This is a genomic window from Arthrobacter sp. efr-133-TYG-118 (assembly GCF_030209755.1).
Classification (GTDB): Bacteria; Actinomycetota; Actinomycetes; order Actinomycetales; family Micrococcaceae; genus Arthrobacter.
On record NZ_JARVRH010000008.1, the window covers coordinates 1 to 56,982 of the forward strand.

The window sequence follows — 56,982 nt, forward strand, 5'->3', positions numbered from 1 at the left end:
AGTTCGACTTCCCGCCGTCGCAAACCAGCTTCGACGCCGCCTTCAGCCAGGACTAACCACCCCTCCAGTTAGCGCGAACTGGCAGCAGATGACCCCAAAATCCGATGTTGCGGGCATCTGCTGCCAACTCGCGCCAAAGACGAAAGGACATCCGCATGTCTGGGAGCACAGCACCCGACGACGAAGCATTCGTCCCCCTGTTCGACGGCGTGAGCCTGGCCGGGTGGCACACCGCGCCCCGCATTTACGGTTCGGTGTACCCCGGCGGACCGAGCGTCCTTGAGCACTTCGACAGCCTGGGACTGCAGCACCCCGTGGAACCGGAGAAGCACCCTGCCCGCTGGAAGGTCGAGGATGGCGTCCTGATCGGCGAGCAGGACGCCCCAGGAAGCGGCTATGGAGGCTACCTTGTCAGCGACCAGGCCTTCGGCGACTTCGAACTGGTCCTCGAGATGCGACCCGATTGGCCTGCGGACACCGGCGTCATGCTCCGGCGCCAACGGGACAGTTGGGAAGGATTCCAGGTCCTCGTGGACCACCGACCCTCCGGCGGCATCGGCGGATTCTTCGGCAACGGGCTCGCGAGCTTCTCGGCTGTCCCGTTCGCGATCGACGTCGCCCGCGATGACGCCGGCCAAGCAATAGGCCTCAAGGCCGATGACCCGGCCACGTCTGTGGAACCAGTCACCGAAGAGAAGCGCGCCCGGCTCAGCTACGCCGCCGACGTCGACGATTTCCTCAACGTATGGCGCTGGGACGGGTGGAACGAACTCCGCGTCCGCTGTGTGGGCGCCATGCCGGTCATCACCACGTGGATCAATGGGCTCAAGATCGCCGAGCTGGACACCGCTACCTTGGAATCCCCGAACTACGACGCCGACGCCGTGTTTGAAGTGCTCGGCGACAGCGGACACATTGCGCTCGAGGTCCACGACAACGACGCCATGTTCGGCGAAGCCCGCTGGGGCGTCGGAGCACAGTGCCGGTGGCGGAACATCTGGATCAAGGAGCTTTCGGCGGACTCCGGGGAGGCGTCGCTGTGATACGCGCGCTTCAACCCGGTCAACGGTGCGAGGTCTGGATTGCTTCTGCGAGCACCGGAGCGCTCGAGCTTGTCTTCACCTCTGACGAGGTGCTCTTCGAGGCGCCGAACTGGAGCCTCGACGGCGCCCACCTCATCCTCAATGGGGCGGGCAAACTGTGGACACTGGCTGTCCAGGACCGGACTATCGCCGAAGTACTCCTCACCGGGATCCCGGACCTCAACAATGACCACGTCCTCGACCCCGATGGCGCGCGCATCTTCCTCTCGGCGAATGACGGGCACATCTACAGCGCAGCCCTCGACGGCGGAGAAGCCACCAAGCTCACGGACGACGACAGCTCCTTCCATTTCCTGCACGGCGTCAGTCCGGACGGCCTCGAACTCGCTTACGTGGGCATCGATGGCGGCGATTTCAGCAAGCCGGGCCAACTCATGACGATGCCCGCGGCCGGGGGCCCATCGGCGCTCGTGGACACCGGTCCTGGCCACTGCGACGGGCCCGAATACTCTCCGGACGGAAAATGGCTCTACTTCAATACCGAGTCATTCACCACGCAGGCCGGGCATGCCCAGATTGCCCGCGCACGGGTTGACGGTACGGGCTTTGAACGCTTGCTCGGCAGCGACACGGTCGACTGGTTCCCGCACCTCTCGCCCGACGGGCGCCTGGCCAGCTACATCCGCTTCCCCGGCGGCACCATAGGCCACCCTGCGGACTTGCCGGTCGACGTCGTCGTTGTTTCCACCAGCGACTGGGCGACGCCGCTCCACACCTGGCCCCTCTTCGGCGGCCAGGGAACCCTCAACGTCAACAGTTGGTCACCCGACTCCGCCCGCATCGCTTTTGTCGCCTATCCAAGCAACTGACACGAACCCGCACATCTCCCGAAAGAGGCTTCATGACTGACATCGCCGCACTTGAACGCCAGGAAGCGGAACTGATTTTCACCTCCTTCGATCACGCAGACGCCTGGAGGCTCGGCTCCCGCCTCACCGAGATGGCTCAGGCGGCCGGTCATGCGGTCGGCATCGACATCCGGCGCCCCGGACTCATCCTTTTCCGGGCTGCGCTGCCCGGCATCACACCGGATCAGGAATCGTGGATCGCACGGAAATCCGCACTCGTCTTGCGGATGGAAGCAAGCAGCGCACTTGTCGAAGCCCGGTTGTCGTACGCCGGCATCGATCCGGTGGCCACCGGGTGGCTCGGCGCCGACTATGCCGTGACAGGGGGATCCTTTCCCGTGCGGGTCCGTGGCGTGGGCGTGGTCGCGGCCGTCACCGCGTCAGGCCTTTCATCGCAGGAAGATCATGACCTCATCGTCGAAGGGATCCGGCAACATCTCACCGCCTAAGAACCTCAGCAGGAACTCTCACCAAAAAATTGTTGAACAATTCCCCCGTGTGATGCATCATTGGGTGTAGGCCCCGATTGAGATCGGGATCACAAAGCCCGCCCAACGTTCCATGGAGGAACCATGTCCGCGACCACTTCGCCAAGTTCAACACGGCGCAGCAAACCCTCGGCAGGCGCCATCAAAGCCTTCATTGCCAGCGTTACAGGAACCTCCCTGGAGTACTACGACTTCGCCATCTACTCGGTCGCCTCCGCGCTGGTCTTCCCCAAGATCTTCTTCCCCACCAACGACGAAACCACCGGTCTTCTATTGTCCTTCTCGGCCTTCGCGGTGGGCTATCTCGCCCGGCCTATCGGCGGCGTTGTCTTTGGCCGGCTCGGGGACAAGATCGGACGCAAGAACGTCCTGGTCATCACCCTCATCCTCATTGGCGCGGCCACGGTCCTCATCGGCGCCTTGCCGGACTACCACACCATCGGCATCGGGGCCACGATCATCCTGGTCCTCCTTCGCCTGGCCCAAGGCATCGGCGTCGGCGGCGAATGGGGCGGCGCCGTCTTGCTGTCCAGCGAGTACGCCAATCCCAGCAAGCGCGGATTCTGGTCGTCCGCAGCCCAGATCGGGCCGCCCGCCGGCAACCTGCTGGCCAACGGCGCACTGGCCGTCCTCGCCGCCGTCATGAGCAACGAAGCCTTCATCGCTTGGGGTTGGCGCGTGGCCTTCCTCAGCTCGGCCATCCTGGTTGCCTTTGGCCTCGTCATCAGGCTCAAGCTTGAGGAAACCCCGGTGTTCAAGGCCATCGAAGCCACCGGCGAACGGCCCAAGGCTCCCATCAAGGAAGTCCTCACCACCCAGTTCCGCCCACTCCTTGCCGCCGCGTTATGCCGGATCTGCCCCGACGTCTTGTACGCCTTGTTCACCGTCTTTGTCGCGGTCTACGCCACCAAGGAACTGGGCATGACCACCGGCAACGTCCTGGGCGCAGTCCTGGTGGGCTCGGCATTCCAGTTGTTCCTGATCCCGGCTGCGGGGGCTGTTACGGACCGGTTCAACCGCCGGCTGGTCTATGGCATCACCGCCGCTGCGACAGCCGTGTACATCCCGCTGTTCTTCCTCATGATCCAGTCCCGCTCCGTCCTGGTGCTGACCGTCGGCGTCGTGATCGGCCTCGGGCTGCACGCCTTCATGTACGGCCCGCAAGCAGCCTTCATCACCGAGCAATTCCCGGCCAGGCTCCGTTATGCCGGCAGTTCCCTTGCCTACACGGTGGCGGGCGTCGTGGGCGGAGCAGTGGCACCATTGATCTTCACGGCCCTCTACGCCACCACCGGGAACTGGCTCCTGATCGCCGCATACTTGCTCGCCACGGCGGTGGTCACCATCATCGGTCTCGCCTTGGGCAAGGATCCACAGCCGGAGGAGGATCTTCGCCTGCTTGCGGAAGCCCGCGCCTAAGCAGCCCGGCGGCCCCGCGAGCAGAACGCTCCGGCGGGCCACCGCCGTCGTAGTCCTTCCTGGAATGCCCCTTAAGATCAGTCTTGAGGGGCATTTCTGCGCCCGATCGCCAGAAAGGACCCCATGAGCCAGACAATCCGTGAGGCAACAGCGGACGACGCCGGACGGCTGGCGGAGCTTGCAGCCGTCACCTTTCCGCTCGCCTGCCCGCCGGACTCCTCGCCCGAAGACATCGCGGCGCACCTGCGCATGACACTCAGCGCGGAGAAATTCAGGGAATACCTTGCCGATCCGGACGTCACCATCCTGGCCATCGACGCCGCCGGGGAACTCCGCGGCTACAGCATGCTCGTGGCCCGACCCACGACCGATACCGGCGTCGCTTCGGCCCTGACGCTCAACCCTTCCACGGAACTGAGCAAGTGTTATGTGCATCCCGAACACCACGGCCTGGGCGCTGCCGCGGAGCTCATGAAAGCCACCTTGGACCGAGCTGCCGGCTTGGGTGCCGCCGGGGTATGGCTAGGTGTCAACAGCCAGAACGCCAAGGCCATCCGCTTCTATGAGAAGAGTGGATTCAGGAAGGTCGGGACCAAGTCGTTCCGCCTGGGCGATGCCGTCGAGCACGATTTCGTGATGGAGCGGGCGGTCTAGGACGCTGGAACGGACCAGCGACGCGGAAATGGACCCGCTGTGACCAGCCCAACAGGCCATTCCGGGAATGACGCACCTGAATTTCCGGTTGTCGCGGTCATGAGGATTGAGATCTGGTCAGACGTTGCTTGCCCGTGGTGCTACATCGGAAAGCGCCGGTTCGAAACGGCGCTTGCAGAATTCCCGCACCGCGATTCGGTCGAGATCCAGTGGCGCAGCTACCAGTTGGACCCGAGCGTCCCCGAACACTACGACGGTACCGAGCTCGACTACCTGAGCAAGCGCAAGGGCATGAACCCCGCGCAGGTGAGCCAGATGTTCGAGCATGTGGCGTTGCAGGCAAAGGGAGAGGGCCTGAACTACCGCTTCGACGACGTCGTAGTGGCCAACAGCTTCACGGCACACCGCCTCATCCACCTCGCGGCAGCCCACGGCAAGCAGGACGAAGCCAAGGAGCTGCTCCTGAGCGGCCATTTTGAGCATGGCAAGGACATTGGAAGCCAGGAGTACCTGACCGGGCTTGGAAGCGACTTGGGCCTGCCGGAAGCCGAAATCGCTGAGTTGTTCAGCACCGACAAGTACGCAGAGGACGTCCGCGGCGACATCGCCGAAGCCCGGACGCTCGGCGTCACCGGTGTGCCGTTCTTTGTCATCGACCGCAAGTACGGACTCTCCGGCGCGCAGCCCGCCGAGGTCTTCACCCAGGCCCTCACACAGGCATGGCAGGAAGCGAATCCGCTGGTCGCCGTGGGCAGCCCCGACGCCGAAGCCTGCGGCCCCGACGGCTGCGCGATCTAGAACCTTTGCGCGAACTGGCAGCAGATGCCCCCAACAAAGCGTTGAGAGGTCATCTGCTGCCAGCTCGCGCCGCACACACGCAACTTTGCTGACAGATCACTGTAAAGTGTCTGTATGCCTAGGATTACGGCCGCCACCAATGCGGCGCAACGCGCTGAAACCCGACGCCGGGTCCTGACAGCTTTCGGCGAACTGCTCTTCACCCACGGCCTGCCCGGCTTGACCATGACCGACGTCGCGCGGCACGCTGGCGTCGGTCGGACGGCGGTATACAACTACTACGCCGACATGGAACAGCTCCTCATCGCGTACGCCCTGAACGAGACCGAAAGATTCCTGGGCGATCTACGCGAATCCCTTGCAGCCCTGCAGAACCCGGTGGACCGCCTGGCCCTTTACGTGCGCGCCCAGGTGGAGGACCTGAGCCGCCGGCACCTCCCACCGGGTCCTGCGATGGCGGCTGTCCTCTCCCCTGCTTCCTTTGCGAAATTGGCAGATCACGTCGGCGAACTCAACCTGCTGCTCCAGGACATCCTGCGCGACGGAATCGCGGCCGGCTACCTCCCGCCCACCGACGTCGGCCAGCTCGCCAGACTCATCCACGGAACTCTTTCCTCCAGCGCGGCACGCGGCAATGCCGCGAACGGGGCGGAGCTGGACGAGCTTGAGGAGCGGCTGGTCCAGACCGTGCGGTTCATCCAGTTGGGCGCGGGAGCAAGGTTCGACGACGACGGCCGGCCCGCGCGCTTGGCGTGACCCGGCCGCGGGGACTAACGCCGTCCACGGAAGCCTACGCTAAGGCGTCGGCATCACGGGCAGTTTCGCATTATCCGCAATCCTCTGGTCCAGTCGGGGACAACTGAGCTTGCCCGGGGTGTTATCCACGAGTTCCGGTGGCACCAATGCCGAGAAACCGGGCGCGAGGATGAGGTCCACGGAAGTATCCGTGCGTTGGTCCTGGAAGTAGTCGGTGCCCGCGATGTTCCTTTGGATGTTGAACGCTGCCGCTTGGCCGCCGGATCCGGAAACAACCACGGCCGGGCCGGTGTAGCTGGTGGTGGAGTTGTCGACGGTGCCAACGTTGTATCCCCGGGCCTTCAACTGATCTGCCACGTTCTTGGCCAGGCCGGCCCTGCCCGCGGCGTTGTAGACATTAACCTTGATTTTGTTGTTGGGCGCGTAGTCGAAAACAGTGGCAGGACACACGGCCGCCGGCGCCTGGCTTGCAACGGCCGAGGGGAAGCGGATCACACCGTTGATTACCGCCCATGCGCCCACGAGTCCGGCAACCACCACTCCGACGAGCAGCGCGAGAACGATCCCATGCAAGAGGCGGCGGCTGAACCACCCTGGATGGCTCTCCGGTCCAGGAGTATCGGCAAAAGTCGCCCGAAGTTCCGGCCCTGTGACAACGCGATGACCGTGCAGACTCGTCGGGTCTTTCTGACGACCGGGACGTTTCCGGCGCTTCCTCGGATCCGCATTTTCGGGCACTGCCACCTGCTCCTCCGGGATTGTTTCGTTAACCATCTATCACCAGGACCCGGGCGTGGATAGCCGTGCGCTGGTGGAGCGCAGTACGGACTGCCCGGTGGAGCCCGTCTTCGAGATACAGCAGGCCTTGGTACTGCACCACATGCGGGAAAAGGTCGCCGAAGAACGTCGAATCCTCGGCTAGCAGTGCTTCCAGGTCAAGGGTGCGCTTAGTGGTGACAAGTTCGTCGAGCCGGACCGGACGCGGAGGCAGCGAGGCCCAGTCCTTGGGCGTGGAAAAACCATGGTCAGGGTACGGGCGTCCCTCGCCCACAGCTTTGAATATCACTTTGCAAGCCTAAAGAAGTAAGGCGTCCAAGGGAACTTGTGAGAAGTCGGTCACCAAGGTTGTGGCCAAAAGGTAACCGTTGACGGACGGTGCGCGCTGAAACGGTGCCGCCTGCCGCCGTCGCCGTCACACCGCTGCCGCCATCACGCCGGACTGACAGAATGGGTTCATGACTGCTTCAATGCCAGGCACGCACCCGGCTGCTCCCGCCCTCGCACTCCTCCTCGACGTCGACGGCCCTGTCGCGAGTCCCGTGACGCGCGACGTGAAGCCGGAAATCATCGCCGACCTCGTGGGCTTGGCATCCGCAGGCATCCCCGTCATTTTCAACACCGGCCGCTCAGACGCTTTCATCCGCGAGCAGGTCATGGCGCCCATGATCGCCGCCGGAATGCCTGCGGGAACGGTGGTCCACGCGATCTGCGAGAAGGGCGCTGTGTGGTTCAGCTACACCTCGGGCGGCCCGGGACCCATCCATGTGGACCATGAGCTTGCTGTTCCGAAGGCCTACGGCGACGACGTCCGCCGCATGGTGGCAGAGGACTATGCGACGCACATGTTCTTCGACGAGACAAAGCGCGCCATGGTGTCGGTGGAGCAGCATCTGGACGTCTCAAGTGACGATTACCTGGCCGAGCAGAAGCTCTTCGACGCCGATGCCTTGGAGCTCATGGGCAGGCACGGGCTCTCCGCTGCTCTCCTCGATCACCACGCACCAGAGTCCGACGACGCCGCAGACTACCGCCTGGATCCCACCATCATCTCCACGGACATCGAGTCCATCCGGCTCGGCAAAGATCTCGGCGCCAGCCGCGCAGTGGAACTCCTCGCCGCCCAAGGCATTACCCCGCAGGCCTGGCGTACAGTGGGCGATTCGCGCACGGACTACGCCATGGCGGATTGGCTCCACCACAACGACCACAGCGTCAAGCACGTCGACGTCCGGCCCGCGGACGGCGTGCCCAACAAGCCCTACGATGTTCTTACAGCCACAGACCTCGGCTTGGGCGACGACGTCATTCACGACGACGCCGGAGGCGCATTCCTGCGCAGTTGGCGTGAAGCCTTGGTGGGCTAAGGCCACCAAGCCCGCGCGAACCACAACCTTTCGGAGAAAAGCCATCACAGACATGGACCAGCAAGCAATCTACTTCGGTAGCCCCGCCTCCGACGACGATGCCGTCGTTCCCGAACCGACATCGCCCGCAGTCGAAGCGCGCCTCAAGCACCGCGCCGACGTCGTCCGCCATCGCGGCCGTTACAGCTTGCTGAACCAGAACCGCACCCCGCAGCAGGTAATGGTCGAAGACCTTCTCGTTATCCGCGCCGCACTGGACGCGGCCGGGCTGGACTTCATCCTGGTCCGCGGCAATGATCACCGGCCCGTGATCGCCGTCGATTGGAAGCTCCGGAAGAAACTGCGCCAGGCTTTGGTCTCCGCTTTCCGGAACGAGCCGTTCTACTCCATGACCGTTGATGCGCGGAAGAAATCCACGTTGCTGGTGGCCGACGGCGAGCTCTCGAGCAACCGGAAGGCCCGGATCTTCCGGCTCTTCCGTCCACGCGTGGAACCCGGGGGCGGGCTGACTTACGGCCCCTCGCTGGGCGTGCAACTGGAATTATGGGAGTTCGACGGCGAACAACTCGTGTTGCCGGTGGAAAACTCCCTGACCCGGCGAACCATGTTGCGCCAGGATGCTGTCCGGGGCACGGTGGAACGCCACGGGCTGAGCTGGCCGACCATCGAGAACATGTTCGCGGACCACGCGAGCGACATCGACTTCGACGTCGACATTGTCTTTTCATGGGTGGACGGCAACGATCCCGCGTATATCGCGGCCCGCCGCGAACAAATGAAAGACGCAGTCGTGGGCGAAGGCGACGCCCACGAGGCCCGTTTCCGGCAGATCAACGAGCTCAAATATGCCCTGCGCTCCGTGTACATGTACGCGCCCTGGATTCGCCGCATCTACATCGCCACTGATTCCCCCGCGCCGGAGTGGCTGGCCGAGCACCCGAGTGTCAGGATCATGCGCAGCGAGGAGTTCTTCAAGGACCCCACGGTGCTGCCTACCCACAATTCCCAGGCCGTGGAATCCCAGTTGCACCACATTGAGGGACTCTCCGAGCACTTCCTGTATTCCAACGACGACATGTTCTTCGGCCGGCCCGTGGCACCGGACATGTTCTTCACTCCCGGCGGAATCACCAAGTTCATCGAAGCCTCCACCCGGATCGGGCTGGGAGAGAACGACACCGAACGCAGCGGCTTCGAGAACGCTGCCCGCGTCAACAGGAAGCTCCTCTGGGAGCGGTTCGGGCGGATCACCACTCGCCATCTGGAACACACGGCCGCGCCCCTTCGCCGAAGCGTGATCGCGGAGATGGAACGCGAGTTTCCGGCCGAATTCGCCAAGACGGCGGGCAGCAGGTTCCGCGCGGCGGACAACATCTCGGTGACCAACTCGTTCTACCACTACTACTCGTTGCTCACGGGCCGGGCAGTGACGCAGACGGCAGCCAAGGTCAGGTATGTGGACACCACCCTGTGGTCCGGGCTGCACTACCTGCCCACCTTGCTCGCCAAGCGCAACGTGGACTTCTTCTGCCTCAACGATGGCAGCTTCCCCGAGGTGGCTGCCGACGAAAGGGCCGGGCTCGTGACGGACTTCATGGAGAAGTACTTCCCGGTCAAGGCGCCGTGGGAGAAGTAGTCCGCTAGCGGCGGGTCATCTCCGGGTGCTTCGCATCGGCCCTGGAACCACGTTCATGCGTAGCTCGCTGGGGAATCCGGATACCGGCTTCGGCGAGCCGGCGCCTGGTGGCTTCCGGGCTGACGTACTCACCGACAGTCGGCGATTTTCCCAGCGGCACCACTGAATGCACGATCGTCTGCTCGTAAACGTGCACCAGGTTGAATGCCTGGGCGCCATCCCGGCCGCGGGTGCCGCCCTGCGGAACGTTGAGGTCCTGCGTGTAGCAACTCGCCGAAGCCACCGATACCGGGACGCCAGCGAAAGTGGCCGTGGTGGAGTAGTGGAGGTGACCGCCCAGGATGGAGCGGACATCCGAATTGCGTACGACGTCGGCCAGCGCGGCTTGGCCGCGCAGCTCCACGAGGATGGAGAGGTCAAGGACGCTCGGGACCGGAGGGTGGTGGAGGGCAAGGATCGTGCCGTCGGGAGCCGGCGTCGCGAGCTCCGACCCCAACCAGTCGAGCTGGCTCTGGCTTAGCTCACCGTGATGGTAGCCGGGCACGGAGGTATCGAGCGTGATGATCCGCAGGCCGTTGACGAAGTAGCTGTGATCCACCGGGGCGTCATTGTCGCTCTGGTCGAAGAGGCCCGCGCGGAAATTCGCCCGATCGTCGTGGTTTCCCATCGCCCAGATCACCCGCGCTCCCATCTCTCGACAGGCAGGCTCGACGATCGACCGGAGTTTGGCGTAGGCGCCCGGCTCACCTTGATCGGCGAGGTCCCCGGTGAAGATCACGGCGTCGGGACGGACCTTTGACGCGTGCACTTCCGAAAATAGTTGCCTGAGATGGGCTTCGCTATCGACCGCGCCGTAAAGGGGCTCCGACCCTCCCAACAAATGGGAGTCGCTAAGGTGCAGAAGTACGTGTCCTGGCCGCGGGTGCTCGGCCTCGATGAGCTCCATTACTACCTTCGGGTCGGTAGGAGGCGGCGCCTCCGGTGTCAGTCCCCAATAGACCCAATCCAACCAGACAAAAGGCTAACGCAGGGTAACTTACGGCCGGAATGTTGGAAAATTACTCACGTTCCCCCGCGATCCCCGCTCACCTTTAGGGCAACTTTCGACGACGCCCGCTCACCAATGACCCCACTTCACCTAACGCCCTCTCACCAAAAGTGAGCGAGCCGTTAGACCAAAAGGCGACATAGGTGAGCGAGCGTCGGTGTTTGCGTGGGTCAGGGAACAAGCCCCGAAACAGACCCTCTTGACTCAAACATGTGTCGCCCCTCACAATAAGTGAATGGCTTTCACTAAAGAGACAGCGGCAATGGCTCCGCCCGCAACTTCCAACCCTGAGGTTGGATTGAAGAAGAACGCAATCGGCACTCGCGACATTGTGTTCATGTTGGTGTCAGCGGCCGCTCCGCTGACCATCGTCGTCGGCATCGCCCCGCTCGCCCTCGCTGTGGGCGGCGTCGGCGCTCCCTCCATCTACATCGCCGCGGCTATCGGCCTGGGCCTGTTCGCGATAGGTTTCATGGCGCTCACCCGCCACGTCCGGTCCTACAGCGGCTTCTACGGCTATATCTCGAAGACCCTCGGCCGCGTGGTCGGCCTCGGTTCCGGCCTCACTGCCTGGATGAGCTACAACGGCCTGCAGATCGGCCTTTACGGACTGCTGGGTATCCAGGCCAACCTCGCCGTGAAGTCCTTCACCGGCGTGGAACTTCCCTGGTGGCTCTACGCGATCGTGTCGATCGGGGCCGTCTGGTACCTGGGCTGGCGCGGGATCGACGTCGGCGCCAGGGTCCTCGCGGTCCTGCTCACCCTCGAAACCCTGATCGTCGCCATCGTCGCCGCGTTCGTCCTGGCCCAAGGCGGCGCACACGGCATCAGCTTCGAATCATTCAGCCCGCAGGCCATCTTCTCCCCGCAGTTCGCTGCAGTCCTTGGCCTTGGTTTCTCCGCCTTCATGGGATTTGAATCCGGAGCCCTGTACCGGGAAGAGGCCCGGGACCCGGACCGCAGCGTCCCGCGTGCCACCTACATCTCCATCGCCTTCATCGGCGCGTTTTACGCCTTCGCCGTCTGGATCATCGTCCAGGCCTTCGGAGCGGACGCCGTCCAAGCGTTCGCCGCGGGCCACCTCGACGCCGGGGACACCGCCTACATCGCAGCGGGCAACTTCGCGGGCGGCTGGTGCGTGAACCTCATGAGCGTGCTGATCGTCACCAGCATCTTCGCCGCCCAGCTCTCCTTCCACAACACCATCAATCGCTACACCCTGTCCCTGAGCCGCGAGGGCATCTTCCCGAAACGCTCCGGCCGCATCAGCCCGCGATACCGCACCCCCTCCGTGGCCGGCTTCGACCAGACCCTCCTCGCGCTCGCCCTCGTGATCGGCGCGGCCCTATTCCATCTGGACCCCTTCACCCAGTTCCTGATCTGGACGAACACCCCGGGCGTGATCGGCATCCTCCTACTGCAAGCCCTCACCGGTGTCGGCGTCGTAGTCTTCTTCACCCGGCTCAGGGACCACGGCCTTCGCTGGTACGTCGTCCCTTCCGCCGTGGTCGCCACCATCATCATGTGCGTAGTGACCTACCTGATGGCCAACAATGCCCAACTGCTCACAGGCCTCCCGGCCGGGGACCCCGTCAACACCACGCTCCTCGTGTTCGCACCGATCCTGTTTGCCGCCGGAACCGTACTGGCCCTCGTGCTGCGCAAGGTCAACCCGGCCGCCTACCAGCGGATCGGCCACGCGGAGTGATCCCGGAGCCTAGTCTTGAGGGATGCAGACTCCCAGCAAAACCAGCCAGCTAGGACGGCCCCGGACACCGAGGCTCTCGCGGAAGGCGATCGGCCGCGCGGCGCTCGAGATGTTCCAAGAGGAAGAGAGCCTCTCCATCCCGCGGCTCGCGGAACGTCTGGGCGTCAGGCAGTCATCTTTCTACAAGCACGTTACTGGTCGCCAGGAGATCATCGAACTGGCCCGTGGCGCGCTCGTAGAAAAAGCTCCGATGCCCGAGTTGCCGGCCGGCAGCCTTGACGACGTCATCCGCGAGATCTTCGACTCCCTCCGCAAGGCGTACAGCATGGTGCCGGCGCTCCTTCCCCTCCTGCTCACGCAGCCGGTGTCACACCCGGCAGCCCTGGAGCGTTACGACCAGTTTGTCGAAGCGTTTGAGATCGCGGGGGCGCCACGGCACCTCATCATTCCCGCGCTGGAAGCCCTCGACAGCGCAGCGATCGGCGCGAGCCTCGACGCAATGACGATGGAATCAGCATGGAGCATCAACGAAGAGGAGGAAGGCACTTATCCCCATCTGTTCGCGGCAAAGAAAGCCGTGGCAGAGCACCCTGTAGACCGCTTCGCCTTCCTGGCCGATGTCCTCTCGGCAGGATTGAAGGCCGCTATCGACGACGACTGATCCTCACCGGGCCGGCGTCGGAAACCCGAACACAACAAGGAGTTACATCTTGACCACGCCCGAGCCCATCGACCTCGTCATCTTCTCGTCCAGCATCCTCCACGGTGAGGCGCTCACAGAGACCGCCGGTTTCGTCGCCATCTCAAATGGCCGCATTGCGCACGTCGGCCGCGCCGACGGCGAGCAGGCAGCCAACCCCACCGCCGAATGGACCGCACGGGCCAAACACGTGATCGACGTCGGCGACGCAACAATCTGCCCCGGCCTGATCGACGCCCACATCCACCCCATCCACGGGGCGGAAATCGCCCGTGGACTTGACCTGGGCGGGGTCACCGAGCTCGACGCCGTCCGCACCGCCCTTGCGCGGCACGCCGTGTCCAGGCCGCACGCCGTCGGCTCCGATTGGTTGTTCGCCTGGGGCCTCGACCCTGTCATCTTCGGGGACGCGGTCTTCGACAACTCCCTCTTCGACGGCATCCTCGACGACGAGCTCGTATTCATCACCCTGTTCGACGGCCACGCCTCACTCGTCTCCGACGCCGCCCTCAAGCTCGCCGGGGTCACCGGAACGGAAGAGCTTCCCAGCACCGGCTATGTCGGCGTCGACCAGCACGGCAAGCCCAACGGCATGCTCTACGAAATGGCCGCCCAGGACCTCGTCCGCGGCATCCTCCCCCAGCCCTCCTTCGATCAGCGGGTCGACGAACTCGGGGAACTCCTGCGCTCCATGGCCGAAGCCGGGCTGGTGGCCGGCCAGATGCTGGACTTCGGGGCCCCGGACACCCTGGAAGTGCTGGAGGCCCTCGAACGCAGAGGCGAGCTCGCCATCCGGCTGCGCATCTCCCCGTGGGTCATGCCCGGTGCCACCGAGGAGGACCTGAAGGCCATGCTGGCGATGCAGGGCCGGCACGGCAGGCGCTGGCACGTTCACGGCATCAAGCTCATGATGGATGGAACCATCGACAATGGCACGGCATGGCTCTTTGAACCCGACACCCACGGAGAATCACTCCACCCGCTCTGGCACGATCCTGAGGCCCTCGCCGCAGCCATGAAGTTCTTCCACGAACACCGGGTCCCCACCACCACGCACGCCATCGGCGACAAAGCGGTGTCCTTCGTCGCGCGGACCATCGGGACCCTTCCCAAGAACGGCACGGTACACCGGATCGAGCACATCGAGTCCATCCCGGATTCGGTCTTGGCGGAAATCATCAGCGCGGGGGCTGCAACGAGCCTGCAGCCGACGCATTGCGCCCTCTACAGCCGCGCCGACCACAGCGACAACTGGTCCCGCAGGCTTGGCAGCAAACGGGCCAACCACGCGTGGCGGACCCGCGATCTCCGCGACGCCGGAGCCATCGTCGCCCTCGGATCGGACTGGCCCATCGCTCCTTTCGACCCGCGGGCGATTATCGCCTCAGCCCAGACGCGCCGCCCGGCCGGCCGGCCCGACGTCGAGCCCGTCCAGCCCCGGCAGTCGCTGTCCGCGCGTGCCGCGCTCGAAGGCTACACGAGCCAATACTGGCGGTCGGTTGGCGAAGCAGGCGGAATCGTGGAGAGCGGAGCCCGCGCCGATCTGACGATTGTTGGACACAATCCTCTGACCACCGCGCCGGACGAATTCGCGCAGACCCCGGTGATCCTGACGGTTGTCGACGGAGAAATCGTTGTTGACAACTTTCAGGCCCTCGCGAAGGGCATCGCCGACCTCGGTGAGGAATCGTTCCAGCCTGCTTAGGCGAGGGCGCCTTCGAGTGCCTCGATGAGTTTTTCGGAATCGGGCTCGACGGCGGACGGGAAGCGGGCGAGCACCTCGCCTTCGCGGCTCACGAGGAACTTTTCGAAGTTCCACTTCACCTTCTGCGGTTTGGAGCCGTCGGCCGTCCGGGTCAGCTCGGCATACAGGGGGTGCTGCTGCTTGCCCCGGACCTTGGATTTGCTCGCGAGCGGGAACGAGACTCCGAAATTGCGCTGGCAGAAGTCCGCGATCTCGGCGTCGGACCCCTGTTCCTGGCCGGCGAACTGGTTGCACGGCACACCCAGAACCTCGAATCCACGGTCACGGTATTTGCCGTAGAGCTCCTCAAGTCCCGAGTACTGGCGCGTGAAACCACACTTCGAAGCCACATTGACGACCAGGACGGCTTTGCCCTCGAAACGCCCAAAGTCGGCCTGGGAGCCGTCGTTGAACGTCAGGGGGATGCTATAGAGCGGGGACATTGAATCGTTTCCTTACGACGGGGAACCTTGGCAAACTGCCGCATTCGAGTCTACGCGCGGCAGTGCCGTTGGGCGGGCGCCTGGAAAGCGATGACTTCTACGGCTGAGGGGCCGTAGGGGTGGTTTTGGTGGTCGCGGTAGCCGACGGCGTGGGGCTCGTGGGCGCCGACGGCGCGGGCTCGGTGGGTGCCGGCGTCGCCGGCGGGGGCGGGGCTGACTGGGTGTGCGTCACGGTCGGTACCGGAGCGGGGAGGCCCGACGTCGGCGCCACCGTGGGCGCTACGGTCACCACAGGCGGAGCTGTCGCTGTGGGCGTCGGTGTCACCACAGGCGCCTGCGTCCCGGTAGGAGCCTGCGTCGCGGTAGGGCTCGGGGTGCCGCTCGGTGTCTTGCTTGGTGTGGGGGTGGCACCCGGCGTCGCGGTCGGGGTGCCAGTCGGCGTCGCGCTCGGACTAGGCGTCGCGCTCGGACTAGGCGTCCCGGTCGGCGTGCCAGTCGGCGTCGCGGTCGGACTAGGCGTCCCGGTGGGTGACGCCGTCGGACTAGCGGTGGGTGACGCCGTCGGCGTTTGCGTGCCCGTAGCAGACGGGCTTGGAGGCACAACCTTCGCTTCCTGCACCCCGCCGGTCACGGCCTCTCCATTGGGCACGGCTCCCGGGTCGGTCGGCACGGCCCCGGGGATGGACCAGACAGACCCCGCCGAGGTCGCGGTGGCGGAACCTGGCTGGTAGCTGACCATCGGGATATCGCCGAGGGGATCCACCTGCTTGGTTGGCAGGAACGTCCAGTTCATCGGGTTGGTGTAGACGCCGTTGAGAATGGTCTCGAAGTGCAGGTGGCAACCAGTCGAGGAACCCGTGGTTCCCACTCTGGCAATGACCTCGCCCACCCGGACCGATTGCCCCTTGACGACGGCGATTCCCTGCAGGTGGTTGTACGTGGTGACGAGACCGTTGCCATGATCAATTTCCACGCGATTGCCGCCACCCCATGGATGCCAGCCCACGGCCCGGACAACCCCGGAGTCGGCTGCGTAGACGAGCGTGCCGCAAGCCGCGGCGAAATCCTGGCCCCAGTGGAACTCCCCCGGCAATCCCGTGAAAGGATCGATCCTCAGCCCGAAGGGAGAGCTCGGAAGCAGCATTTCGAGCGGCGCGTAGAGTTTCCCGGCGGGGGGCCGGTCGAGGGAACTCGAGGAGACGTTGAGAGTGCCGACGCCGTTCTTGTCGAGGGTTTGGACCGGGGAACGTTCAAAAGACACCGTGGCTTTGTCACCTGCCTGGACCGGGGCCGATGACGGGCTTTGAGGCACGGTCTCCTGCGCGCTGGACGTGGCACCATCCGTGGGCAGCATGCCGGGTTCAACCTGGCCCGTGGCCAAGGATCCGTCGCTTGCCGGACCGACGAGGCGCGGGCCCTGGAAACCAAAAGCGAGGATCACCACGACAGCCAGGAAGCAAGCCGAAAGGACCCGGCCAATTTTCCTTGTGAGCACCAGATCGACAATCCGGCCAGACTCATGATGCTTTCCCACAGCGGCTCCTGAGACAGGCGCTCATCCCCAGTACGGGCGCGCTTGTCCCATTGTGGCCGCTATGAAATCGAATGGGAACACTCGACTTCATACTTGGCCGGTCCGTGAAATACTCGCCGGACCGTGCCGGGCTACTCGCCGAGGTTCTCTTTCAGCAGCGCGCGGTGCTCGACGGCGGCATCCGAATGGAGCGCGCGGCCGGCGTCGGTCAGCTCGAGGTACAGCGAGCGGCGGTCATCCGTGCAGGTTACGCGGGAGACGAGTCCGGCTTTCTCCAAGCGGTCAACAACCTTGGAAACGGCGCTCTGGGTCATGGGAGTCCGCTCCCCGAGTGCCTTCATTCGGCAGGCGGAGTCAACGCTTTCAGCAACGAGATCGAGGATTTCGAATTCGTTCAGGCCGATGTCGAACTTCGCTTCGAGGGCGCGGTCGATGGCCGCCGCGGTGCGGAAGTACGAGTTCTGGATGCTGCGCCATTGCTCAACCAGCTGGCGATCCTGCGTTGTTGCCATGGCCCGATTCTAGTCGAAACCCCAAATAAAGTCCACGTCATAAGATTCCGAGTCATATTCCTTGTCATTGAATGACGTGTCATATAGATTGATGCCATGACTTCACCAAGCACCCTCACTAGATCTGCCGAGCAGCTCCATACAGCCGTCCGCTGGACCCGGGCCCAGTGGCTGCTGCTAATGGTGGTGTGCACCGTCCTGGCCCTCGACGGCCTGGACGTTTCCATGGTGGGCGTAGCCCTTCCCTCCATCGGCCACGAACTCCACCTCGGAACCGATTCCCTGCAGTGGATCGTTTCCGCCTACGTCCTGGGCTACGGGAGCCTGTTGCTCCTGGGCGGACGGCTCGCTGACCTGCTGGGCCGGCGTCGGATCTTCCTGATCGCCTTGACCGTGTTCGCCGCGGCATCCCTCCTCGGCGGGCTCGTGAACGATCCCACCCTCTTGATCGCCACCCGCTTCGTCAAAGGCCTGGCTGCGGCGTTCACTGCCCCTACCGGGTTCTCCATCATCACCACCAACTTCGCCGAAGGCCGCGAGCGCAACAAGGCCCTGTCCATCTTCACCACTTTCGGCGCGAGCGGCTTTTCGCTCGGGCTGGTGGTTGGCGGGCTCATGACCAGCTTGAGCTGGCGCTGGACCTTCCTGGTGTCGGTACCGATCGCAGTCGCCGTCGTGCTTCTTGGCATGCTGTTCATTCCCCGGGACAAGCCGTCCACGGAAGAGAGCGGCCATGATGTCTGGGGCGCAGTCACCCTCGCGCTCGGCATGCTTGGCCTCGTGTACACCTTGGTGTCAGCTCCGGAGAAGGGCTGGGGGTCTGTGGCAACAATCGCCGGATTCGCTATCTCTGCCGCCGTGCTGGCAACCTTCGCCGTCATCGAAAACCGCGTAAAGCACCCGCTCATCCGCTTCGGCATCCTTCGTGAAGGCTGGGTGGCCCGTGCCAACCTGAGTGCGGTAGGACTATTCGGTTCCTATCTGAGCTTCCAGTTCATCCTCACGATGTACTTGCAGTCGGTGCTCGGCTGGTCCCCCTTGGGCATGGCTCTTGCCTTGCTTCCCACGGGGCTCCTGGTGGCAACTAGCGCCCCCTTCGCGGACAGGTTCATTGAGAAATTCGGGGCCCCGAAGCTCATCCTCACTGGCCTGACCGCCATGGGACTTGGCTACGTCTTGTTCCTCCGCGTTGGAACCTCACCCAACTATGTCCTGGACATCCTGCCCTCGGTCATCCTGCTGGGCATCGGTTTCGCTTTGGCTTTTCCGTCCATCAACGTGCAAGCCACCGCTGGCATCCGGGATTCGGAGCAGGGGCTGGCGGCCGGACTCATCCAGACCAGCACGCAGGTCGGCGCAGCCCTTGTCCTTGCGGTGACCACTGCGATCGTCAGCGGGCATGGCGGGGCCGACGGCACAAGCGGCACGCTCAGCGCCGCGGCCATGCTCGATCAGTACCGTCCCGGTTTGGTCCTGAGCGCTGCCGTGGCAATCGCGGCCCTGCTGGTGGCAGCGTCACCGGCGCGCCGCCGTCGGGCACTTGCGGAGCAACCCGCAGCCTAAGCGGATTCGCGCAAAGGTGCCGGCCCGCCGTTTCCACAGCGGGCCGGCACCTTTGCGTAAACAAGACGGCACCTTGCGCCAACAGAATGCTGCGCAACAATGGACCATGGTCAACTTCCTGAAGAAGTGGCAAGCGGAGCTGCGGACGACTTTTACTGGTCACCCGCAGTCCACGCCTGACTGGGTGCTGCGGCTTGCGGAGGGAAACGACCCCGGATACCACCTTCCCGGATCGGCCGTCTGGGCTGTCCACGGGTCCATGTCCACGATCGTCGCGGGAATCCGGGTGCTGCTCATGCAGTCCCTGCACCCCGGCGCCTTGGCGGGCGTGTATGACCATTCAGGCTTCAAAAGGGATCCCCTCGGCCGGCTGGCAAATACCATACGTTGGATATTCACCGTGAGCTACGGCTCCATGGACGCAGCCCACACGGCAACCCATTTCGTGCGGCGGGTCCATGATTCCGTCAAAGGCAGCTACGTTGACGCCCAGGGGCAGACCCGCGAGTATTCAGCCAACGATCCCGAGCTTCTCCGCTGGGTCCACGTTGCGTACGCGGATTCCTTCGTGGCGGCGCACCGGATCTGGGGAGGTGCCATCCCCGGGGGCACCGATGCCTACATCCGCGAGTGGGCCCAGGCCGGCCGCCTGATGGGAGTCGAGGACCCTCCCCTGAGCCTCGCGGAAGTGACGGCGGAAATGGACCGCTGGTACACCTCCGGCCATCTTCGCGCGGACGAGCGGCTCAGGGAAACCATCGAATTCATCCGATATCCCCCGTTGAAAGCGTCACTGCAACCCGGTTACCGGATTTTGTTCGCCGCGGCCGTGGCCAGCCTGGAACCCCGGTATCGGGAACTGTTGGGGCTGGAAAAGGCCCGTTTTGGCCCCATCCCGCTACCGTCGATTTTCGCCGCGCGGGTGGTCCTCGCCGTCGTGCGCCTGACTTTGGGCCGCAGCGGCCCCAGCGAGCAGGCCGCCCGTCAGCGGTTACGGCGCTTGGGGTACGAGGCATAGACGCAAAGAAGCCCGGCGGAACGGCTTGTGGCCGTCCGCCGGGCTTCTATGACGAATCGCTAGATCAGCTCGTCCGACAGGTGGTTCGGAGTGCCGAAGCGGTGCGCCGTGATGCTGATGGCCTGCTCGTGCAGGAACGGCAGCATCTCGATGCGTCCGGCCGGGGTCACCGCGCCGTGGTAGATCGCGACGTCGGGACGACCGCCGGTCGCTGCGCTCAGCGCGCTGCTGTCCCCGCCGATCAGGCGGATGCGGCCACCGTTGATGCCTGCCGCGGAAGCCAGCCATTCGGCGTCGTTCTGGATGCGGGTGCTTACGCCGAGCCCCGCGAACGCTGCCACAACTGCTTCGGGAAGCTCGACGGCGGAGGACACCGTGAGTGCCGAACCCGCCACTGCCCCGGCTGCTGCGACGCGAAGCAAGTCCACGAGCTTCCCGCCCTCGGACAAGCGGATGGTCACGGGGACGGCCCGGTACCGGAAGACGTTGCGCTCGGCGCTCAGGCCGGAGACGTCCTTGCGGGTGCCGAATTCCGTGGCCCATGCCGCGGCGTCGCTAAAGAGCGCCTTCTGCAGGGCCTCCGCGTCGCCGGCCTCAACAAGCGGGCCTGCGGCCTTGGCAGCGGCAAGGATCGAAGCTGCCGCGCCCTTGAGCGTGGCACCGCGCTTCGCGCCGGGTTCGGCGGGGAGCCAGCTGCCCAGTCCGACCAGGTAGTTTGGTCCGCCGGCCTTGGTGCCCGCGCCAACGGCGGACTTCTTCCAGCCGCCGAACGGCTGCCGCTGGACGATGGCGCCCGTGATGCCGCGGTTCACGTAGAGGTTGCCGGCCTGGATGGTGTCCAGCCAGACGCCCATTTCATCGGAATCGAGCGAGTGCAACCCCGCGGTGAGGCCATATTCGATCTCATTCTGGATGGCGATGGCTTCTTCCAAAGTGGACGCCGTCATGACGCCGAGGACCGGGCCGAAGAACTCGGTCAGGTGGAAGTAGGAGCCGCGCTTGACGCCGAACCGGATGCCCGGGGACCACAGACGGCCGGTCTCGTCGAGCTTCTCCGGCTTCACGGCCCAGGTCTCGCCGTCGCCGAGGGTGGTCAGCGCGTTGAGGAGCTTGCCGTTGGCCGCCTCGATGATCGGTCCCATCTGGGTGGTGGCCTGTTCCGGGTAGCCCACCTTGAGCGAGCGGGCTGCATCCACGAGTTGGTTGTGGAAGCGCTCGGAGGTGGCAACGGAACCTACCAGGATCACGAGCGAAGCGGCGGAGCACTTCTGCCCGGCGTGCCCGAAAGCCGAGTACACGACGTCCTTGGCGGCGAGATCGAGGTCCGCGTGCGGGGTGACGATGATGGCGTTCTTGCCGGAGGTCTCCGCGAGCAGCGGGAGGTCCTGCCGGAAGGAGCGGAAAAGCTCAGCGGTCTCGTAACCGCCCGTGAGGATCACGCGGTCAACGCTGGGGTGCGAGACCAGCTGGGTGCCCAGCTCGCGTTCTTCGAGCTGCACGAGCGCCAGCACTTCGCGCGGCACACCGGCCTCCCACAGCGCGTCCACCATGACGGAACCGGAGCGGCGGGCCTGCTTTGCGGGTTTGATTACGACGGCGGATCCCGCCGCGAGTGCCGCGAGCGTCGAGCCGGCGGGAATCGCCACCGGGAAGTTCCAGGGCGGGGTCACGACGGTGAGGTTCGCTGGGACGAACGTGGCGCCGTCGACCGTTTCCAGGTCCTTGGCGCGCTCGGCGTAGTAGTGCGCGAAGTCGATTGCTTCGCTGACTTCGGGGTCGCCCTGTTCGATCGTCTTGCCGGTCTCGGAGGCCATGACCTCAAGTAGCTCGGCGCGGCGGGATTCCAGGATGTCGCCCGCGCGGTGCAGGATGGCTGCGCGCTCGGTAGCCGGCATGGCGCCCCATTTTTCGCCAGCCTCGACGGCGGCGGCGATGATGCGTTCCAGTTCCTGGGCGTCCCTGACCTTGCTGGCTTCAACGATCGCGTTACCGGCGGTGGATCCCGGAATGCGCTCCAGGATGGCGCGGCCCCAGGCCCGGTTGGCTGGCAGGGCAGGATCGGTGTCCGGAGTGTTGGCGAAACCATCTTTTGGCGCCGAGACGGCGGGCTCGTTGCGGTCCTGCGTGCGGTTGGGGGCCGGAACGGCGTCGTCCAGCTCCGCGAGGGAGGCGAGGAAACGCTGCTTCTCGCGTTCGAACAGCGATCTGCTTTCTGGGGAGTTCCCCCCAAGTTCGAACACCGCGGACATGAAGTTGTCCTGGCTGGCGCCTTCTTCGAGGCGGCGGATCAGGTAGGCGATGGCGACGTCGAACTCGCCCGGGTGCACTACCGGTGTGTACAACAGGAGGCTGCCGACGTCCTTGCGGACGGCCGTGGCCTGGCCCGTGGCCATGCCGAGGAGCATCTCGAACTCAATGCCCTTCGTAACGCCCCGCTCCTTGGCCAGCAGCCAGGCAAACGCCACGTCGAAGAGGTTGTGGCCTGCGACGCCGATCCGGACCGCATCGATGCGCTCGGTGGTGAGGGCGTAGTTGAGGACGCGCTTGTAGTTGGTGTCCGAATCCTGCTTGGTGCCCCACGTTGCGAGCGGCCAGCCCTGGATGGAGGCCTGGACCTGTTCCATGGGCAGGTTGGCGCCCTTGACGACGCGCACCTTGATGGGAGCGCCGCCGTTTGCCCGGCGGACGGCAGCCCATTCCTGCAGTTCCTGCATGGCCGAGAGCGCATCCGGGAGGTAGGCCTGAAGCACGATGCCGGCCTCGAGGTTCTTGAATTCGGGCTTGTCCAGGATCCGGGTGAACACGGCCATGGTCAGGCTGAGGTCCTTGTATTCCTCCATGTCCAGATTGATGAACTTGGGCTTGGGGAACGATGCAGCCAGCTTGTAGAGCGGGGTGAGCTTCTCCACCACGTGATCCACTGCTTCGTCGAAGGCCCACAGCGAGTGCGGGGCCGCCGTGGAGGACTCCTTGATGGAGACGTAGTCGACGTCGTCACGAGCCAGGAGCTTGAGGGTTCCCTCGAGCCTGCGGCTGGCTTCGCGTTCGCCCAGGACGGCCTCTCCCAGCAGGTTCACGTTCAGGTGGACGCCGTTCTGCTTGATCTTGGCGATGGCCGGACCGAGCTTGGCGTCCGTGGCGTCCACGATCAGGTGGCCCACCATGTCACGGAGGACTTTGCGGGCGATCGGGATGACCACTTGCGGCAGGACCGGAGCCATGACGCCGCCGGTGCGTACGGCAGCGCGCATGTACCAGGGCAGGAAGGCAGGGACCTTCGGGGCAAGCCTGGCCAGGTTGCGGCCGGCAACGGACAGGTCCTCGGGGCGGATGACGCCGTCGACGAATCCCACCGTGAAGTCGAGGCCATTCGGATCCTTGAGTACGCCGGCGAGGCGCTGTGCGGAAACGTCAACGGGCACCTTCGAGGCTTCGGTGAGCCAGTGTCGAACCAGCTGGATGGCCTCGTGGGCCAACTCCTGGAGGTGTCCCGATTCCGGGGTGGATTGTGTCCTGGCGTCGATGCTCGAATCCCGGGTTGGTGTGCTCATGCGCTTCGTTCCTTTTGGTGCGGAGAGTGCTTTGTTTCCATCAGTATGGATCTACAATCAGATTAGGAAAAGCGATCTTTTCTGAAGAATATTCATTAGATTTCTCGACCCTTCTGGAGAGCCGAATGTTGGACGTCCGCAGGCTGCGCTTGCTGCACGAATTGAAGATCCGCGGAACGCTCGCAGAAGTGGCTGACGCGATGAAGTACAGCCCGTCGTCGGTGTCCCAGCAGCTGACCTTGCTGGAGAAGGAAGCCGGCGTGAAACTGCTTCGGAAATCGGGAAGACGCGTGCAGCTCACGCCGCAGGCAGAGATCCTGGTGGAACATACGGCGGCCTTGCTGGCCACACTGGAGCGGGCCGAGACGGACTTGGCGGCATCGCTTTCCACGGTCACGGGCACGGTCCGGCTGGCCGTGTTCCAAACCGCCGCTTTGGCTCTCATGCCGGACTTCCTCACCATCATGAAGAGCGAGTATCCCGAAGTGCGCGTCGAGATGATCCAACGCGAACCGGAGACTGCGCTCTATGAAACGTGGGCCCGCGACTTCGACATTGTGGTGGCCGAGCAATACCCGGGACACGCAGCCCCGCACCACCCCGGCCTGGACAGGGCCACGCTGACCAGCGACGCCATCAGGCTGGCCACTCCCCCAATTGGCCTCGGCGGCGAATCGATTTCCTCGCTCGCGGACACGGCTACGCTGCCATGGGTCATGGAACCGCGCGGTGCGGCGTCCCGCCACTGGGCAGAGCAAGCATGCCGCTCCGCCGGTTTCGAGCCCGACGTCCGCTACGAAACCGCCGACCTCCAAGCACAAATCCGGCTCATCGAGTCCGGCAATGCCGTGGCCCTCATGCCGGACCTCGTCTGGACGGGACGGACCACGCCAGTGCAGCTACTGGACCTCCCCGGATTGCCCAAGCGGACAGTCTTCACCTCGACGCGTACCGCAGGCCGGATCCACCCGGCAATCTTGGCGTGCCGGGAGGTGCTGGAACGGGTGGCTGCGGAACGGGTTTAGGGCGGGGGGCGAGCGGCCGAAACCGAGGCTTTGGCGGGCCAACCCGGCGCTTGTTTCTCACCCGGGAGCAACAGGAGCCGGTCCTGAAAACAATCCTCGGTTTCAGCAACGCAGCTTGAGGGGAATCCGGGACCTTTTGCGTTCCCGGGTTTTAGGAGCCCGGGAACGCAAAAGGCCCCGGTCCAAGAACCGGGGCCAAAACGCGGAGAATGGGGGATTTGAACCCCCGAGGGCGTTAACCCAACACGCGTTCCAGGCGTGCGCCATAGGCCGCTAGGCGAATTCTCCATGCTTCTGAATCAAAAGCAGACTCCACTGTACCCGAGAATTTCGGCATCGCCCAATCGGGACTTTCATGGTGCCGAGCTTGCGCTTCGTGTGCTTAAACGTAAAAATGGACGCCCCCAATGCGTCCATTCCTCCGGCACTCCGTTGAGCTGCTGGGTCCAGCCCCTGAAACCAGGCCCTGCAGCTCACAATCTTGAGATTGCCCCAATCGGTGTACATACCCATAGTCCGCTCCGTTCAGCGGTTTGGCAATGGAGATCAGGAACCATCCTCTGACCTGTTTTTAAGCGAACGCTGGGAGGATGGTGCCATGAGCCAATTGCACGCCCTCGTTGTCTACGTTCCGGCATCGCATAGCGAGAGCTTGCTGGCTGCGATCGGCAATGCCGGGGCCGGCCGAATCGGCGACTATTCGCATTGCTCCTTCACAACCCCCGGCACAGGACGTTTCACTCCATTACCGGGGGCACAACCATTCATCGGAGCCGTGGGGCAAGGCGAAACGGTGCCGGAAATCCGGGTTGAGTGCGTAGTTGAGGCGGACATGCTCGACGCCGTAGTTCAGGCCCTGCGCTCAGCCCACCCTTATGAGGAGCCTGCATTCATGACGTGGCAAGTGAACGGTTGGCACTAGCCCACACACTGGACATGCCCTCCCCCGCAACTGGACATGCCCTCCCCAACCCTCGAGCACTGGACATAATCCCAATATGTCCAGTCCTTGGCTCTCACAGGGGGCATGTCCGCTGGAACCGCCAAGCACCGAGGGGACATGTCCATTTCTTGGCTCTCACAAGGCACATGTCCGCAAATTCGGAGGGCTCGATAACTTCGGGTAAGCTTGTCGACGGCCCCTCATGTGGCGTCATCCTGTTGAACTCCCCCAGGACCGGAAGGTAGCAAGGGTAGATGGGCTCTGGCGGGTGCATGAGGGGTCTCTTATTTAAATGTCAGTCCCTATAGGTAGGTTTTCCCTGTGACTGTTACTACTGCTCTTTACCGCAGATATCGCCCCGATTCTTTCGCGGACGTTATCGGGCAGGAACACGTCACGGAGCCGCTCATGACGGCCCTGCGCAAAAACCGGGTCAACCACGCCTACCTCTTTTCCGGCCCACGCGGCTGCGGAAAAACCACGTCCGCCCGCATCCTTGCCCGCTGCCTTAATTGCGCCGAAGGCCCCACGGACACTCCATGCGGAAAATGCAACAGCTGCGTTGAGCTGGCCCGCGGCGGCTCCGGCTCCCTCGACGTCATCGAGATCGACGCCGCCAGCCACGGTGGCGTGGATGACGCCCGCGATCTCCGCGAACGCGCCACCTTCGCCCCGGTCCGGGACCGCTACAAGATCTTCATCATTGACGAAGCCCACATGGTCACCTCTGCCGGCTTCAATGCGCTGCTGAAAATCGTCGAAGAGCCGCCGGAACACATCAAATTCATCTTCGCCACCACTGAGCCGGACAAGGTCATCGGCACCATCCGCTCCCGGACGCACCACTATCCCTTCCGACTGGTGCCGCCCGAGCCCCTGATGCAGTACCTCGAGCTTCTCTGCCAACAGGAGAACGTGCCCGTAGCTCCTGGCGTGCTCTCCCTCGTCATCCGGGCCGGCGGTGGTTCGGTGCGCGATTCCCTCTCCGTGCTGGACCAGCTCATGGCCGGCGCCGGACCCAATGGCCTGGACTATGAACTCGCTGTCGCGCTGCTCGGATACACCCATGCTTCATTGCTCGACGACGTCGTGGAGGCAATCGCCGCGTCCGATTCCGCCACCGTTTTCCGTGCCGTGGACCGCGTCATCCAAACCGGTCACGATCCCCGGCGCTTCGTCGAGGACCTGCTGGAGCGGTTCCGCGACCTCATCATCGTCCAAGCCATGCCGGAAAGCGCCCAGGCCATCCTCCGCGGCATGCCGGCGGACCAGATCGCCCGCATGCGTAGCCAGGCCAACAACCTCGGTGCCGCTGAGCTCTCCCGTGCCGCTGATGTCACCAACACCGCGCTCACTGAAATGACGGGCGCCACCTCGCCCCGGCTGCATCTCGAACTGCTCTGCGCCCGGATCCTGCTGCCCAGTTCCGAGCAGACCGAACGCGGGATCGCGGCCCGGATCGACCGCGTCGAACGCCGCCTCAACTACGGCGGCGCACTCCCTCCCGCGGAAGCTGCTTCGGCTCCTTCCACTTCCGCCGCGCCAACTTCCCGGCCAGCGGATCAACCTGTGGAACGCCCGACGGCGGCCGCCGGTACCGTTCCCGCCTCACCAAGCCTCGGCTCACCCGCGCCCCAGGCAGCCACATCCGGGGCCGCCGAGGTCGCTCAGGCTCCGGCTTCCGGCCCTCCGCCTGTTTCAGGGGAACCGTCCAGGGAACAACTGACACCGCCCCGGGTTTCCACCACTGACTGGCCCGTGGATGAAACCAGGCAACAGGCCAGCCGCACCGCTCCCGAACCAGCCGCTCAACCACCCGCTCATACTCCTGGGACGCAGCCTGTTGCCCACGCGCCGGCGGCGCAACCAGCCACCGATCAGGAACGCGCCCAAGCCGGAGCGGCACCAGCCCAAGCACCCACGCCCGCGCCAACCCAAACGACCGCGCCAACCCAGGCGCCAGCGCCCGCACAACCACCAGCACCCTCACAGACCTCTCGCCCGGCCACCGGTGGCGCAGATGTCGAGGTGATCCGGCGGGCTTGGCCCGAGATCCTCCAGACGCTGACCAAGATCAAGCGCAGCAGCTGGGCGCTGGTGGGAGCAAACGCGCAGGTGGCGCAGTTCGACGGCCAACTTCTGACTCTGGCGTTCAGCACTGACGGCCTTGCGAGCGCCTTCAGCCGCGCAGACCATGCCGAGAACCTACGCCAGGCCATCCACAAGACAATCGGCATCGACTGCCAGATCACTTCGGTCGTTGGCGGCAACAGCTCAGGTAGCTCTGAACCAAACCCAAAAGCACCGACTGACCCGGCGCCCCCTGTAGGGGGTGGGCCCTCTCCAGCTGTGTCGTCCGCTGTGGATAGCGCATGGGGACTTGCCCCTGCGCCACAAATCCCTGCTGCCCCGGAAGCAGACAAAGCTGACCCGGCACCAACACCAACGGCTCAACCAGCATCTACGGCTCAACCAGCATCTACATTAAAACCAGTGGCACCGACAACGTCGGGGCAGGTTTCTTCGGCGCCTGGCGAGGCGTCCGGACAGATACCCGGGTCCCAGGCGGCCCCGGCCTCCGAGGCCGCTCCGACCCAACCCGTTACCGCTGCACAGGCTCCGGCCTCAGCAGCTGCCCCGGCATCGTCCGCCGCAGCAGCCGTGTCGACCGCAACGGCACCGACGGACCCGACCGCGGACTACTCGTATTCAGACGATGATTGGGGTCCCCCGCGGGACGAGGACGCTCCCCCGCTGGACGAAGAACCGCCCATGGATTGGGAGCCGTCGGCGTCCCCGGGCTTCACCGCCATGCCCGCAGCCAGCTCTACCCCCAAGAGCAGGCGCTCCACCCAAGCACCTTCGGAGACGAAGTCCGCGGCCTCGGAAGATCCATGGTCCAGGGCTGTCGAGCAGGCGCCGGGCTCGTGGGTGGTCGGCACCGAGTCCAACGTTGGTTCCGCGGCTTCGGTCTCGGCCGTCCCTGACGGCGAGGCGCCTTCATCCGCGCCGTCGACGCCCAGTCCCCTCTACGAACCTGCCGCCGCGCAGATTCCAAACCAGCCGCAGGCTTCGGCAGCGGCCACAGCACCAGCCGCCGACTGGTCAACGACTTGGTCGGCGCCCCAGCCCACGGCCTCCGGCGCGGGCACATCACGAGGCAGTACACCTCCAGCGGGCACATCGCCGGCCGGCACGTCACCGGCAGCAGCGACGCCCGGAGGCGAAACCGCGTATTCGGCCGTAGCACTCGCGCAACCCACTCCGCCAGCCTCTGCCCAAGCGGCCCCGGCCCCTGCGGCAGCGCCGGCGCCCTCGGGAACCGGGAAGCAGAGCCTCTACCAACGGCTTTCGAACAGCCCGGAAGCCATGGCCGGCCGGGAGAAAGCACCGGCACGGACCGCCGTCGCGCCCGGCAGCGTGGTGGAAGACATCCCGAGTGCCGACGACGAAACTATCGAGGAGTCGGGAGTCTTTGGACGGGCCGCCGTCGAGCGTATTCTGGGCGGGAAGCTACTGGAAGAACGGTCGCTGGACGGCATGCGCCGCTAACATCCGGGCTCCGTAACAACACCCCGCACGGCCCGCACGGGGTTCGGCGGGGAACCTCATGGAACCCTGCTTGCGAGCCCGCCGGCGCCCGCAAATGGTGCCACCAAACCGCGACGCGGCCGAACAGCAGCGGCGTCCACACCAAACGAACGAGGACATTGTGTACGAAGGCGCAGTACAAGAGCTGATCGACGAACTCGGCCGGCTCCCCGGCGTCGGGCCGAAGTCGGCGCAGCGCCTGGCCTTCCACATCCTCGAGGCCGATCCCGAGGACATGAAGCGGCTGGTCGCGGCCATCACCACCGTCAAAGAACGGGTGAAGTTCTGCACTGTCTGCGGCAATGTCACCGAGCAGGAGCTGTGCAACATCTGCCGCGATCCGCGGCGCGACCCCTCCGTGATCTGCGTGGTCGAGGAATCCAAGGATGTCCTGGCTGTGGAACGCACGCGGTCCTTCCGCGGCCGTTACCACGTCCTCGGCGGCGCGATCAATCCGATCGCCGGCATCGGGCCCGAGCAGCTCCGTATCCGCGAACTCCTCACCCGGCTCAACGACGGCGCCATCCAGGAAATCATCATCGCGACCGACCCCAACCTTGAAGGCGAAGCGACGGCCACCTACCTGGCCCGCATGCTGAAGTCGATCGGCATCACCGTCACCAGGCTTGCTTCCGGCCTCCCGGTGGGCGGAGACCTGGAGTACGCGGACGAAGTTACCCTCGGAAGGGCCTTCGAGGGGCGCCGCAACGCCCTCATGTAGGCAGCGCGCTGCCCAGAACACCCCGACGCCGTTGCGGACCCCTTAGCAACCCGCCCGGCTTACGCGATCCGCGTGCCGCTGGCCAGCCGGCTTGCAGGCGTCCGCAGCGAACGCCAGCCGAGCCACATGAGCAGCCCCGTCAGGAGCAGTTGCAGGCCGAGTCCCAGCGGCCACAAGGGCGTCGTCTGCTGGAGGTACTGCGGCTGCGGCACGCCGTTGGCGCAAAGGTAGGTGTGGTCCGGGCCGGCGAGCGCGGACCTGGCACCCTGGCTGATGCCTTCGATCATGCCGACTGTGTAGAACCCGGTCCCGCTCCGGTCCGGATACGGAATCGCGTCTGCCACAACCACGTAGGGATTCAACGCGAGCATCCAAGCGACGCGTTCGGTCCGTACGGCAGGGTGCTCCACTAAAGGCCCCTCGCAGGTGTAGCCCGGCTGAGCTGGTTCAATCGGCTGCCCTTGTTGATTCGGCTGCACCGGCGCATACAGCACGGAACGGCTAGCGGGAGAGTTGGCCAGCACCGTCCCTTGCGCCAGTTGCGCACCCAATGCGAAGGAAATCAACGATCCGACCACCAATGCGGCAACTACCAAATAGGTCACCACGATCGAGAACAAGGGCCGCCCGGCAAGCGCCGAAATCCCCACTCCGATCCCGCAGACAACTGCCAGTTCCACGGCCAGCATCAGCAAGGAAACCACGACGTGCCCCGGGGTCAGCCCGCCTTGGAACATACCGAACACAAGGAATGGGGAACTTGTCGCCAGGAAGGCGAGCGCCGCGAGCCACCCCGCGCAGAACTTGCCCCAGAGAATCTGGCCCGGAGTCAGCAAAGTGATCTGCAGGATGGCTAGTGTGCCTCCTGCCCGGTCTCCGTTGATGGCATTGGCGGACAGTGCGGGTGCCACAAGCAGGGCAAACAGGAGCACGAAAGCCAGCACGACCTCGAAGATCATCGACCCGGCCCCGTCCTGCTGCGATAGCGCCGACGGAGGCATTGTGGAACGACGCGCTTCCATGCTGGCGTTCCAGGCGAGCCAGGTCAGCCACGTCACTACCGCGATCACAAAGAACCAGATGCCCAACATGATGTACCAGCCGCGGGAGCGCAACCGTTGTTTCATCTCGAGGACCACGACGTCGCGAATCCCGCCAAGATAGCCGACGACGGCGTTCCCGCCTCCCGTTGTTCCCTGCGGTCCCGCTGGGCCTGGGACGGTTTCAGTCACGTTGCTCATCGCCTCTCCGTATCCAGGTTCATGTACGTCTCTTCCAGGGCACCCGCAGCCGGGGCGAAGGAAACCACTCCGATGCCGGACCGGACGAGTTCGCCTAAGAGGGCGGCAGCGCCGTCGTCGTGCGTTAACAGCAAGGTGACCGCCGTCCGGCGGCCCGCCTCTACACGGTATTCCAGCCCGAGTTCGCTGAGCTTTGCTGTGAGGGCCTCGTTGTCGAGGGCTGTGATCGCGTAGCGCCGGCCCTGCAGGGCCGCCTCCTCGAGGGTCTGCTGTTTCACTGTGCGGCCTTGGCTGACGAACACCGCTCCGTCCGCGATTTCATCGAGCTCACTGAGCACGTGGGAGGAAACCACCACGGCTTTCCCTTCCGCGGCCAGGCTGCGCAGGAGGTTTCGGAGTTCCACCCGGGATCCCGGGTCGAGGCCGGACGCAGGCTCGTCGAGCAGAAGCACGGAGGGGTCGTGGATGAGGGCCCTGGCCAGGCTGAGCCGTTGTTGCTGGCCCCTGGAAAGGACCCGGGCCGGCTGGTCGGCAAGTGTGTCCAGCCGGACAAGTTCGAGCAACTCGGCAACACGCTGGGCAATACCGGCCTTGGGCAGACGGTAGAAGCGCGCCATCTGGACCAGGATTTCGCGCGCGGTCAAGGACTCCCAGACCCCCAGGGTGTCCGGCATCCAGCCGATCCGAAGCCGCGCGGCCGCGCTGTCGTGCAGAGGATCGAGGCCGTTGACCCGGATGGTCCCGGAGTCGGGCCGCAGAAGCGAAGCAAGCATGAGAAGGAGCGTCGTTTTGCCTGCCCCGTTGGGCCCAATGAGTGCCGTGACCTTCCCGGCCGGCGCGTTGAAATCGATGTGCTCCACCGCGTGGACCGTACCGAAGCGGCGTGAGACGCCTTCCGCGGATACCCCGAGGGTGCCACTGCCCGGGACGCTTGAACTTTCAGCTATGGACATGCCCTACTCACCTGTTTCCCCCAAACAGAACAAGTACGCTTCAAATCCCGTGAGCCCACATGCCCGCGGGCTGCGTATTTCTTGATCGTACGCCACGCCGAAACCACCCGGCAGGCACCCAAAGGCCGAGATTTGGTCACAATTCCCCCGCCCGCCGCGCCCGGCGATAAACTGGCCACATAAGCCACGTCGCCGTGCCGGTACCTGGCCACGCAACGTATGATCCCCAATTGATGCAGTGAGGGTGCGCGCATGAGTTTGCCCACTACCGATGTGAAAACCGAAGACCTGACCGCGCAGACTGCCAAGACCAAGCAGCTGATCGTGCAGAAGTTCGGTGGCTCCTCGGTGTCCGATGCAGAAGGCATCAAGCGTGTTGCCCGCCGCGTGGTTGACGCACAAAAGGCCGGCAACGAGGTTGTCGTGGTGGTTTCCGCCATGGGAGACACCACCGACGAGCTCCTGGATCTCGCCGCCCAAGTCACCGATTCTGCTCCCGCGCGTGAGATGGACATGCTCCTCTCCGCAGGCGAGCGCATCTCCATGGCCCTGCTCGCCATGGCCATCAACAAGTTCGGTGCCTCCGCCCAGTCGTTCACTGGCTCGCAGGCCGGCATGATCACGGACGGCATCCACGGCAAGGCCCGCATTATCGACGTCGACCCCCACCGCATCCGTACTGCATTGGACAAGGGGCACGTCGCTATCGTGGCCGGCTTCCAGGGCATGACCCGGAGCACCCGGGAGATCACCACCCTTGGCCGCGGCGGATCCGATACCACTGCGGTGGCCCTCGCCGCCGCGCTCGAAGCGGACGTCTGCGAAATCTACACGGACGTCGACGGCATCTACACGGCCGACCCGCGCGTGGTCTCCACCGCCACGAAGATCGACCGTATCTCCAGCGAGGAAATGCTGGAATTGGCAGCTTCCGGCGCCAAGATCCTGCACTTGCGTTGCGTGGAATACGCCCGTCGATTCGGCGTGCCCCTGCACGTCCGGTCCTCATTCAGCCAAAACGAAGGCACCTGGGTCCTGCCCAGCGCCGATGACAAGATCACGATTCAAGAGGGAGTTGCCTTGGAGCAGCCAATCATCTCCGGTGTTGCACACGACCGTTCAGAAGCCAAGGTCACCGTGGTAGGCGTCCCGGACATTCCCGGCAAGGCCGCCGCAATTTTCCAGGTCATCGCCAAGGCGCACTCGAACATCGACATGATCGTTCAGAACGTTTCCACGCACGGAACCGGCCGCACGGATATTTCCTTCACCCTGCCCATCGTGGAAGGCGCCGACGCCCTCACCGCCCTCCGTGCGGCGCAGCCTGAAATCGGCTTCGAAAGCATCGAATACAACGAGAACGTCGGCAAGCTTTCCCTGATCGGTGCCGGCATGCGTTCGCACCCGGGCGTCTCCGCCACCTTCTTCAAGGCGCTCTCCGACGCCGGCATCAACATCAACATGATTTCCACCTCGGAGATCCGCATCTCCGTGGTCACGCACGCCGATCTGCTGGATGACGCTGTGCGCGCCATCCACAAGGCGTTCGAGCTCGACGGCGAAGCCGAGGCAACCGTCTATGGCGGCACCGGCCGCTAGCCGACCTCCCGGACGGGAACGCTAGCCGGGCACCCGCCGTCGGGCACCCGCCGTCGGGATCTGAAGTACTTAAACGTGAAAGAACCGGAGCAAACGCTCCGGTTCTTTTGCTTTCCTGCGGCCTTGGAGCCGCAGAGCGGCTTCAGGCGCTTTCCTTGCGGATTCCGTAGTGGTGGCCCTGGTCGTCTGTTTCGACGACGAAATGCCCCAGGTCTTCTTCCGACGCCGTCTCGAAGTCGTCATGCTTGTGGACTACGGGCGTATCAATGTCGCCCCGGGTTGCCGGGCCGAACCAGAAACGCAGTCGATCTGTGACCTTCATAAAGGTATCGAGTGCATGTCCCACAATTCCCACCTCCTTCCCCGCTGCGAGGTCCAGCCATGCGGTTGGAGCTGAGTGGTTCCAGTGAGGCCAATTTTACGCCCGGAACCCGCAAAAGGCCCGGGTCGGCGTCGATCGCTAAGAGGCAGGAGCCTTTAGCGAAGGGACTTGTCGTCCGGGTTCTTGGGGACCACGTAGGTGCTGCCATCCGGCCGGCGGATCGTCTCCCACTGCTGCGCTTCGGCCTGGCGCCGCGCGAGGAGGCGCTTGTTCTCCTCGGTCATTTCATGATCCAGGGAACTGCTGTGCGCCGGACCGAAAACTATCCGCAGCTTGCCGGTTGCACGCATGAATCTCTGGGTCATGGTCTCTTTGGCCACCTGGTCTACCCTCTCTCAAAAGGATGCTGTGGTTTAATAGTACACTAACAATTAGTGCACTAACTATCGACCGGCACAAACCAGTCGCCGACACGGAACGGAGCAAGCCATGACTGCCGCAAGCACACCCATTGCCGCCGAAACCACCGCCCGGCCGGAAGACGACCTTTTGCTTGAGCGTCAATTGTGCTTCGCCCTGACGGTGGCGTCGCGGAGCGTGGTGGGCGTCTACAAGCCGGTGCTAGAAAAGATGGGGCTGACCCATCCGCAGTACCTCGTGATGCTCGCCTTGTGGGAACGCAGCCCGCGCACGCTCAAGGACATCAGCGAGACACTCCTGCACGAGCCAGCTACCCTTTCACCCATCTTGCGCCGGCTCGAAGAAGCGGGATTCGTGACCCGCAACCGCATCCACGGAAACGAACGGTCCCTCGCCATTACCTTGACCGAAGCCGGCGCCGCCCTCAGGCAACAGGCGACGTCCGTGCCGGGAACCATCATGGAGCGGCTCCAACTCAGCCGGGCCGAAGTTGCGGAACTTCACCGGGCGATGACCGGGCTCATCGCGGCCACTCAACACCCGACTGCCGGTACGGGCGATAAACTGGCATAAATCAAGGAGAACCCCCATGCGCCTGCGAATAGTCCAGTCTGTGCTGGCCGTCGTCGCCGTCGCTGGTCTTGCCGCCTGCACGCCCGGCCCCGGGGGCGGTTCGCCCAGCAGTTCGGCGCCTGGCAGCAGCACGTCGTCCTCGCCGTCGAGCAGTCCCACCGGGCTTTTGCCTGACGAAACAGCGTCTCCCAGCGGCAAACCGACTCCTTCGTTCTCCCCCACCGCGCCCAGCTCCCCCGGCCGCGGAGATGCCGAGCTTTCCATCATCGTCAAGCTCTCCCCCACGGCAGCCCCTGAGAGCTACACGCTCGTCTGCACCGGCGGCGTCCCCGCTGCGGAAAGCCACCACCCCACCGCAGCCGCAGCGTGCGCAGCCCTGAAAAAGAACCCGGCCCTGCTTACGCGCACGCCCCGCCCCAGCGAGCAGATGTGCGACCAGCGTTACGGCGGGCCCCAAACGGCAATAGTCACCGGGGCCGTTGATGGCGTGGGCGTCGAGTCCTCCTACAAACTCACCGACGGCTGCGAAATCTCCGCCTGGGCCGCCGTCGCCGACATCCTTGGTTCGAGCGGTGCCGGAGCTTAACTACAGGCACCTCCCGCAAGAGAAATGGCTCGCGCTGGAGGCTGCCCACCACGAACGAGTCGGGCACTATGCCAAGCCGTACTTGGCCCGGCGCTCCGCAGGCCAGAAGCACCCCGTGGAAGATTTCCTCTTCACCTACTACACCCAGAAGCCCGGCCAGCTGCTGCGCTGGCACCCGGGCGACGGCGTCGTCCTCTCCGGCCCCAAAGCGGCGGAGAGGACCGGGTGGAAGTACTACAAAGCGCTCGACGACGGCGCGTTGGCGGCCGCGGGCCTGCCCGCCGGTACCGTCGCGGTCAGCTTCGATCGCCGCAAGTTCGCGGCCGACCGCACCGAGGCCGTCCGCTTCGCCGGCATCATCCTCGCGGGAACCGTTGCGCGGCCCGCCCAGTTTGGTTGCTTCGGACTGCACGAGTGGGCCATGGTCTACCGCCAGGACAAGTTCGATCTTCGCCACGAGTACCTCAAGCTGCGGCTAGGCTCCCGAGGCACAGACACCGTGGTGGAAGACAACCGGATCCGCTGCTCGCACTTCGACGCCTTCCGTTTCTACACTCCGGACGCCATCCCGCTCAACGAGCTCGCGCCTACGCGGGACAACCAGCGCACCATGGAGCAACCCGGGTGCCTGCACGCCAACATGGACCTCTACAAATGGGCGTACAAACTGACGCCGGCCCTGCCGAGCGAGCTGGTGATGGACTGCTTCGAACTGTCCTGGCGGATCCGGGCCATGGACATGCAGGCCTCGCCCTACGACCTTGAAGAGTGGGGATATCCGGCCATCAGGATCGAGACGCCGCAAGGCAAGGCCGAGTACGTTGAGTATCAGAGGGCATTCGCTGCCGAGGCCCAAGCGCTACGTGCGCGGGTCCTCGACGAAGTGAAGCCGCTCCTGGAGATCCTGGCACAAACACCGTCTCACGAAGGACAGCGATGACTTCAAGCAATGGAAAGTACGACGTCGAACTCACCATCACGCTGACAGAGGCACCAGGCGCCGTGGACTACGAGTTCGTCTTGCTCGGCTCGGGCGGCGAAGTCTCCGAAGGCTCAACCCTTCCGGACCCCCGCGCGGCGCTTGCCGCCGTCGAGCAATTCGGCGAAGAGATCTTCTTTCCGGTTCCCCGGCCGGACCGCATTTGCACCCAGCAATACGGCGGTCCACAAGTGGCTTTGGTGACGGGCCGGTTCCGCGGTCGCGAAGTCAGCAGCCGCTTCAGCCGGACGGACGGCTGCGAGATCGCCCGTTGGCGAACCATGGCCGCACTCCTCGGCGGCGTGGCAGGTTCCACGGGAAACATCTAGCCCAACGCTCGCTCACAAATAACTCCCCCGAGCCGGACGCTCGCTCACATATAACAAGGCAGCGGCCAGCGGGATATCCTGCCGGCCGCTGCCTTGCATATCTGTCAGACCATCACTGCCGCACTAAAGCGCGTTGTTTGACTGGTCCTCCCCTTCATTCCGCAGTTTGCCCTTGCCGTGCTGGCCTTCCTGGTCATCCTTCGGCGCGACGGACACGCTGCCGTTTGCCGAGACCAGGACGGACACAAACGTCGGCGAGCTGGTGCCCGCAAAGGTGAGTCGGCCGATGTAGGAGCCAGGCGTCAGGTTGTTCCACGCGAAGGTGAGCTTCCCGGATTTGCCGTTCTTCATGTTGATCGGGTTGGGCGTCACCGTGGCGTTGCCCTGGTTTGCGCCCAGGATCGCGGCATCAACACTGGCCTTGGTGGGCCGGTTGTTGGGGCTGGCATACAGGTTCGCGATGATCGTGTACGTCCCGGGTTCCGGGTTGTCGAGCGAGAGCGACTCACTGGCACTCGGCGTCGCTGCCGTGAACAACTGACCCGACGGCGACAGAACATAAAGATCGAAATCGGCGGTGGAATCGGAGGAAATCACCGAGAATTTCGCGAACGCCGTTCCGGGGGCAACCGTGGCGGTCTTGACGAAGTTCGAAGCATTGTTCGCTACAGCCACAGGACCAGGAACAAGCTCCGCCGCCGAGGAATCAGCCTTGGAAAGACCGTCAACGGTCACAGCCGTAGGTGAGTCGGAACCGGAGACGACGTTGAGGTCCGCCGATCCGCTTGCCTGCTGGGACGAGAAGGCGACGCTCTTGGAGGCCAGCACCGACTGCGGACGGACCGCAATCGGGGAGACCACCGACTTGTTGGCACCTTCCCACTTCAACGATCCCATCGCGAAAGTACCCAGTGCGCCGCTCTTGTTTTCGAAGGTCACTGTGAAGGTCTTCTTTTGGCCGACTTCGTTGAAGTTAAGCACGGACGGGGTGACCTTCACGTCAACGCCAGGGACATCGACTGTGGCCCGGTACTGCCCCGGGGTCAAGGCCGTGACGGTGCGCGTGACCTCGATCTTGCCCGCGAGGTTACCCAGGGCGAACGACGGAAGGTTCATGTCGCGCGGCAGTGTCGATCCGAGTCCCGGCTTGCCGAGATCGACGCCAGTGCCCTGGATGAACTTCAGGTAGTCCTCGGTTCCGGCATCGTAGACCAGGCCCGGTTCCAGCACGCTGGCAGGGTTCATTTCTCCCGCGCCCGTGGCGAAGACGTCCTGGTTCTTGCTTCCGTCGGCCAGCCTGACGTCACTCGCCGTCGTCATCATGGCCGACTTGACCATCGCCGGTGACCAATCGGGATTCTTCGCCAGGATCAAGGCTCCGAAACCTGCAATGTGCGGGGACGCCATGGAGGTACCGGACATGAATCCGTACTCATCACCGTTGCTGCCGATCGGCGAAACACCTGCCAGCACAGCAACGCCGGGAGCCGAGACATCCGGCTTGAGGAGGTCTGAATCGGTGGCGAGGAGCGGGCCGCGGGAGGAGAATCCGGCGATCTGCGGCTGGGCCTCGAGCGGAAGCCCGGTGGTGTCGTGGTCAACCAGGGAAACGGTAATTCCCGGGTTGGCCGCGACCTTGTCCTTGATAGCCTGCGAGGCCGGAGGATTCACGTGGACGGTGGGCACTGCGTGCTTGTCCGTGTCCAACGAGGAGCTGGTGAGGTTCACGAGGATCATGCCCACGCCGCCTCCGCGGAGCACCTCGGCGCTCTTGGCGACGCGGTCAACCACCCCACGGTCACACACCACAACCTTGCCGGCGATTTTCGCCGGGTCCAGGGACCCCGGCGCACAGAGTGCTGCGTTACCGGCTCCTGAGGCGGCGTTTGCGGAGAGCACGACGCCGGCCCCGCTCACCTGGTGGTTCATGATGCTCGCTCCGCGGAACTTGGTGCCGTCGGAGAATTCGACGGTTCCTTGGAGCTCCTGCGAGAAGGAAGTAGCCGCAACCGTGGTCATCCAGGGTGCGCCGTGGTTGACGGTGCTGGCCTGCGGACCCGAGTTACCGGCGGACGCTGCCACAAAAATGCCGGCTGACGCGGCAGAGAGGAACGCCAGCGAGACCGGGTCGGTGGTGGTGTCCGTAGCCCCGGAAATGGAGTAATTCAGGACGTCCACGCCGTCCGCAATAGCCTGGTCAATGGCGGCGATGGCCGCGGAACTATAGCAGCCGCCCGAATTGGGGTCGGTGTCTTCCCAGCAGACCTTGTAGATCGAGAGCTTGGCAGCTGGTGCCACGCCGCTGGTCTTGCCGAAGCTGCGGCCATCCACGAACGTTTCCACACCGGAGTCGCCTGCGGCGGTGCTGGCCGTGTGCGTACCGTGGCTCACGACGTCGATGGGCGAGATCTGTTCATGGGGTGCCCGTTGGGCTGGCGGAACCGTCTGGAGGAAGGCATCTGCGAAATAGTGGGCGGCGAGGACTTTGGAATTGCAGGCAGTTCCGTCAAAGGCCGCCCCGGTGTCGGTGCCCTTCTGGCACTCGCCTATGAAGGTATCTCCGTTGGCCTTCAGCATGGCGATCTTGCCGTCACTCGTGCGGTACGGGACGCCCACCTGGGGGTCGCCGACAAGCGGCTGGACGGGATCGCCGGCGAAGAACTTGCTTGTGGGCGTGTAGCCGGTGTCGATAACGCCCACCACAGTGCCCTTGCCGGCCTGGTCCTGGCCGCCGAACTGGGTATTCCACACGCCGTTCGGTCCGCTGAGGTTGAGGAAATCGGTGGTGGAGTAGTCCGGAGCTGACTGCGTGTCCGGGGCCACGAGGAGAACATCGGGGTTCTTCGCGAGATTGACGGCCTGGTTTGCGGAAAGGGTGGCACTGAAGCCGTTGATGGCTGTGGTGTAGTCGCGATTGATGCTCACGCTCTGCTGCTTGGCCACGTCCTGCTGCTTCTGCTGCAAGTGGGCCTGGTACTGCTTCACTTCGGCCTTGCCGACATCCAGCTTCTTGCCGGCTTGCGGCTTAGTGGGCACATAGCCGGGCGTGCCGCCGTCGTAAGTGGCCGCTGGCTTCTCTGCCAGCACCACCACGTAGCGGCCATCCTGATAAGACTTGGGGTCGACATTCCGGGCAACCCCCGCGGCCATTGATCCGAAGACCGTCGAGCCGGAAGCGGGCGCAGCCTGGGCGGGTGTCAATGCCACCGAGGAGAGCAGAACCGGTAGTCCGACGGCCAACGCCGCAGCTTTTCGAAGCCCCCCGCTTCCAATGAAGCTCTTTCCTTGTGAATTCACGAGTGATTGCACCTTTCCGGGCGATCGTGGCGGTCATGTCAAGATCAATCAACTAAGGATGGACACCGATTGACAGTTCTTGTAATCAGGTAAAGCCCAGCCGATTCAAAGAGTACAGAGTGATAGCTGAATATGACATAGGACACATTTCACGTTTTTTGTCATGTCATTCGGCATCAGAATACATCCGCACGCAGCAGCGGGCACGCCCCCGTCGGAAGGGACGTGCCCGCTGTGCGGATATTCAGATATTGATGACGAAGGCGGGCTGAAAGACGCCTCAGGCGTGTTGGTACGTCAAGCAATCAGCCGCTTCGGCACCGGGGCCGATCCGGACATCGTGGGCCTCGCACATGAGGTTGTTGTTGTGGGTACATTCCGAGCGCTGACAGGCACCCACATGCGCCAGGACTTTGGGGAGTCCTCCCATAAGCGCGGTGTCAATGAAGGTGGCACAGCATGCGTGGTCCGCGGTTCCGCCGATCGTGATCCCGTACGCGGTGCAGCCATGATGGTTGAATCCGCAGCTGCCAACGCTGCATGCGGACACTTCGGCGACGTGTTCGGTCATTGCTCCTCCTGTTGGACGGGGAATTTCCTTGACAGCAATTCCAAGCTACTCCCGAATACGCGCCTTTAACCCGGATGATTAGCGCATTTGCGCGTACCCTATTGCGCTCCAGGTGGTACCAGCGGCCCGGGCCGCTCTAAGAATGGATCCCTCGCAACGCGTCGCTGATTTTGGCCCTTGTCGAAGCATCCGGCGGGACGGAAATACGGTTTTCCCGCGCAGCCCGGTCTGCCATGATCCTTTGGAAAACCATCCTCCCCAGGCCAGCAAAAACAGCGGCAAGGACCACGGGCAAAACCATCGACTTAGCGTTCTCGGCCATGCCGCAATCCTAGTGACGCAAACCACCCCCGGCCAGAGCCGCCGTCGTTCAGTGCCCAGAGCAGCCGCCGGGCATTGAAAACCCCCGACGTCGGCCGGGCGCCGCCGCGAATTGGCAGGCCCCACGGGGCCTCTTCACCGATCTCCCGCAAATAGGGTATGTAGCGATTTGGCCGGTAGAATGGGCATGCAAGCTCGCGGAGCGCCCCCCTTATTCCGTAAGACACTGCCGTTAAACACTGTTGCTGAACACTGTTTGGAGGCAGTTCCGGCGTGAGACGGCACCACTCCGCGGCAGCCTTTAACCAAGGTTTAACCAACGCTCACGCACAGGAGTTACCGGATGCCCCGGATCGTCGTCGACGTCATGCCCAAGCCCGAGATTCTGGACCCTCAGGGGAAAGCCATCGTGGGCGCACTGCCCCGCCTCGGCTTTACCAGCTTTAGCGCAGTCCGCCAGGGCAAGCGCTTCGAACTGACCGTCGACGGCGAGGTGACCGACGCCATCCTCGCCCAGGCCCGCGAGGCCGCCGAGACCCTGCTGTCCAACCCGGTGATCGAAGACGTCGTCAACGTCGAGGTCGTCGAGGCCTGACATGACTGAACTTCCTTTGATCGGCGGAGCCCCTGTGGCCGTCGAACCCCATTTGCTCGGCGCCAAAATCGGCGTCGTCACGTTCCCCGGCACCCTTGACGACCGCGACGCCGCCCGTGCGGTACGCCTCGCAGGCGGCACCGCCGTCGCGCTCTGGCATGCGGACACCCACCTCGCCGACGTGGACGCCGTCGTCATCCCGGGCGGTTTCTCCTATGGCGACTACCTGCGCGCCGGCGCGATTTCGCGCTTCGCTCCGCTGATGTCCCGCATCATCGATGCTGCCAACAGCGACGCCAAGCTGCCTGTGTTGGGTATTTGCAACGGCTTCCAGATCCTGACCGAGTCGCACCTGCTCCCTGGCTCCATGATCAAGAACGACCACTTGAAGTTCTTGTGCCGCGACCAGGTACTGCGGGTCGAGAACAACAAGACCTTGTGGACCTCGGACTACGAGGCCGGCGAGGAAATCACGGTTCCGCTGAAGAACCAGGATGGCCAGTACATCGCCGACGACAAGACCCTGGACGCCCTTGAGGCCGAGGGCCGCGTCGTGTTCCGCTATGTCGGCTGGAACCCGAACGGTTCACGCCGCGACATCGCCGGCATCAGCAACGCCGCCGGCAACGTGGTGGGCCTCATGCCGCACCCGGAGCACGCGGTGGAGCCAGGATTCGGCCCGGAGTCCAACGCAGGCACGGATGGCTTGGGCTTCTTTACCTCCGTCCTGAACAAGATCGTGGGAGGCGCACAGTGACTACCTCAGCTGAAACCGTCGGCAAGAAGTTCAACATCGACACCGTCGAGAACGCGGCCAAGACGCCGGACACCGAGCTCCCCTGGGCCGAACTCGGCCTCAAGCAGAACGAGTTCGACGAGGTCGTGAAGGTCCTGGGCCGCCGCCCCACCGGCGCCGAACTCGCCATGTACTCCGTCATGTGGAGCGAGCACTGCTCCTACAAGTCCTCGAAGAACCACCTGCGCCAGTTCGGCGAAAAGGTGACCGAAGAGATGAAGAAGGACATGCTCGTGGGCATCGGCGAAAACGCCGGCGTCACCAACCTGGGCGACGGCTGGGCCGTGACGTTCAAGATCGAGTCCCACAACTCGCCGTCGTTCGTGGAGCCCTACCAGGGTGCCGCAACCGGCATCGGCGGCATTGTCCGCGACATCATCTCCATGGGCGCCCGCCCGGTGGCAGTGATGGATCCGCTGCGTTTCGGCGCCATCGACCACCCGGACACGGCCCGCGTCATGCACGGTGCCGTTGCCGGCATTGGTGGCTACGGCAACTCGCTTGGCCTGCCGAACATCGGCGGCGAAATGGTGTTCGACTCGGTGTACCAGGGCAACCCTCTGGTCAACGCGCTGGCAGTCGGCGTCATGCGCCACGAAGACATCCGTTTGGCCAACGCCTCCGGCAAGGGCAACAAGGTAGTCCTTTTCGGTGCACGCACCGGCGGCGACGGCATTGGCGGCGCATCGGTGCTGGCCTCGGAGTCCTTCGACGACACCAAGCCCTCCAAGCGCCCCGCTGTCCAGGTAGGCGACCCCTTCGCCGAAAAGGTGCTCATCGAGTGCTGCCTGGAGCTGTTCAAGGGTTCGCTGGTTGAGGGTATCCAGGACCTCGGCGCCGCGGGCATCTCCTGCGCCACGTCCGAGCTCGCTTCCAACGGCGACGGCGGCATGCAGGTTGAGCTGACCTCCGTGCTGCTCCGCGACCCCACGCTGACCCCGGGCGAAATCCTGATGTCCGAGTCGCAGGAACGCATGATGGCGGTCGTCACCCCTGGGAACATCGCCGCGTTCGAAGCTGTCATGGACAAATGGGCCGTGGAGTACTCGTGGCTTGGTGAAGTGACCGATACCGGACGCCTGATCATCACGTGGGAAGGCGAAGTCATTGTCGACGTCGACCCGCGCACCGTTGCCCACGACGGTCCGGTCTACGACCGCCCGTTTGCCCGCCCCTCATGGCAGGATTCCGTCCAGGCCGATACCTTCACGGGCTCCGTGCAGGACGCAGGCCGCCCCTCCACCTCCGGGGAACTGGCCGCTGCCATCACCGAGCTCATTGCTTCGCCGAACATGTGCAGCAAGGCCTGGATCACCAAGCAGTACGACCGCTACGTCGGCGGCAACACCGCCATGGCGTTCCCGGACGACGCCGGAGTGGTCCGCGTGGACGAGGAAACCGGCCTTGGCGTGGCCCTGGCCACCGACGCCAACGGCCGCTACACCTACCTCGACCCGTACCACGGCGCACAGCTGGCACTTGCCGAGGCGTACCGCAACGTCGCCACCTCCGGCGCGGTCCCGATGGCCGTCAGCGACTGCCTGAACTTCGGTTCCCCCGAGGATCCCGACGTCATGTGGCAGCTGGCCGAGTCCATCCGTGGACTATCGGACGCGTGCATGGAGCTGGGCGTCCCGGTCACCGGTGGCAACGTCTCGTTGTACAACCAGACGGGTACCGTGCCGATCCACCCCTCCCCTGTGGTTGCAGTTCTGGGCAAGCTCGACGACGTCGCGCGCCGCACCCCGTCCGGCTGGAAGGAAGACGGCCAGGCCATCTACCTGCTGGGCACCACGGCCGCGGAACTGGACGGCTCGGAATGGTCCAACCTGCGCGGACACCTCGGTGGCTTGCCGCCGAAGGTTGACCTGTCCATGGAGCGCCAGCTGGGCGAAATCCTCATCAACGCTTCGCGCGACGGCATGATCGACGCCGCGCACGACCTCTCCGAGGGCGGCCTTGCCGCTGCGCTGGTGGAGTCCGCACTGCGCTACGGCGTCGGCGCCCGGATTGCGCTGGACGAACTCGTGGAGCGCGACGGCGTGGACCTGTTCACCGCTTTGTTCTCCGAGTCCCAGGGCCGGGCCATCGTGTCCGTTCCGCGCTCCGAGGAAATACGCTTCAAGGACATGTGCACCGCCCGCGGCTTCGCCCACCTCCGGATCGGCGTCGTCGACGCTGCCGGCGGCAAGCTGGAGATCAACGGCGTGGACGAGCTCTCCTTGGACGCTCTTAGTGAAGCCCACGAGGCCACACTGCCGAAGTACTTCGGCTAATTTAACGCGGGGTCACTTACGGCCCAAGAATCCCCTCGGGATGGGCCGTAAGTGACCCCGCGTTGTTCGTTTTCAGTCTTCGCTGTGGAGGTCCCGGCGTCGGGCGCTCAAGAGCTCAAGTTCGGGGCGCGCGGCAACAAAGCGTTCGACGGCGTCGAGCACCTCCACGAGATGCGCCCGGTCTGCTGCCACTCCGCCTGCGCCGATGAGGGCACGGCGATGCTGGTCCAAGTGCCCGGTCTCGGCGGCAGAGACCTCGAAACGCCGTTTCAACTCGGCGATCAGCGGCCGCACCAGGGAACGTTTCTCCTTCAGGCTGTGCACCTCGCCGAGGAGGATATCGAATTCGATCCACGCGATCCACATGCGCCCATCGTATCCAGTAGTCGCGCGCCCTCCCGCTTCGGAGCCCACGGTGGCAAGATGAGGGCAGACCAAAGGAGCTCCATGGGCGCTGACGATCATACGAACAAGGCCGGCAATGCAGTATCCCGGGGCGCCGATTCGGTGGGAGACGCCGTAGACGACGCCAAGGATTCACCGACCGTCCGGGTAGTGGCCCGGGCCGGCTTCGTGGCCTTGGGGCTGATACACCTCCTGATCGGGATTATCGCCCTAGGGATTGCGCTGGGCGCATCCGGCCAAGCCGACCAAAGCGGTGCGGTCGGCCAGATGGCGGCCACGCCTGGCGGAGTCGTCCTTTTGTGGGCGGGGCTGATCGCCTGCGGTGTCCTCGCGCTCTACATGGCGAGCGACGCCGTGATGGGGTGGAGCGGGGGTGGCAGCTCGAAGCCCTGGATGAACCGGCTCAAGGCGGCCGGGCAGGCGATCGTCTTCGCTGTGGCCGCGGTGACCTTCGGCAGTTTTGCGCTCAGCCGTCCAAGCAGCAGCAGCGAGAAATCCCGTACGACCAGCGCAGACCTCATGTCCAGCACTCCCGGCACCGTCCTCCTGGTGATCATCGGGGTGGCGCTGCTGGCGGCAGCCGGCACGTACGTCTTCCTGGGGATCACACGCAAGTACGAAAAGAACCTGAGGGGAAAGCCGTCCGGGGCCTTGGGAGACGCGTTTACGGTGCTGGGCGTGGTGGGCTATTGCGCGAAAGGGGTGGCCCTCGGCGCCGTCGGCCTGCTCATCCTGATCGCCACAGCGGCGCACGACCCCTCCCAACAAGGGGGCCTCGATTCGGCGCTCAAGGCCTTCCTGAAACAACCATTTGGCGGGTGGGTGCTCGGGTTCGTCAGCCTCGGACTCATGGCCTACGGCGTCTACTCCTTGTTCCGTTCCCGTTACCAGCGGCTCTGACGACGGCCCGCGCAGGTTGGCACGGCCCGCGCAAAAAAGCCCGACGGCGGCCCCCACCTAGGGTGGGAACCGCCGTCGGGCGCTTATTTAGCTTGGTCGTGCTACTTGGACGTGCCTTGCGACACGGATCCTTGAAGCTGGCGCTGGAAGATGATGTAGACGATCAGCACCGGAACCACGGTGACCGTGACGGCAGCGAACAGGGCGCCGAAGTCCACGGCATAACCCATCTGGCCAGCGAAGGCGGCCAGTCCTTGGGACAGCACACGCGGCCCGGCCGCGTTGATGGCCACCGGAATCAGGAACTGGTTCCACAGGCCCAGGAAGTTGAAAATGGCAACGGAAGCGAGTCCCGGTTTGGCCATCGGCAACATGACCTGGAAGAACGTCCGCCACTCACCCGCCCCGTCCAAGGCAGCCGCCTCGGTGATTTCGTGGGGAAGCGACTTGAAGAAGGAGAACAGGAAGAACACCGTGAACGGCAGCGCGAAGCCAACGTACACGAGGATGAGGCCCGGCAAAGTGTTCAATAAGCCGATGTTCCGCATGACGAAGAACAACGGCACCATGGCGAGGAAGATCGGGAAGGTGAGCCCGGCAAGCATGAGGTAGTAGATCGCTTTGCTGCCGAAGAAGACATAACGCGCCAGGACGTAGGCACACATGGCGCCTAGCACCATGACGATCACCAAAGCGGACCCCACGACGATCACAGAGTTGAGGAAGTAACTCCCGATTCCGGCCTCGGTCCATGCCCGGACGTAGTTGTCGAAACGCCACTGCGAGGGCAAGGCGAACGGCGAAGCGAAGATCTCGCTGGACGTCTTGAAGGAGGACATGAAAGTCCACAGCAGTGGCAGGATCACGATAAGTGACCAGATGCTGAGGGCCGTGTGCGAAACGGCGCCCACCACCCGGTCCCCCGTGGTCATGGCCGGCTTGCGGGGGTTGAAATGCAGGGATTTCATTTCCTGGCTGGCAATTTTGGTAGTCATCAGAGGGACACATCCTTGTCGCCACCAGTGAGCCTGTTGACCAGGAACACAAGGCCGGAGAAAATCAGGGTGGCTACGGCGAGCACAACGCCCATGGCGCTAGCCAGGCCGAACTGGCCCTTCGTGAAAGCGGTGAAGAAGAGCTGCTGGGACATCACCAAGGTGGAGTTGTCCGGGCCACCGCCGGAGTTCAGGGCGGCCATGTAGACGAAGGCGTCCAGCGCCAGGATTCCCATGTAGATGTAGGCGGTCTGGATATTGTCCCGGATCAGCGGGATAGTGATGGACACGGCAGTGCGGAAACGCCCGGCCCCGTCAATCCTGGCCGCCTCAAACAGCTCGGCAGGGATCCCCTTGATGCCCGCGACGAACAGCACCATGTAGAAGCCGATGAAGCCCCACACGATCACGAACATCGTGGCGATCATGGCGGTGTTCTTGTCGCCGAGCCAGGCGTAGGACTTGAACTGGTCCATGCCCAGGGATGTGAGGATGCCGTTCAGCAGGCCTCCGGAAGGATCGTAGATCTGGCCCCACATGATGCCGATGGCAATTGCCGGAATCGTGTAGGGGAAGAAGGAGACAACCCGGTAGAAGCTGGAGTTGCGCAAGCCCTTGATCTGGCCTTTGCTGCTGCCCCCCACGGTTACCAAGGTTGCGAGTACAAGGCTGAGGATGATGGTAATGATGGGCAGGAAGATGACCAACAGGATGTTGTTCCCCATGGCCTTCATGAAGATGTCATCCGTAAAGAGCTTCTGGTAGTTCTGAAGGCCAATGAAGTTTTGCTTGGGTGAGAACCCCGACCAGTCAGTCAGGGAGTAGCCGAAGGCCTGGATGAATGGCCAGATCACAAACAGGATGTAGATGGTCAGGGGTACGCCAAGGAAGACCACAAAGAAGCTGATCTTGTCGAACGTCAGGGGCTTGCGCCGCCTCTTGTAGACGGATGGTGCGGTATCCGGAACGACGACGGCGGACGCACCGTCGCCATTCCGGAGTGTTTTTGCTTTCACTAAAGTCACTTCACTTCAATCTTCGTGACCGAGCTGTCGTTGCGGACCTTGTCGGTGATCTTCTGCAGGTCCGACGTCAGGGTGGCGACGTCGGACTTTCCATCCAGGAATGTGTTCCACACAACCAACTGGTCTTTGTTCATCCCGTAGAGGTCAACAAAGTTCCACGTGAAGATGTTCGATCCAGCATCGCTGAGCAGCTTCGTCTGGGAAACCAGGGCGGTGGAACCGAAGCCATCGGCGGGAACGGTGTCCTTGACGATGGTGGGGGCCAGCTTGGTCTTGGCAAAGTTGGTGGCAGCATCCTTGGACAGCATGACACGCAGCAATTCCTTGCCACCAGCAACGTTTTTGCCCTGGGACGGAACAACGAAGGGCTCGCCGGAAGCGCTGTGCATTGCCTCGTAAGGAAGTTTGGATCCCGAGGTCACAGTAGGAACCGGTACGCCGGTCATCTTGAATCCGGACTTGGTCTGGTCCTTCATCTCGTTTTCTATCCACGAGCCGGACGGGTAGAACACGGCTTCCTGGGCGTTGCTCCACTGCGCCTGCGCTGCGGTGAACTGCGTACCCGAGCCACCTGGCTTGAAGTGGCCCGCCTTGACGATCTTGTTCAGGGCGGTAAAGACGCTCTGGATGGCCGGGTGGGACCAGGCGTCCGCTTTCAGGTTTTCAAGGCCGAGGCGAACGTCATTGCCGCCTTCCTTGATGGCGGAAGCGATCGCCATCTCCTGGTAGTACGTGGCGGCTTCCTTGCCCCAGACGAACAGGTATTTGCCTTTGGCCTTGGCCTGCTCGCCAAGGGTGTACATGTCATCCCAGGTCTTCGGCACGGTCCACCCGTTGTCCTTCAGGTATGAATCCGAGTACCACATGGCGTAAACGGTCAGCACGTAGTTCAGGGCCGCCAGCTTGCCATTGAAAGTACCCGGGGCGAGCACTCCAGCGTAGAGGGTGTCCTTGATGACCTTACCTTCGAGGTTCTTGGCCTCGACCACGCTGGTGAGGTCTTCAAGCTGGGCCAAGATGGTGCTGAAGCCGATTGCCTTGGCACCGGAGTTGTCGATCAGGTCCGGCGGGTTGCCTCCGACGAATCGCGGCTGGAGTTCCTGCGCGATGTCCGTGGACGGGGAAATCTTGGCGGTGGAACCTGAATGTGCGCTTTCGAAGCCCTTCCCCGCGAAGTCAACGTAGTCGATTCCATACCCGCCCTTGAAAATCACGGCGTCAACGGTGGACTTGTCTGCCATACCGAACGGATTCGTATCTGAAACGGTGCCCGTAGGACCGGTGGTTCCTCCGCCGCCACCGGCTGCGCAGGAGGCCATCGAGCCGGCCAACGGCACAAGCACGGCCGCGGCGAGCGCGCCGCGGAGGAAACCGCGACGTGCAAAGGACTGCTGCTGAACGTTCATCCTAAAACCCTCCAGAGACTCGTAGTACCGAACTCTGACGGCGCCTCGGCCGGCAGTCGATCGGTCCGGGCACCGCCGCTGCGACGCGCCCTTCGTGTGACATACTTCACCACGAGTGATTGAAAAGCAATATTTGAGGGCAGTTTCAATCAACTTTTGTCAAAATGTGATCTGACGCGCCAGCCACCCAGGAGGGGCCACTTGGGTGGTTTAGCCCCGTAAATTCAGGGATTTTGCGCACTGAGCGATGGCCTCGCGCGCCCATTGCTGCTGTTGCTCGGTTCCTACCCGCTCAGCCCACTGTTCGGCAAGCTGGAACTCGACCATCGCCTCGGTGCGCCGCCCGTCGTCGTACATCGCCCAACCGAGGTTGTTGTGCAGTGAAACCATCCACCGCTTGGTGCGCGAATCCTCGACGGCGGAGGCGTATCCAAGGGCGCTGCGCGTCCATGATTCCTGGTGGCCGGAGTCCGCGATGGCCAGCATATGAAGTGCGTCCACGGCGAGGAAATCTTCGCCCAGGAGGTCTCCCATCTCGGCGGCCTGCTCAAACAGCGGAACAGCCATGGCAGGGTGGCCGGCGGAGTTGAGCAGGCGGCCGCGCTCCAGGAGGATCCGCACCGCAACGGTCGGTTCCTCTTCGGCGTCGATTCCGTCCAGGAGCGCATCCGCTTCCTCGAAGCGGCCCTGCAGGCCGATGGCCCGGCCCAATTGGGTTGCGAGCTCGGCCCGTTCAAAGGCATCGTAGGCAGAATCCGTCATGGCTTCGCGGAAGCGGGCTTCCGACAACGCAGGGTCCTCAAAATTCCACAGCTCATCGAGGGTCGTTTGTTCCAGCATCTGGCTCCTCCTGATTGCTTTGAGGCTGGGAAGGTGCGGTCCACTCACAATCTAGCCGAAGCAGCAGACGGGGCCCGCGTGTCAGTCCTTGGCGAGCCGGGCCCAGCCCAGTTGCTCCTGCTGCTTGCGGCTCAGCGAGGAAACCACCAGGTCATAGGAGTCCTCCACCATGTCCCTGACCATGGAGTCAGGGAGGGCGCCGTCCAGGCGCACGCCGTTCCAGTGCGTCTTGTTCATGTGCCAGGCGCCCGTGATTTCCGGATGGGCCGAGCGAAGTTGCACGGCCAGGGAGGGATCGCATTTGAGGCTCACCGCCAGGTTGTGGTCGTCCAAGGCAGAGGCGGCGAACATCTTGCCCTCCTGCTTGGATCCACCGGACACGGCGGACCGGACTTTGAAAACCGACGTTTCCGGGCCAAACGGGAAGTCTTCGTAGGTCCCGGGGAAGCCAAGGCAGATTTGGCGGAGTGTGGCAGCGTCCATGTAGCGAGACTAGCGGAGTACGACGATCAGCGGACCGAGCGCCTCACGCAACGTCCAGGAAGTCCTCGAGGAGCACCACTTCCAGGCCGGCAGCCACCTGCGCCGAACGGAATGCCTCGAAGTCCGCCGCGAATTCGGGGCGGAAGTGCATCAGGACGATGTCGCCGGGCCGGAGGGAATTGCCGTACTGGTAGTCCATGCGCCCGGCATTGGCCTTGGCCTCCCACGTAATGATGGCCTTCAAACCGGCGGCTGCCACGGCTTGCCGCATGGCCGTCGAATAGGCACCTCCAGGAGGCCTGAACAGGGTGGGCCTGCGGCCGTACTGCTGGACGGCAAAATCCTGCATACCCGCGATGTCGTCAAGCTGACGCTGGTAGCTCCATTGCGTGGTCATGTTGACGTTGTGGCTGACCGTATGGTTTTCAACCAGGCTCCCCTGCGCCATGAACGCCTTGAAGAATCCAGGGTTGTCGCGGACAGTGTTGCTCGTCAGGAACAGTGTGGCCGGGTAGCCGTTCTCCTTGAGGAGGCGCACGCTTTCCGGGGACTTGACCAGTCCGTCGTCGATCGTGAGGAACACCACGGGATGTTTGGTCGGGATCTTGGTGATCACGGGAGCCAGTCCGCCTTGGATAGGCGGCAGGGTGAAGTCCGGGACGAAGGGGTTCCTGAGTCGCCCGGGGCCCGCGGGGCTTGGTGTTGGAGTCATCGCGGTGCTTGCGGACGACGACGGTGTGGGGTCCGCCGTGCGGGGAGCCGTCGTCGGGCTTTCTGCGGACGGGTTTCCCGGGAGCGCGCATGCCCCCAGCCCGGCCACAAGGGAAGCCCCGAGGAAACCGAGCGCGGTGCGTCGGCTGGCGGTGGAGGGGTGGTCGTCACACATGGGGTTTCCTGGTCTCGGAGGGGTGCTTGTCCCCTGGAACATACCAGCGGCCGGTTAACAGAAAGCGACGCTAGATGCCGCTCCGCCAGCCCATCTGTGCGGGACAAGCGTTCATCACAACGTCCAGGCCCGCAGCTTTGGCCCGCTCCGCTGCATCCTCGTCAATTACTCCAAGCTGGAGCCACACGGCTTTCGCTCCCACGGCAATCGCTTCGTCCACTACCGCGCCGACGCGCGAGGAGTTCACAAAGCAGTCGACGACGTCGATGGGCTGCTTCTCGAAGGGCACGTCGGCAAGGAATTTGTACCCGGTTTCGCCGTGGACGTCTTCGCCTTTTTGGTTGATCGGGATGATCTCCATGCCCATGGTGTCGCGAACGTAGAGAGCCACTTCGAACGCCGAGCGCCACTCATTCGTGCTAAGTCCCACGATTGCCCAGCGGCCCCTTGTTCGCATAAGCCGGTCAATGACTGCCGGATCGTTGACGTGTGTCATAACTCCAGCCTACTAGCGGGATAGCAGTCCAAGGAGCCAACGCAGCGACGTCCCGGCAGGCTTCAGGGACACGCCGTCCTGGGCGTTCTCGGCTGCTTGCTGAACGCCGTTCTGGAGGTCCTCCGCCGTCGGGGTGGATGGGATGGCAGTTTTGGGCTGCGGAAGGACTCCTTGCGAGTCGGTCTTAGGCTCGGTGTGCACTGCCTTCGGCGCTTCGGGCAGTCCGTCGCTTGGCTGGCGTGCGGGGGCGGGAACGTTCACCGGAGCAAGCGGTTGGCTCGCCGCATTACCGGTGCTGGCCGGAGCGGAGGCTACCGGGTCCGCCGAAGAGCCTTCCACTGGACGCGCGGCCGGCGACAGATCGACGGGAGCCGGGTGTGTCGCAACCTTCGGGGAGTCCTGGGCGGGGGCTGGAGGTACGAGCGAAGGCGGAGCAGTGGTCCAAGCGGGCGCCCAGCCAGAGATGAGGACCTGCATGAATTCCGGGGTTCCCTTGCTGAATCCGCCATTCGCGGCCGCAACGCCACCAACCCCCAGGCCCATGGCGGTCAGGACGGCGGCACCAATCACGACGGGGCGATGCTTGCGCAACCGGCGCTGCTTCCCGAGCTCGTCGCAGGGAGGGGTGTCACCCACGGCCGAGCCGGCCAGCATCGCCGCGAGTGCGGGCCCTGGGACCGGCGCCGGCATGGACGCAAACGATTCCAGTGCTCTCAACGAATCCGTGAGTTCGGGGGTGCCCGTGAGGCCAGCCTCAAGCATGAGCTCGAGGATGATCGCGTCGCGGTCAATGTCCTTGCAATCCCAACGCATCATGGGGCCACGTATTCCTTTACTACCGAGTGCTCGCGGAGTGCATTCAACGCCCGGCGCTGCAGTTGCTTGACTGCGCCTTGGCTTTTCCCCATGATTTCGGCTGCTTGGTCCACAGTCAGACCGGCAACAATGCGAAGCGTCAGGACTTCCCGCTGATCTTCCCGAAGAAGATCCAGCAGCGCCATGACTTCGCCGGGCGCCACACGGTCCATCGCTTCGGCTTCCGCCGAACTCGATTGGCGCGTGTCACGCTCAGGTTCAAACTCGTGGTGCTCGGGCGCCCTGCTTTGCCGACGGTGGTCATCCACCATCCGGGCGTGGGCCACCGAGAATACAAAGGTCCGCAGACCGCTGACGCCGCCCGTGATCGTCTCAACGCGCGGCAGGACGGCAAGAAAGACGTCCTGGGTGACAGCTTCGGGATCCGAAACACCTTTTGCTGTAAGGTAGCCGAGCACCTGGCCCGCAAAGGCCTGGTAGACGGCGCTGAACAGTTCAGCCTCCCGGCCGCGAAGGGCCAGCAATGCTGCATCGGTCAAGGGGTCGGTCACTGAAGCGTGGCTTTCGTTGGGGAGCGAATGTCCGGATCCAAGCGAGATCCTCGGTACCGCCCAAACGCCGCAGGGCCGGGCAACCTCACCTAGCTTAACCGCTGCTCCCGCTGTGCCCAAGGACCGGCCTTCGGTTCCGGAGGCTTGCCTCTCCCGGACTTTCTGCACATCCACGAAACCCCTTCAGACATGAAAAGGGCCGAGCTGAAACATGATGGGGGACAAATTTCAGCTCGGCCTTTCAAAGAGGTAATCGTCGGGGCACCCCAAAGGGTTACGCAGATTCCAAAAGTTTTTTTGAAGGCGTTTTTTGGGTCTTTTGGCGCCGGAACGCGCGACGGCGGGCCGCCCCCGAAAGGGCGACCCGCCGTCGTCGTGATTCAGCTTTGGTGACTAGTCCTCGATGAGGTCGTGCACCACGATCGTCTGGTCCCGGTCCGGGCCGACGCCGATCGCGGAGAACCGCGTGCCGGAGAGCTTCTCGAGGGCCAGCACGTATCGGCGGGCGTTCTCGGGGAGGTCTTCCAGCGTCTTGGCGCCGGTGATGTCCTCGGTCCAACCGTCGAAGTACTCGAAGATCGGCACTGCGTGGTGGAACTCGGTCTGGGTCATGGGCATTTCGTCGTGGCGAACGCCGTCGACGTCGTAGGCCACGCAGACCGGGATCTGCTCGATGCCGGTCAGAACGTCCAGCTTGGTGACGAAGTAGTCCGTGAAGCCGTTGACGCGGGATGCGTGGCGGGCCAGGACGGCGTCGTACCAACCGCAGCGGCGCGGGCGGCCGGTGTTCACGCCGAACTCGCCGCCGGTCTTCTGCAGGTACATGCCCATCGCGTCGAAGAGCTCCGTGGGGAACGGACCGGCGCCGACACGGGTGGTGTAGGCCTTGATGATGCCGATGGACCGCGAGATCCGGGTGGGTCCGATGCCCGAGCCAACGGACGCGCCGCCGGCGGTCGGGTTGGAAGATGTCACGAACGGGTAGGTGCCGTGGTCGACGTCCAGGAACGTGGCCTGGCCGCCTTCCATGAGGACCACCTTGCCCTCGTCCAGTGCGTTGTTGAGGACCAGGGTGCTGTCAATGACCAGTGGCCGCAGGCGTTCGGCGTAGGACAGGAAATACTCCACGATCTCGTCCACCACCACGTTGCGGCGGTTGTAGACCTTGACCAGGAGCTCGTTTTTTTGGCGCAGCGAGCCTTCCACCTTCTGGCGGAGGATCGATTCGTCGAAGACATCCTGGACGCGGATACCCAGGCGGGCCACCTTGTCCATGTAGGCCGGGCCGATGCCCCGGCCTGTGGTGCCGATGGCGCGGCTGCCGAGGAAGCGCTCCGTGACCTTGTCCAACACCTGGTGGTACGGCGCTACGAGGTGGGCATTGGCTGAGACACGCAAACGGGATGTGTCCGCGCCACGGGCTTCCAGGCCGTCGATCTCCTGGAACAGCGCCTCAAGGTTCACCACGCAGCCGTTGCCGATGATCGGAATGGCGTTGGGGCTCAGAATGCCGGCAGGAAGGAGTTTGAGCTCATACTTCTCACCGCCCACCACAACGGTGTGCCCGGCGTTGTTGCCGCCGTTGGGCTTGACCACGTAGTCAACGCGGCCACCGAGCAGGTCGGTTGCTTTGCCTTTGCCTTCGTCGCCCCATTGGGCTCCGACGATCACGATAGCTGGCATGGGATCCTCCCCCATTCTTTCGGGCCGGTCATGGCGGGATCACCAAGGCTCAGCGCCGTACATGAGAACGCCCCGAATCTTTCGGCCCTGCCCGCAGACTTTCGCAAAAGTTCACCGGCGGGATCAGCAAGAGTTCCGGGGCTCTTACCAGCCAAGTTTAGCCGATGCGGCTCTTGGACCTGTTGTCACACGGCCGGAGGGCGAAATGAAAGCAGGGAGGGAGCACACGAAGTTCCCTGTTAGCAGAATGTGAACTCTTCCCAAACAGTCCGCATTGTGCCGCCAAATCGACCGTCGGGCCCCAAACGACCGGCTACATTCTTTGTGAATCCTCTCCCCCAACACACCCGACTGACTCGCATTTGTTGTCGTTATGAGCCGTCTAAACGACAACAAATGCGAGCTAGTTGGGCGGGCACTGCCCGTGAATCCGAAAGTGAATCCATGAATCTTCGCAACAAACGTCTCCTGTCAACGGCAGGAGCGAGCGCACTCGCGGCGTCCACGATCGCTGCCGGCATGATCGGGTTCGGCATGACGCCGGCCTCGGCCAAGGGCCAGGACGACGGGACAAGCACGCCCATCAAGCACGTCGTCGTAATTTTCGGCGAGAACGTCTCCTTCGACCACTACTTCGCGACATATCCGCAGGCAGCCAACCCGGCCGGCGAAACCCAGCAAGGCAGCGGCGCAGCGGCTCCCGCGTTCACGGCGGCCAAGAACACGCCGAAGAACATCGCCACCCTCGCCAACGACAAGCTGCTGGCGCCCAACAATCCCAACTCGGTCCAGCCCCAGCGGCTGACGCCCGGCCAGGCAATCACGTGCGACCAGGACCACGAATACACCGCGGAGCAGAAGGCCTACAACGGTGGCCTGATGAACAAGTTCGTCGAAAACACCAGCATGGATACCTGTTCAGGTGGCCAGTTCGGCCGTCCCGGACTCACCATGGACTACTACGACGGCAACACCGTGACCGGGATCTGGAACTACGCCCAGAACTTCGCCATGAGCGACTCGCACTTCAGCACGGTGTTCGGCCCGTCCAGCCCCGGCGCGCTCAACCTCGTGTCCGGCCAGACCCACGGCGTCACCGAATTCACTGCCGCCGGACAGCCGGTCAAACCCGCAAGCAGCGACTACACAGTCAAGTTCCCTGACGCCAACGGCGTCGGAACCATGACGGAGGACCCGGATCCGGTCTACGACGACTGCTCTAACAAGAGCCACGCGAGCAAGAACAACCTAGCGGGCATGCAGGGTAAGAACATCGGCGACCTGCTCAACGACAAGGGCGTCAGTTGGGGCTGGTTCCAGGGCGGCTTTGCCCCGACCACACCGGCCACGGACACCACCCCGGCAGCGTGCATGACCACCCACACCAACATCGCGGGTGCCACGGTGACTGACTACAACCCGCACCACCAGCCGTTCCAGTACTACAAGTCAACGTCCAACCCGCACCACCTGGCTCCGGCCAGCGTGGACGAGATCGGACACAACGGCCAGGCTAACCACCAGTACGACACCACGGACTTCGCCAAGGTGGTCAACTCGGACAACATGCCTGCCGTCTCCTTCCTGAAGGCGGGAAACTACCAGGACGGCCACGCCGGCTACTCCGATCCCCTGGACGAGCAGAAGTTCATCACGCAGCAAGTGAACGCCATCCAGAACTCGAAGAACTG

Annotated in this window: 53 protein-coding genes, 1 tRNA gene and 1 other RNA gene (1 of these 55 only partly in view); 29 read left to right on the forward strand and 26 right to left on the reverse strand. The window is 63.9% G+C overall.

The genetic code is table 11. The annotated features are described in order from the left end of the window. Positions 1 to 155: 155 nt before the first annotated feature. From QRN59_RS07125 to QRN59_RS07155, 7 genes are all read left to right on the forward strand, one after another. Positions 156 to 1,043, forward strand: a complete 888-nt coding sequence (locus QRN59_RS07125) for a 3-keto-disaccharide hydrolase (RefSeq protein ID WP_284981816.1) — start codon at positions 156 to 158, stop codon at positions 1,041 to 1,043. Next, positions 1,040 to 1,912 (forward strand): TolB family protein, encoded by an 873-nt coding sequence (locus tag QRN59_RS07130; protein WP_284981817.1) that lies wholly within the window; start codon positions 1,040 to 1,042, stop codon positions 1,910 to 1,912. The genes QRN59_RS07125 and QRN59_RS07130 overlap by 4 nt, the downstream gene beginning before the upstream one ends. Positions 1,913 to 1,944: 32 nt before the next feature. Beyond that, positions 1,945 to 2,400, forward strand: a complete 456-nt coding sequence (locus QRN59_RS07135; RefSeq protein ID WP_284981818.1) for a heme-degrading domain-containing protein — start codon at positions 1,945 to 1,947, stop codon at positions 2,398 to 2,400. 123 nt (positions 2,401 to 2,523) lie between these two features. Beyond that, positions 2,524 to 3,858, forward strand: a complete 1,335-nt coding sequence (locus QRN59_RS07140) for an MFS transporter (protein ID WP_284981820.1) — start codon at positions 2,524 to 2,526, stop codon at positions 3,856 to 3,858. A 123-nt stretch (positions 3,859 to 3,981) separates the two neighbouring features. Further along, positions 3,982 to 4,512 carry a GNAT family N-acetyltransferase gene (locus QRN59_RS07145; RefSeq protein WP_284981822.1) on the forward strand — a complete coding sequence of 177 codons (531 nt, stop codon included), beginning with the start codon at positions 3,982 to 3,984 and terminating at the stop codon, positions 4,510 to 4,512. A gap of 99 nt (positions 4,513 to 4,611) precedes the next feature. After that, positions 4,612 to 5,310 carry a DsbA family oxidoreductase gene (locus QRN59_RS07150; RefSeq protein WP_284981963.1) on the forward strand — a complete coding sequence of 233 codons (699 nt, stop codon included), beginning with the start codon at positions 4,612 to 4,614 and terminating at the stop codon, positions 5,308 to 5,310. A 114-nt stretch (positions 5,311 to 5,424) separates the two neighbouring features. Continuing rightward, positions 5,425 to 6,066 (forward strand): TetR/AcrR family transcriptional regulator, encoded by a 642-nt coding sequence (locus tag QRN59_RS07155; RefSeq protein ID WP_284981823.1) that lies wholly within the window; start codon positions 5,425 to 5,427, stop codon positions 6,064 to 6,066. A gap of 39 nt (positions 6,067 to 6,105) precedes the next feature. On the opposite strand, the gene QRN59_RS07160 is transcribed toward QRN59_RS07155, so the two are convergent. After that, positions 6,106 to 6,840 (reverse strand): LytR C-terminal domain-containing protein, encoded by a 735-nt coding sequence (locus tag QRN59_RS07160; RefSeq protein WP_284981824.1) that lies wholly within the window; start codon positions 6,838 to 6,840, stop codon positions 6,106 to 6,108. Beyond that, entirely contained in the window at positions 6,833 to 7,132 is a 300-nt protein-coding gene (locus QRN59_RS07165; protein WP_059388531.1) for a type II toxin-antitoxin system VapB family antitoxin, read from the reverse strand. Before QRN59_RS07165 ends, QRN59_RS07160 begins: the two co-directional genes overlap by 8 nt. Before the next feature lie 169 nt (positions 7,133 to 7,301). On the opposite strand from QRN59_RS07165, the gene QRN59_RS07170 reads away from it, so the two are divergent. Together QRN59_RS07170 and QRN59_RS07175 are read left to right on the forward strand one after the other, a co-directional pair. Beyond that, positions 7,302 to 8,210: a Cof-type HAD-IIB family hydrolase gene (locus tag QRN59_RS07170; protein ID WP_284981825.1), complete on the forward strand. Its 909-nt coding sequence runs from the start codon at positions 7,302 to 7,304 to the stop codon at positions 8,208 to 8,210. 52 nt (positions 8,211 to 8,262) lie between these two features. After that, entirely contained in the window at positions 8,263 to 9,846 is a 1,584-nt protein-coding gene (locus QRN59_RS07175) for a stealth family protein (RefSeq protein WP_284981826.1), read from the forward strand. 4 nt (positions 9,847 to 9,850) lie between these two features. Here QRN59_RS07175 and QRN59_RS07180 read toward each other — a convergent pair whose 3' ends face one another. Then, positions 9,851 to 10,792: a metallophosphoesterase gene (locus tag QRN59_RS07180; RefSeq protein ID WP_284981827.1), complete on the reverse strand. Its 942-nt coding sequence runs from the start codon at positions 10,790 to 10,792 to the stop codon at positions 9,851 to 9,853. Between the two features lie 337 nt (positions 10,793 to 11,129). Here QRN59_RS07180 and QRN59_RS07185 point away from each other — a divergent pair, with 337 nt between their 5' ends. The 3 genes from QRN59_RS07185 to QRN59_RS07195 are packed head-to-tail and all read left to right on the forward strand — an operon-like array spanning position 11,130 to position 15,007. After that, entirely contained in the window at positions 11,130 to 12,602 is a 1,473-nt protein-coding gene (locus tag QRN59_RS07185; protein ID WP_284981828.1) for an APC family permease, read from the forward strand. A 22-nt stretch (positions 12,603 to 12,624) separates the two neighbouring features. After that, positions 12,625 to 13,263, forward strand: coding sequence for a TetR/AcrR family transcriptional regulator (locus QRN59_RS07190; protein ID WP_284981829.1), 639 nt, complete (start codon positions 12,625 to 12,627; stop codon positions 13,261 to 13,263). Between the two features lie 49 nt (positions 13,264 to 13,312). After that, entirely contained in the window at positions 13,313 to 15,007 is a 1,695-nt protein-coding gene (locus tag QRN59_RS07195) for an amidohydrolase (RefSeq protein ID WP_284981830.1), read from the forward strand. Here QRN59_RS07195 and QRN59_RS07200 read toward each other — a convergent pair. The 3 genes from QRN59_RS07200 to QRN59_RS07210 form a co-directional block, all read right to left on the reverse strand. Continuing rightward, positions 15,004 to 15,489, reverse strand: a complete 486-nt coding sequence (locus QRN59_RS07200) for a glutathione peroxidase (protein WP_284981831.1) — start codon at positions 15,487 to 15,489, stop codon at positions 15,004 to 15,006. The two genes, QRN59_RS07195 and QRN59_RS07200, sit on opposite strands and share 4 nt — an antisense overlap. 97 nt (positions 15,490 to 15,586) lie before the next feature. Next, positions 15,587 to 17,023: a M23 family metallopeptidase gene (locus QRN59_RS07205; protein ID WP_284981832.1), complete on the reverse strand. Its 1,437-nt coding sequence runs from the start codon at positions 17,021 to 17,023 to the stop codon at positions 15,587 to 15,589. A gap of 131 nt (positions 17,024 to 17,154) precedes the next feature. Next, entirely contained in the window at positions 17,155 to 17,535 is a 381-nt protein-coding gene (locus QRN59_RS07210) for a MarR family winged helix-turn-helix transcriptional regulator (protein WP_234752616.1), read from the reverse strand. 96 nt (positions 17,536 to 17,631) lie between these two features. On the opposite strand from QRN59_RS07210, the gene QRN59_RS07215 reads away from it, so the two are divergent. Beyond that, positions 17,632 to 19,098: an MFS transporter gene (locus QRN59_RS07215; protein WP_284981833.1), complete on the forward strand. Its 1,467-nt coding sequence runs from the start codon at positions 17,632 to 17,634 to the stop codon at positions 19,096 to 19,098. Positions 19,099 to 19,204: 106 nt separating this feature from the next. Then, positions 19,205 to 20,116, forward strand: coding sequence for an oxygenase MpaB family protein (locus QRN59_RS07220; RefSeq protein ID WP_284981834.1), 912 nt, complete (start codon positions 19,205 to 19,207; stop codon positions 20,114 to 20,116). Positions 20,117 to 20,175: 59 nt separating this feature from the next. Here QRN59_RS07220 and QRN59_RS07225 read toward each other — a convergent pair whose 3' ends face one another. Further along, entirely contained in the window at positions 20,176 to 23,667 is a 3,492-nt protein-coding gene (locus QRN59_RS07225; protein ID WP_284981835.1) for a proline dehydrogenase family protein, read from the reverse strand. 125 nt (positions 23,668 to 23,792) lie between these two features. Here QRN59_RS07225 and QRN59_RS07230 point away from each other — a divergent pair, with 125 nt between their 5' ends. Beyond that, positions 23,793 to 24,692, forward strand: a complete 900-nt coding sequence (locus tag QRN59_RS07230; RefSeq protein WP_284981836.1) for a LysR substrate-binding domain-containing protein — start codon at positions 23,793 to 23,795, stop codon at positions 24,690 to 24,692. 203 nt (positions 24,693 to 24,895) lie between these two features. Here QRN59_RS07230 and QRN59_RS07235 read toward each other — a convergent pair. Then, positions 24,896 to 24,980, reverse strand: a tRNA-Ser gene (locus QRN59_RS07235). 310 nt (positions 24,981 to 25,290) lie between these two features. Between QRN59_RS07235 and QRN59_RS07240 the strand changes: the two genes are divergently transcribed. The 4 genes from QRN59_RS07240 (at position 25,291) to recR (ending at position 29,947) form a co-directional block, all read left to right on the forward strand. After that, positions 25,291 to 25,614 carry a YqfO family protein gene (locus tag QRN59_RS07240; RefSeq protein ID WP_284981837.1) on the forward strand — a complete coding sequence of 108 codons (324 nt, stop codon included), beginning with the start codon at positions 25,291 to 25,293 and terminating at the stop codon, positions 25,612 to 25,614. Positions 25,615 to 25,826: 212 nt separating this feature from the next. Next, an RNA gene (ffs, locus tag QRN59_RS07245) (signal recognition particle sRNA small type) lies at positions 25,827 to 25,923 on the forward strand. Between the two features lie 33 nt (positions 25,924 to 25,956). Next, positions 25,957 to 29,187, forward strand: coding sequence for a DNA polymerase III subunit gamma and tau (locus QRN59_RS07250; protein WP_284981838.1), 3,231 nt, complete (start codon positions 25,957 to 25,959; stop codon positions 29,185 to 29,187). A 160-nt stretch (positions 29,188 to 29,347) separates the two neighbouring features. After that, entirely contained in the window at positions 29,348 to 29,947 is a 600-nt protein-coding gene (gene recR, locus QRN59_RS07255) for a recombination mediator RecR (protein WP_028265726.1), read from the forward strand. Positions 29,948 to 30,006: 59 nt separating this feature from the next. Here the strand turns inward: recR and QRN59_RS07260 are convergent, their stop codons facing one another. Beyond that, positions 30,007 to 31,188 (reverse strand): ABC transporter permease, encoded by a 1,182-nt coding sequence (locus tag QRN59_RS07260; RefSeq protein ID WP_284981839.1) that lies wholly within the window; start codon positions 31,186 to 31,188, stop codon positions 30,007 to 30,009. Next, the gene (locus QRN59_RS07265) at positions 31,185 to 32,141 is read right to left on the reverse strand and encodes an ABC transporter ATP-binding protein (RefSeq protein ID WP_284981840.1); all 957 of its coding nucleotides are present in this window, start codon (positions 32,139 to 32,141) and stop codon (positions 31,185 to 31,187) included. Before QRN59_RS07265 ends, QRN59_RS07260 begins: the two co-directional genes overlap by 4 nt. A 252-nt stretch (positions 32,142 to 32,393) precedes the next feature. Here QRN59_RS07265 and QRN59_RS07270 point away from each other — a divergent pair, with 252 nt between their 5' ends. After that, positions 32,394 to 33,740, forward strand: coding sequence for an aspartate kinase (locus tag QRN59_RS07270; RefSeq protein ID WP_284981841.1), 1,347 nt, complete (start codon positions 32,394 to 32,396; stop codon positions 33,738 to 33,740). Between the two features lie 142 nt (positions 33,741 to 33,882). Here the strand turns inward: QRN59_RS07270 and QRN59_RS07275 are convergent, their stop codons facing one another. Then, positions 33,883 to 34,062, reverse strand: coding sequence for a hypothetical protein (locus QRN59_RS07275; RefSeq protein ID WP_284981842.1), 180 nt, complete (start codon positions 34,060 to 34,062; stop codon positions 33,883 to 33,885). 155 nt (positions 34,063 to 34,217) lie between these two features. After that, positions 34,218 to 34,427 carry a hypothetical protein gene (locus QRN59_RS07280; protein WP_284981843.1) on the reverse strand — a complete coding sequence of 70 codons (210 nt, stop codon included), beginning with the start codon at positions 34,425 to 34,427 and terminating at the stop codon, positions 34,218 to 34,220. Positions 34,428 to 34,551: 124 nt separating this feature from the next. Here QRN59_RS07280 and QRN59_RS07285 point away from each other — a divergent pair, with 124 nt between their 5' ends. Genes QRN59_RS07285 through QRN59_RS07300 form a run of 4 tightly spaced genes read left to right on the forward strand, consistent with a single transcriptional unit; the run spans position 34,552 to position 36,949 of the window. Then, a complete protein-coding gene (locus QRN59_RS07285; RefSeq protein WP_284981844.1) occupies positions 34,552 to 35,055 on the forward strand; it encodes a MarR family winged helix-turn-helix transcriptional regulator in 504 nt (167 codons plus the stop codon). A gap of 16 nt (positions 35,056 to 35,071) precedes the next feature. Further along, complete coding sequence (locus tag QRN59_RS07290) at positions 35,072 to 35,641, forward strand: SSI family serine proteinase inhibitor (RefSeq protein ID WP_284981845.1); 570 nt, start codon at positions 35,072 to 35,074, stop codon at positions 35,639 to 35,641. Further along, on the forward strand, positions 35,538 to 36,581 hold the full coding sequence (locus QRN59_RS07295) for a 3-methyladenine DNA glycosylase (RefSeq protein ID WP_502871036.1): 1,044 nt from the start codon (positions 35,538 to 35,540) through the stop codon (positions 36,579 to 36,581). Before QRN59_RS07290 ends, QRN59_RS07295 begins: the two co-directional genes overlap by 104 nt. After that, on the forward strand, positions 36,578 to 36,949 hold the full coding sequence (locus tag QRN59_RS07300) for a serine protease inhibitor (RefSeq protein ID WP_284981847.1): 372 nt from the start codon (positions 36,578 to 36,580) through the stop codon (positions 36,947 to 36,949). Before QRN59_RS07295 ends, QRN59_RS07300 begins: the two co-directional genes overlap by 4 nt. 123 nt (positions 36,950 to 37,072) lie before the next feature. On the opposite strand, the gene QRN59_RS07305 is transcribed toward QRN59_RS07300, so the two are convergent. The 3 genes from QRN59_RS07305 to QRN59_RS07315 form a co-directional block, all read right to left on the reverse strand. Beyond that, a complete protein-coding gene (locus QRN59_RS07305; RefSeq protein WP_284981848.1) occupies positions 37,073 to 40,246 on the reverse strand; it encodes a S8 family serine peptidase in 3,174 nt (1,057 codons plus the stop codon). A 280-nt stretch (positions 40,247 to 40,526) separates the two neighbouring features. Continuing rightward, on the reverse strand, positions 40,527 to 40,817 hold the full coding sequence (locus QRN59_RS07310; protein WP_284981849.1) for a DUF1540 domain-containing protein: 291 nt from the start codon (positions 40,815 to 40,817) through the stop codon (positions 40,527 to 40,529). Positions 40,818 to 40,953: 136 nt separating this feature from the next. After that, entirely contained in the window at positions 40,954 to 41,139 is a 186-nt protein-coding gene (locus QRN59_RS07315; RefSeq protein WP_059388516.1) for a hypothetical protein, read from the reverse strand. Between the two features lie 342 nt (positions 41,140 to 41,481). On the opposite strand from QRN59_RS07315, the gene purS reads away from it, so the two are divergent. From purS to purL, 3 genes are read left to right on the forward strand one after another with little or no spacing between them, the layout of a single operon-like run. Beyond that, the gene (gene purS, locus QRN59_RS07320) at positions 41,482 to 41,733 is read left to right on the forward strand and encodes a phosphoribosylformylglycinamidine synthase subunit PurS (protein ID WP_028265707.1); all 252 of its coding nucleotides are present in this window, start codon (positions 41,482 to 41,484) and stop codon (positions 41,731 to 41,733) included. A 1-nt stretch (position 41,734) separates the two neighbouring features. Beyond that, on the forward strand, positions 41,735 to 42,490 hold the full coding sequence (gene purQ, locus QRN59_RS07325) for a phosphoribosylformylglycinamidine synthase subunit PurQ (RefSeq protein WP_284981850.1): 756 nt from the start codon (positions 41,735 to 41,737) through the stop codon (positions 42,488 to 42,490). After that, complete coding sequence (gene purL, locus QRN59_RS07330; RefSeq protein ID WP_284981851.1) at positions 42,487 to 44,805, forward strand: phosphoribosylformylglycinamidine synthase subunit PurL; 2,319 nt, start codon at positions 42,487 to 42,489, stop codon at positions 44,803 to 44,805. Before purQ ends, purL begins: the two co-directional genes overlap by 4 nt. 72 nt (positions 44,806 to 44,877) lie before the next feature. Here purL and QRN59_RS07335 read toward each other — a convergent pair whose 3' ends face one another. After that, positions 44,878 to 45,171, reverse strand: a complete 294-nt coding sequence (locus QRN59_RS07335) for a DUF503 domain-containing protein (RefSeq protein WP_284981853.1) — start codon at positions 45,169 to 45,171, stop codon at positions 44,878 to 44,880. 81 nt (positions 45,172 to 45,252) lie between these two features. Between QRN59_RS07335 and QRN59_RS07340 the strand changes: the two genes are divergently transcribed. Then, complete coding sequence (locus QRN59_RS07340; RefSeq protein WP_284981855.1) at positions 45,253 to 46,110, forward strand: DUF1206 domain-containing protein; 858 nt, start codon at positions 45,253 to 45,255, stop codon at positions 46,108 to 46,110. A gap of 101 nt (positions 46,111 to 46,211) precedes the next feature. Here the strand turns inward: QRN59_RS07340 and QRN59_RS07345 are convergent, their stop codons facing one another. From QRN59_RS07345 to QRN59_RS07390, 10 genes are all read right to left on the reverse strand, one after another. Further along, positions 46,212 to 47,105 carry a carbohydrate ABC transporter permease gene (locus tag QRN59_RS07345; protein ID WP_284981856.1) on the reverse strand — a complete coding sequence of 298 codons (894 nt, stop codon included), beginning with the start codon at positions 47,103 to 47,105 and terminating at the stop codon, positions 46,212 to 46,214. Beyond that, positions 47,105 to 48,121 carry a carbohydrate ABC transporter permease gene (locus QRN59_RS07350; RefSeq protein ID WP_284981857.1) on the reverse strand — a complete coding sequence of 339 codons (1,017 nt, stop codon included), beginning with the start codon at positions 48,119 to 48,121 and terminating at the stop codon, positions 47,105 to 47,107. Before QRN59_RS07350 ends, QRN59_RS07345 begins: the two co-directional genes overlap by 1 nt. A 5-nt stretch (positions 48,122 to 48,126) precedes the next feature. Continuing rightward, the gene (ngcE, locus tag QRN59_RS07355) at positions 48,127 to 49,536 is read right to left on the reverse strand and encodes an N-acetylglucosamine/diacetylchitobiose ABC transporter substrate-binding protein (protein ID WP_284981858.1); all 1,410 of its coding nucleotides are present in this window, start codon (positions 49,534 to 49,536) and stop codon (positions 48,127 to 48,129) included. A 210-nt stretch (positions 49,537 to 49,746) separates the two neighbouring features. Beyond that, complete coding sequence (locus tag QRN59_RS07360; protein ID WP_284981859.1) at positions 49,747 to 50,376, reverse strand: hypothetical protein; 630 nt, start codon at positions 50,374 to 50,376, stop codon at positions 49,747 to 49,749. A gap of 81 nt (positions 50,377 to 50,457) precedes the next feature. Further along, positions 50,458 to 50,859, reverse strand: a complete 402-nt coding sequence (locus QRN59_RS07365; protein ID WP_284981861.1) for an MmcQ/YjbR family DNA-binding protein — start codon at positions 50,857 to 50,859, stop codon at positions 50,458 to 50,460. Between the two features lie 43 nt (positions 50,860 to 50,902). After that, positions 50,903 to 51,745: a polysaccharide deacetylase family protein gene (locus QRN59_RS07370; protein ID WP_284981862.1), complete on the reverse strand. Its 843-nt coding sequence runs from the start codon at positions 51,743 to 51,745 to the stop codon at positions 50,903 to 50,905. Between the two features lie 70 nt (positions 51,746 to 51,815). Then, positions 51,816 to 52,241 (reverse strand): CoA-binding protein, encoded by a 426-nt coding sequence (locus QRN59_RS07375; RefSeq protein ID WP_284981863.1) that lies wholly within the window; start codon positions 52,239 to 52,241, stop codon positions 51,816 to 51,818. 12 nt (positions 52,242 to 52,253) lie between these two features. After that, positions 52,254 to 53,057, reverse strand: a complete 804-nt coding sequence (locus tag QRN59_RS07380) for a hypothetical protein (protein WP_284981864.1) — start codon at positions 53,055 to 53,057, stop codon at positions 52,254 to 52,256. Then, complete coding sequence (locus QRN59_RS07385) at positions 53,054 to 53,608, reverse strand: RNA polymerase sigma factor (protein ID WP_284981865.1); 555 nt, start codon at positions 53,606 to 53,608, stop codon at positions 53,054 to 53,056. Before QRN59_RS07385 ends, QRN59_RS07380 begins: the two co-directional genes overlap by 4 nt. A gap of 393 nt (positions 53,609 to 54,001) precedes the next feature. Further along, complete coding sequence (locus QRN59_RS07390) at positions 54,002 to 55,291, reverse strand: adenylosuccinate synthase (protein ID WP_284981866.1); 1,290 nt, start codon at positions 55,289 to 55,291, stop codon at positions 54,002 to 54,004. A gap of 444 nt (positions 55,292 to 55,735) precedes the next feature. On the opposite strand from QRN59_RS07390, the gene QRN59_RS07395 reads away from it, so the two are divergent. Continuing rightward, positions 55,736 to 56,982, forward strand: the 5' portion of a protein-coding gene (locus QRN59_RS07395; protein WP_284981867.1) for a phospholipase C. The gene runs 445 nt beyond the window's last position; only the first 1,247 of its 1,692 coding nucleotides appear in the window; it begins with the start codon at positions 55,736 to 55,738; the stop codon falls past the right edge of the window.

Coding starts and splice junctions, on each gene's coding strand:
- QRN59_RS07125 (WP_284981816.1), top strand. CDS start 156: ATGTCTGGGAGCACAGCACCCGACGACGAAGCATTCGTCCCCCTGTTC.
- QRN59_RS07135 (WP_284981818.1), top strand. CDS start 1,945: ATGACTGACATCGCCGCACTTGAACGCCAGGAAGCGGAACTGATTTTC.
- QRN59_RS07140 (WP_284981820.1), top strand. CDS start 2,524: ATGTCCGCGACCACTTCGCCAAGTTCAACACGGCGCAGCAAACCCTCG.
- QRN59_RS07145 (WP_284981822.1), top strand. CDS start 3,982: ATGAGCCAGACAATCCGTGAGGCAACAGCGGACGACGCCGGACGGCTG.
- QRN59_RS07150 (WP_284981963.1), top strand. CDS start 4,612: ATGAGGATTGAGATCTGGTCAGACGTTGCTTGCCCGTGGTGCTACATC.
- QRN59_RS07155 (WP_284981823.1), top strand. CDS start 5,425: ATGCCTAGGATTACGGCCGCCACCAATGCGGCGCAACGCGCTGAAACC.
- QRN59_RS07160 (WP_284981824.1), bottom strand. CDS start 6,840: ATGGTTAACGAAACAATCCCGGAGGAGCAGGTGGCAGTGCCCGAAAAT.
- QRN59_RS07170 (WP_284981825.1), top strand. CDS start 7,302: ATGACTGCTTCAATGCCAGGCACGCACCCGGCTGCTCCCGCCCTCGCA.
- QRN59_RS07175 (WP_284981826.1), top strand. CDS start 8,263: ATGGACCAGCAAGCAATCTACTTCGGTAGCCCCGCCTCCGACGACGAT.
- QRN59_RS07180 (WP_284981827.1), bottom strand. CDS start 10,792: ATGGAGCTCATCGAGGCCGAGCACCCGCGGCCAGGACACGTACTTCTG.
- QRN59_RS07185 (WP_284981828.1), top strand. CDS start 11,130: ATGGCTTTCACTAAAGAGACAGCGGCAATGGCTCCGCCCGCAACTTCC.
- QRN59_RS07190 (WP_284981829.1), top strand. CDS start 12,625: ATGCAGACTCCCAGCAAAACCAGCCAGCTAGGACGGCCCCGGACACCG.
- QRN59_RS07200 (WP_284981831.1), bottom strand. CDS start 15,489: ATGTCCCCGCTCTATAGCATCCCCCTGACGTTCAACGACGGCTCCCAG.
- QRN59_RS07210 (WP_234752616.1), bottom strand. CDS start 17,535: ATGGCAACAACGCAGGATCGCCAGCTGGTTGAGCAATGGCGCAGCATC.
- QRN59_RS07215 (WP_284981833.1), top strand. CDS start 17,632: ATGACTTCACCAAGCACCCTCACTAGATCTGCCGAGCAGCTCCATACA.
- QRN59_RS07220 (WP_284981834.1), top strand. CDS start 19,205: ATGGTCAACTTCCTGAAGAAGTGGCAAGCGGAGCTGCGGACGACTTTT.
- QRN59_RS07225 (WP_284981835.1), bottom strand. CDS start 23,667: ATGAGCACACCAACCCGGGATTCGAGCATCGACGCCAGGACACAATCC.
- QRN59_RS07230 (WP_284981836.1), top strand. CDS start 23,793: ATGTTGGACGTCCGCAGGCTGCGCTTGCTGCACGAATTGAAGATCCGC.
- QRN59_RS07240 (WP_284981837.1), top strand. CDS start 25,291: ATGAGCCAATTGCACGCCCTCGTTGTCTACGTTCCGGCATCGCATAGC.
- QRN59_RS07260 (WP_284981839.1), bottom strand. CDS start 31,188: ATGAGCAACGTGACTGAAACCGTCCCAGGCCCAGCGGGACCGCAGGGA.
- QRN59_RS07265 (WP_284981840.1), bottom strand. CDS start 32,141: ATGTCCATAGCTGAAAGTTCAAGCGTCCCGGGCAGTGGCACCCTCGGG.
- QRN59_RS07270 (WP_284981841.1), top strand. CDS start 32,394: ATGAGTTTGCCCACTACCGATGTGAAAACCGAAGACCTGACCGCGCAG.
- QRN59_RS07275 (WP_284981842.1), bottom strand. CDS start 34,062: ATGAAGGTCACAGATCGACTGCGTTTCTGGTTCGGCCCGGCAACCCGG.
- QRN59_RS07280 (WP_284981843.1), bottom strand. CDS start 34,427: ATGACCCAGAGATTCATGCGTGCAACCGGCAAGCTGCGGATAGTTTTC.
- QRN59_RS07285 (WP_284981844.1), top strand. CDS start 34,552: ATGACTGCCGCAAGCACACCCATTGCCGCCGAAACCACCGCCCGGCCG.
- QRN59_RS07290 (WP_284981845.1), top strand. CDS start 35,072: ATGCGCCTGCGAATAGTCCAGTCTGTGCTGGCCGTCGTCGCCGTCGCT.
- QRN59_RS07295 (WP_502871036.1), top strand. CDS start 35,538: ATGGCGTGGGCGTCGAGTCCTCCTACAAACTCACCGACGGCTGCGAAA.
- QRN59_RS07300 (WP_284981847.1), top strand. CDS start 36,578: ATGACTTCAAGCAATGGAAAGTACGACGTCGAACTCACCATCACGCTG.
- QRN59_RS07310 (WP_284981849.1), bottom strand. CDS start 40,817: ATGACCGAACACGTCGCCGAAGTGTCCGCATGCAGCGTTGGCAGCTGC.
- QRN59_RS07315 (WP_059388516.1), bottom strand. CDS start 41,139: ATGGCCGAGAACGCTAAGTCGATGGTTTTGCCCGTGGTCCTTGCCGCT.
- purS (WP_028265707.1), top strand. CDS start 41,482: ATGCCCCGGATCGTCGTCGACGTCATGCCCAAGCCCGAGATTCTGGAC.
- purQ (WP_284981850.1), top strand. CDS start 41,735: ATGACTGAACTTCCTTTGATCGGCGGAGCCCCTGTGGCCGTCGAACCC.
- QRN59_RS07335 (WP_284981853.1), bottom strand. CDS start 45,171: ATGTGGATCGCGTGGATCGAATTCGATATCCTCCTCGGCGAGGTGCAC.
- QRN59_RS07340 (WP_284981855.1), top strand. CDS start 45,253: ATGGGCGCTGACGATCATACGAACAAGGCCGGCAATGCAGTATCCCGG.
- QRN59_RS07345 (WP_284981856.1), bottom strand. CDS start 47,105: ATGACTACCAAAATTGCCAGCCAGGAAATGAAATCCCTGCATTTCAAC.
- ngcE (WP_284981858.1), bottom strand. CDS start 49,536: ATGAACGTTCAGCAGCAGTCCTTTGCACGTCGCGGTTTCCTCCGCGGC.
- QRN59_RS07360 (WP_284981859.1), bottom strand. CDS start 50,376: ATGCTGGAACAAACGACCCTCGATGAGCTGTGGAATTTTGAGGACCCT.
- QRN59_RS07365 (WP_284981861.1), bottom strand. CDS start 50,859: ATGGACGCTGCCACACTCCGCCAAATCTGCCTTGGCTTCCCCGGGACC.
- QRN59_RS07370 (WP_284981862.1), bottom strand. CDS start 51,745: ATGTGTGACGACCACCCCTCCACCGCCAGCCGACGCACCGCGCTCGGT.
- QRN59_RS07375 (WP_284981863.1), bottom strand. CDS start 52,241: ATGACACACGTCAACGATCCGGCAGTCATTGACCGGCTTATGCGAACA.
- QRN59_RS07380 (WP_284981864.1), bottom strand. CDS start 53,057: ATGATGCGTTGGGATTGCAAGGACATTGACCGCGACGCGATCATCCTC.
- QRN59_RS07390 (WP_284981866.1), bottom strand. CDS start 55,291: ATGCCAGCTATCGTGATCGTCGGAGCCCAATGGGGCGACGAAGGCAAA.